This window comes from Pseudomonas sp. IT-P2 (assembly GCF_949767575.1).
Taxonomy (GTDB): Bacteria; Pseudomonadota; Gammaproteobacteria; order Pseudomonadales; family Pseudomonadaceae; genus Aquipseudomonas; species Aquipseudomonas pharyngis.
Genome location: NZ_CATKQA010000006.1, coordinates 56,102 through 113,236, shown reverse-complemented (window position 1 = coordinate 113,236; position 57,135 = coordinate 56,102). Strand labels below are relative to the sequence as shown.

52 protein-coding genes and 1 pseudogene (2 of these 53 only partly in view) are annotated in these 57,135 nt (G+C 62.0%); 23 read left to right on the top strand and 30 right to left on the bottom strand.

Going from position 1 to position 57,135, the window contains the following annotated elements; genetic code table 11:
* The 4 genes in view from ACM6JM_RS04890 to ACM6JM_RS04875 are tightly spaced (each overlapping or abutting the next) and all read right to left on the bottom strand, a layout consistent with a single transcriptional unit that may run on beyond the window.
* A protein-coding gene (locus tag ACM6JM_RS04890) for a pilus assembly protein PilP (RefSeq protein WP_039766425.1) crosses the window boundary here: on the bottom strand, positions 1-155 show its start. Its footprint begins 370 nt before the window's first position; the window shows 155 of its 525 coding nt (coding positions 1-155); it begins with the start codon at positions 153-155; the stop codon falls past the left edge of the window.
* A complete protein-coding gene (gene pilO, locus ACM6JM_RS04885; RefSeq protein ID WP_064382837.1) occupies positions 152-775 on the bottom strand; it encodes a type 4a pilus biogenesis protein PilO in 624 nt (207 codons plus the stop codon). Before pilO ends, ACM6JM_RS04890 begins: the two co-directional genes overlap by 4 nt.
* Positions 772-1,338, bottom strand: coding sequence for a PilN domain-containing protein (locus ACM6JM_RS04880; protein WP_074689559.1), 567 nt, complete (start codon positions 1,336-1,338; stop codon positions 772-774). Before ACM6JM_RS04880 ends, pilO begins: the two co-directional genes overlap by 4 nt.
* The gene (locus ACM6JM_RS04875) at positions 1,338-2,402 is read right to left on the bottom strand and encodes a pilus assembly protein PilM (RefSeq protein WP_007952389.1); all 1,065 of its coding nucleotides are present in this window, start codon (positions 2,400-2,402) and stop codon (positions 1,338-1,340) included. Before ACM6JM_RS04875 ends, ACM6JM_RS04880 begins: the two co-directional genes overlap by 1 nt.
* A gap of 220 nt (positions 2,403-2,622) precedes the next feature.
* Between ACM6JM_RS04875 and ACM6JM_RS04870 the strand changes: the two genes are divergently transcribed.
* Entirely contained in the window at positions 2,623-5,067 is a 2,445-nt protein-coding gene (locus ACM6JM_RS04870) for a penicillin-binding protein 1A (protein ID WP_371855321.1), read from the top strand.
* Positions 5,068-5,420: 353 nt separating this feature from the next.
* Here the strand turns inward: ACM6JM_RS04870 and ACM6JM_RS04865 are convergent, their stop codons facing one another.
* The 3 genes from ACM6JM_RS04865 to rpmE all read right to left on the bottom strand — a co-directional run bounded on the left by ACM6JM_RS04865 (position 5,421) and on the right by rpmE (position 7,919).
* Positions 5,421-6,689 carry a malic enzyme-like NAD(P)-binding protein gene (locus ACM6JM_RS04865; RefSeq protein ID WP_007952395.1) on the bottom strand — a complete coding sequence of 423 codons (1,269 nt, stop codon included), beginning with the start codon at positions 6,687-6,689 and terminating at the stop codon, positions 5,421-5,423.
* A gap of 184 nt (positions 6,690-6,873) precedes the next feature.
* The gene (locus ACM6JM_RS04860; RefSeq protein ID WP_414881402.1) at positions 6,874-7,674 is read right to left on the bottom strand and encodes a thermonuclease family protein; all 801 of its coding nucleotides are present in this window, start codon (positions 7,672-7,674) and stop codon (positions 6,874-6,876) included.
* 23 nt (positions 7,675-7,697) lie between these two features.
* Complete coding sequence (gene rpmE / locus ACM6JM_RS04855; RefSeq protein ID WP_039772434.1) at positions 7,698-7,919, bottom strand: 50S ribosomal protein L31; 222 nt, start codon at positions 7,917-7,919, stop codon at positions 7,698-7,700.
* A 181-nt stretch (positions 7,920-8,100) separates the two neighbouring features.
* Between rpmE and ACM6JM_RS04850 the strand changes: the two genes are divergently transcribed.
* The 10 genes from ACM6JM_RS04850 (at position 8,101) to ACM6JM_RS04805 (ending at position 20,959) form a co-directional block, all read left to right on the top strand.
* A complete protein-coding gene (locus ACM6JM_RS04850) occupies positions 8,101-10,320 on the top strand; it encodes a primosomal protein N' (RefSeq protein WP_103386957.1) in 2,220 nt (739 codons plus the stop codon).
* A 210-nt stretch (positions 10,321-10,530) separates the two neighbouring features.
* Positions 10,531-12,267, top strand: a complete 1,737-nt coding sequence (gene argS / locus ACM6JM_RS04845) for an arginine--tRNA ligase (RefSeq protein ID WP_085648011.1) — start codon at positions 10,531-10,533, stop codon at positions 12,265-12,267.
* A 1-nt stretch (position 12,268) separates the two neighbouring features.
* Positions 12,269-12,985: an SPOR domain-containing protein gene (locus ACM6JM_RS04840; protein WP_039772438.1), complete on the top strand. Its 717-nt coding sequence runs from the start codon at positions 12,269-12,271 to the stop codon at positions 12,983-12,985.
* Positions 12,986-13,242: 257 nt separating this feature from the next.
* The gene (gene hslV, locus ACM6JM_RS04835; protein ID WP_039772440.1) at positions 13,243-13,773 is read left to right on the top strand and encodes an ATP-dependent protease subunit HslV; all 531 of its coding nucleotides are present in this window, start codon (positions 13,243-13,245) and stop codon (positions 13,771-13,773) included.
* 55 nt (positions 13,774-13,828) lie between these two features.
* Positions 13,829-15,166, top strand: a complete 1,338-nt coding sequence (gene hslU / locus ACM6JM_RS04830) for an ATP-dependent protease ATPase subunit HslU (protein ID WP_039772441.1) — start codon at positions 13,829-13,831, stop codon at positions 15,164-15,166.
* 77 nt (positions 15,167-15,243) lie between these two features.
* Complete coding sequence (locus ACM6JM_RS04825) at positions 15,244-15,615, top strand: gamma-butyrobetaine hydroxylase-like domain-containing protein (protein ID WP_039772444.1); 372 nt, start codon at positions 15,244-15,246, stop codon at positions 15,613-15,615.
* 258 nt (positions 15,616-15,873) lie between these two features.
* On the top strand, positions 15,874-17,553 hold the full coding sequence (phaC, locus tag ACM6JM_RS04820; protein WP_039772445.1) for a class II poly(R)-hydroxyalkanoic acid synthase: 1,680 nt from the start codon (positions 15,874-15,876) through the stop codon (positions 17,551-17,553).
* Between the two features lie 68 nt (positions 17,554-17,621).
* Entirely contained in the window at positions 17,622-18,476 is an 855-nt protein-coding gene (phaZ, locus tag ACM6JM_RS04815; RefSeq protein WP_007952412.1) for a poly(3-hydroxyalkanoate) depolymerase, read from the top strand.
* A 152-nt stretch (positions 18,477-18,628) separates the two neighbouring features.
* Positions 18,629-20,311, top strand: coding sequence for a class II poly(R)-hydroxyalkanoic acid synthase (gene phaC / locus ACM6JM_RS04810; protein WP_039772447.1), 1,683 nt, complete (start codon positions 18,629-18,631; stop codon positions 20,309-20,311).
* 27 nt (positions 20,312-20,338) lie between these two features.
* Entirely contained in the window at positions 20,339-20,959 is a 621-nt protein-coding gene (locus tag ACM6JM_RS04805; protein ID WP_007952414.1) for a TetR/AcrR family transcriptional regulator, read from the top strand.
* Between the two features lie 70 nt (positions 20,960-21,029).
* Here the strand turns inward: ACM6JM_RS04805 and ACM6JM_RS04800 are convergent, their stop codons facing one another.
* The 3 genes from ACM6JM_RS04800 to ACM6JM_RS04790 form a co-directional block, all read right to left on the bottom strand.
* Positions 21,030-21,881 (bottom strand): phasin family protein, encoded by an 852-nt coding sequence (locus tag ACM6JM_RS04800; protein ID WP_414881394.1) that lies wholly within the window; start codon positions 21,879-21,881, stop codon positions 21,030-21,032.
* A gap of 10 nt (positions 21,882-21,891) precedes the next feature.
* Positions 21,892-22,314: a phasin family protein gene (locus ACM6JM_RS04795; RefSeq protein WP_039772451.1), complete on the bottom strand. Its 423-nt coding sequence runs from the start codon at positions 22,312-22,314 to the stop codon at positions 21,892-21,894.
* A 160-nt stretch (positions 22,315-22,474) separates the two neighbouring features.
* Positions 22,475-22,750: a polyhydroxyalkanoic acid system family protein gene (locus ACM6JM_RS04790; RefSeq protein ID WP_007952417.1), complete on the bottom strand. Its 276-nt coding sequence runs from the start codon at positions 22,748-22,750 to the stop codon at positions 22,475-22,477.
* Between the two features lie 165 nt (positions 22,751-22,915).
* Between ACM6JM_RS04790 and ubiE the strand changes: the two genes are divergently transcribed.
* From ubiE to ACM6JM_RS04735, 11 genes and pseudogenes are all read left to right on the top strand, one after another.
* Positions 22,916-23,686: a bifunctional demethylmenaquinone methyltransferase/2-methoxy-6-polyprenyl-1,4-benzoquinol methylase UbiE gene (ubiE, locus tag ACM6JM_RS04785; RefSeq protein WP_007952418.1), complete on the top strand. Its 771-nt coding sequence runs from the start codon at positions 22,916-22,918 to the stop codon at positions 23,684-23,686.
* Complete coding sequence (locus ACM6JM_RS04780; RefSeq protein ID WP_007952419.1) at positions 23,686-24,309, top strand: SCP2 domain-containing protein; 624 nt, start codon at positions 23,686-23,688, stop codon at positions 24,307-24,309. Before ubiE ends, ACM6JM_RS04780 begins: the two co-directional genes overlap by 1 nt.
* Complete coding sequence (ubiB, locus tag ACM6JM_RS04775) at positions 24,306-25,910, top strand: ubiquinone biosynthesis regulatory protein kinase UbiB (protein ID WP_414881393.1); 1,605 nt, start codon at positions 24,306-24,308, stop codon at positions 25,908-25,910. The genes ACM6JM_RS04780 and ubiB overlap by 4 nt, the downstream gene beginning before the upstream one ends.
* Before the next feature lie 80 nt (positions 25,911-25,990).
* On the top strand, positions 25,991-26,392 hold the full coding sequence (hisI, locus tag ACM6JM_RS04770; protein ID WP_007909357.1) for a phosphoribosyl-AMP cyclohydrolase: 402 nt from the start codon (positions 25,991-25,993) through the stop codon (positions 26,390-26,392).
* Positions 26,385-26,717 carry a phosphoribosyl-ATP diphosphatase gene (locus ACM6JM_RS04765; RefSeq protein ID WP_007952422.1) on the top strand — a complete coding sequence of 111 codons (333 nt, stop codon included), beginning with the start codon at positions 26,385-26,387 and terminating at the stop codon, positions 26,715-26,717. Before hisI ends, ACM6JM_RS04765 begins: the two co-directional genes overlap by 8 nt.
* Before the next feature lie 25 nt (positions 26,718-26,742).
* Positions 26,743-27,021 carry a twin-arginine translocase TatA/TatE family subunit gene (locus ACM6JM_RS04760; RefSeq protein ID WP_007952423.1) on the top strand — a complete coding sequence of 93 codons (279 nt, stop codon included), beginning with the start codon at positions 26,743-26,745 and terminating at the stop codon, positions 27,019-27,021.
* Positions 27,022-27,031: 10 nt separating this feature from the next.
* Positions 27,032-27,469, top strand: a complete 438-nt coding sequence (gene tatB, locus ACM6JM_RS04755) for a Sec-independent protein translocase protein TatB (protein WP_039772458.1) — start codon at positions 27,032-27,034, stop codon at positions 27,467-27,469.
* A complete protein-coding gene (tatC, locus tag ACM6JM_RS04750; RefSeq protein WP_414881392.1) occupies positions 27,466-28,254 on the top strand; it encodes a twin-arginine translocase subunit TatC in 789 nt (262 codons plus the stop codon). Before tatB ends, tatC begins: the two co-directional genes overlap by 4 nt.
* Complete coding sequence (locus tag ACM6JM_RS04745) at positions 28,251-28,958, top strand: 16S rRNA (uracil(1498)-N(3))-methyltransferase (protein ID WP_163973880.1); 708 nt, start codon at positions 28,251-28,253, stop codon at positions 28,956-28,958. Before tatC ends, ACM6JM_RS04745 begins: the two co-directional genes overlap by 4 nt.
* A 106-nt stretch (positions 28,959-29,064) precedes the next feature.
* A pseudogene (locus tag ACM6JM_RS04740) lies at positions 29,065-30,126 on the top strand (methyl-accepting chemotaxis protein); the annotation flags it as partial.
* Positions 30,109-30,981: a methyl-accepting chemotaxis protein gene (locus tag ACM6JM_RS04735; protein WP_371850981.1), complete on the top strand. Its 873-nt coding sequence runs from the start codon at positions 30,109-30,111 to the stop codon at positions 30,979-30,981. The pseudogene ACM6JM_RS04740 and the gene ACM6JM_RS04735, both read left to right, overlap by 18 nt.
* Positions 30,982-31,163: 182 nt before the next feature.
* On the opposite strand, the gene ACM6JM_RS04730 is transcribed toward ACM6JM_RS04735, so the two are convergent.
* The 20 genes from ACM6JM_RS04730 to hutC all read right to left on the bottom strand — a co-directional run bounded on the left by ACM6JM_RS04730 (position 31,164) and on the right by hutC (position 55,677).
* Positions 31,164-31,898 (bottom strand): amino acid ABC transporter ATP-binding protein, encoded by a 735-nt coding sequence (locus tag ACM6JM_RS04730; RefSeq protein WP_064592877.1) that lies wholly within the window; start codon positions 31,896-31,898, stop codon positions 31,164-31,166.
* The gene (locus ACM6JM_RS04725) at positions 31,891-32,850 is read right to left on the bottom strand and encodes an amino acid ABC transporter permease (protein ID WP_007952431.1); all 960 of its coding nucleotides are present in this window, start codon (positions 32,848-32,850) and stop codon (positions 31,891-31,893) included. Before ACM6JM_RS04725 ends, ACM6JM_RS04730 begins: the two co-directional genes overlap by 8 nt.
* Before the next feature lie 141 nt (positions 32,851-32,991).
* Positions 32,992-33,789 (bottom strand): transporter substrate-binding domain-containing protein, encoded by a 798-nt coding sequence (locus ACM6JM_RS04720; protein ID WP_011332057.1) that lies wholly within the window; start codon positions 33,787-33,789, stop codon positions 32,992-32,994.
* Positions 33,790-34,038: 249 nt separating this feature from the next.
* Positions 34,039-36,609 carry a glucans biosynthesis glucosyltransferase MdoH gene (gene mdoH / locus ACM6JM_RS04715; RefSeq protein WP_039764737.1) on the bottom strand — a complete coding sequence of 857 codons (2,571 nt, stop codon included), beginning with the start codon at positions 36,607-36,609 and terminating at the stop codon, positions 34,039-34,041.
* Positions 36,602-38,416 (bottom strand): glucan biosynthesis protein G, encoded by a 1,815-nt coding sequence (locus tag ACM6JM_RS04710; RefSeq protein WP_414881391.1) that lies wholly within the window; start codon positions 38,414-38,416, stop codon positions 36,602-36,604. The genes mdoH and ACM6JM_RS04710 overlap by 8 nt, the downstream gene beginning before the upstream one ends.
* Before the next feature lie 321 nt (positions 38,417-38,737).
* Complete coding sequence (gene dtd, locus ACM6JM_RS04705) at positions 38,738-39,175, bottom strand: D-aminoacyl-tRNA deacylase (protein WP_064592873.1); 438 nt, start codon at positions 39,173-39,175, stop codon at positions 38,738-38,740.
* The gene (pip, locus tag ACM6JM_RS04700; protein ID WP_007952436.1) at positions 39,172-40,143 is read right to left on the bottom strand and encodes a prolyl aminopeptidase; all 972 of its coding nucleotides are present in this window, start codon (positions 40,141-40,143) and stop codon (positions 39,172-39,174) included. Before pip ends, dtd begins: the two co-directional genes overlap by 4 nt.
* A 104-nt stretch (positions 40,144-40,247) precedes the next feature.
* Positions 40,248-41,165: an alpha/beta hydrolase gene (locus ACM6JM_RS04695; protein WP_414881390.1), complete on the bottom strand. Its 918-nt coding sequence runs from the start codon at positions 41,163-41,165 to the stop codon at positions 40,248-40,250.
* Entirely contained in the window at positions 41,165-42,112 is a 948-nt protein-coding gene (locus tag ACM6JM_RS04690) for a choline ABC transporter substrate-binding protein (protein ID WP_064592869.1), read from the bottom strand. The genes ACM6JM_RS04695 and ACM6JM_RS04690 overlap by 1 nt, the downstream gene beginning before the upstream one ends.
* A gap of 246 nt (positions 42,113-42,358) precedes the next feature.
* Complete coding sequence (gene hutG, locus ACM6JM_RS04685) at positions 42,359-43,159, bottom strand: N-formylglutamate deformylase (RefSeq protein WP_039764730.1); 801 nt, start codon at positions 43,157-43,159, stop codon at positions 42,359-42,361.
* A 10-nt stretch (positions 43,160-43,169) separates the two neighbouring features.
* Positions 43,170-44,375: an imidazolonepropionase gene (hutI, locus tag ACM6JM_RS04680; protein WP_414881389.1), complete on the bottom strand. Its 1,206-nt coding sequence runs from the start codon at positions 44,373-44,375 to the stop codon at positions 43,170-43,172.
* Positions 44,376-44,503: 128 nt separating this feature from the next.
* The gene (hutH, locus tag ACM6JM_RS04675; RefSeq protein WP_039764727.1) at positions 44,504-46,036 is read right to left on the bottom strand and encodes a histidine ammonia-lyase; all 1,533 of its coding nucleotides are present in this window, start codon (positions 46,034-46,036) and stop codon (positions 44,504-44,506) included.
* Between the two features lie 117 nt (positions 46,037-46,153).
* The gene (gene hutH, locus ACM6JM_RS04670; protein WP_414881388.1) at positions 46,154-47,677 is read right to left on the bottom strand and encodes a histidine ammonia-lyase; all 1,524 of its coding nucleotides are present in this window, start codon (positions 47,675-47,677) and stop codon (positions 46,154-46,156) included.
* Positions 47,678-47,858: 181 nt separating this feature from the next.
* Entirely contained in the window at positions 47,859-48,689 is an 831-nt protein-coding gene (locus ACM6JM_RS04665) for a quaternary amine ABC transporter ATP-binding protein (protein WP_414881387.1), read from the bottom strand.
* Positions 48,686-49,537 (bottom strand): ABC transporter permease, encoded by an 852-nt coding sequence (locus ACM6JM_RS04660; RefSeq protein ID WP_007952475.1) that lies wholly within the window; start codon positions 49,535-49,537, stop codon positions 48,686-48,688. Before ACM6JM_RS04660 ends, ACM6JM_RS04665 begins: the two co-directional genes overlap by 4 nt.
* Positions 49,538-49,621: 84 nt before the next feature.
* Complete coding sequence (locus tag ACM6JM_RS04655) at positions 49,622-50,590, bottom strand: ABC transporter substrate-binding protein (RefSeq protein ID WP_039764723.1); 969 nt, start codon at positions 50,588-50,590, stop codon at positions 49,622-49,624.
* Positions 50,591-50,660: 70 nt separating this feature from the next.
* Positions 50,661-52,133 carry a purine-cytosine permease family protein gene (locus tag ACM6JM_RS04650; protein WP_414881386.1) on the bottom strand — a complete coding sequence of 491 codons (1,473 nt, stop codon included), beginning with the start codon at positions 52,131-52,133 and terminating at the stop codon, positions 50,661-50,663.
* A gap of 77 nt (positions 52,134-52,210) precedes the next feature.
* Positions 52,211-53,893 (bottom strand): urocanate hydratase, encoded by a 1,683-nt coding sequence (hutU, locus tag ACM6JM_RS04645; protein WP_064382814.1) that lies wholly within the window; start codon positions 53,891-53,893, stop codon positions 52,211-52,213.
* 507 nt (positions 53,894-54,400) lie between these two features.
* Entirely contained in the window at positions 54,401-54,970 is a 570-nt protein-coding gene (locus ACM6JM_RS04640) for a HutD family protein (protein WP_007952479.1), read from the bottom strand.
* Positions 54,967-55,677 carry a histidine utilization repressor gene (gene hutC, locus ACM6JM_RS04635; RefSeq protein WP_170844914.1) on the bottom strand — a complete coding sequence of 237 codons (711 nt, stop codon included), beginning with the start codon at positions 55,675-55,677 and terminating at the stop codon, positions 54,967-54,969. The genes ACM6JM_RS04640 and hutC overlap by 4 nt, the downstream gene beginning before the upstream one ends.
* A gap of 145 nt (positions 55,678-55,822) precedes the next feature.
* Here hutC and ACM6JM_RS04630 point away from each other — a divergent pair, with 145 nt between their 5' ends.
* Positions 55,823-57,135: the 5' portion of a formimidoylglutamate deiminase gene (locus ACM6JM_RS04630; protein ID WP_414881385.1), read on the top strand. Its footprint extends 52 nt past the window's final position; only the first 1,313 of its 1,365 coding nucleotides appear in the window; it begins with the start codon at positions 55,823-55,825; its stop codon lies beyond the right edge, outside the window.

Sequence of the window (57,135 nt, the reverse complement as noted above, 5' to 3'; positions counted from 1 at the left end):
GGGTAGGAGCGGAAGGTCGGAGTCGGCTCGATCTTGCCCGGCGGACGCAGGCGCACTTCATTCATGTAGGCGTCGAGGTCGCTGAAGTCATCGCCGCCACAGCCACCGAGCACCAATAACAATGCCGACAGGGCGATAAAACGGATCGGGCTCATTTCTGCAGCCCCTTGTCGTTATAGCGGTAGGTCTTGGCGAGGATGCTCATGCGCAGCTTCGGCCCGCCTTCAGGATTGGCTGGCGCCAGCTCGAAATCGTGCAGGGTGACGATCCGTGGCAGCCCGGCCACGCCACTGACGAAGGTCGCGAGGTCGTGATAGGCCCCGGTCACGGTGATCTGGATGGGCAGCTCGATGTAGAACTGCTGGGTAACCTCAGGCAGCAGTTTGATCTCTTCGAACTCAAGGCCACTGCCCAGTCCGGTGCGGGTGATGTCTTCCAGCAACCCCGGCACTTCGGTATCACTGGGCAATTGCCGCAACAACACACCGAACGAGTTTTCCATCTCTTTCATCTGCTGGGTGTACAGCTCCAGATTGGCCGCCATGCGCGCCTTGCTCGCGAACTGCTCCTTGAGGGTGATTTCCTCCTCACGTTTGAGTTCGAGCTGGTTCTCCAGGTCACTGATGAAAAAGTTATAGCCAAGCGCCAGGACCAGCACCATCAACAGCCCGCCGGCCAGGGTTTTGACTACAGGCGGCCAGGAGCCAATGTTGCTGGTGTCCAGGTCGTTGAAATCGACATTGCGCAGGCTGTCCAGCCACTCGGACGGCTTCATTGGTCGTCCTCCTCGAGCCGGGGTCGAGTCTGGCGAACGGTCAGTTGGAAGACGTTGGCCTGATCCACCTGGCCAGCGGTGGTGGCTTTCACTTCATTGAGGTTGGGCGCATCGAACCAGTCGGAGGCGTCGAGATTGCGCATCAGGTCGGACACTCGATTGTTCGATTCCGCCGCGCCGCTGATCGACAGGGTCTTGCCGACCATTTTCACGTCGGTGAAATACACCCCGTCAGGCAAGGTGCGCGCCAGCTGATCGAAGATCCGCCCGCTGATCTGCCGGTTGCCCTGCAAGTCCTGGATGATGCGCATGCGCTCCACCAGTTGCTGGCGATGGGCCTTGAGGTCGCTAATCTGCTTGATCCTCTCGTCGACCACGGAGATCTGCTTGCCGATGTAGTCATTGCGCGCAACCTGCCGGGCAATGGCGCCGCTGATGATCTGATCAGCGATGAGCACCGCCCCCACCGAACCGACCACCACACCGATCAAGACCAGCAGGAAGCGTTTGCGCCGCTCCTCGCGACGCTCCTCGCGCCAGGGTAAAAGGTTGATCCGCGCCATCAGTCGAAACTCCTGAGCGCGAGCCCGCAGGCAATCATCAGGGCCGGCGCATCGCTCGCCAAAGCCCCGGCGTTGACCTTGCTGCTCAAGGCCATGTCGGAAAACGGGTTGGCGACCTGGGTCGGGGTGTTCAAACGTTCTTCGATCAGCCGGTCGAGCCCGGGCACCGATGCCGTGCCGCCGGCCAGCAGAATGTGGTCGACGGCGTTGTACTGGCCGGAGGCAAAAAAGAACTGCAGGGAGCGTGACACCTGCTGCACCAGCGCCTCACGAAATGGCTGCAGCACCTCGCTGACGTAATCGTCCGGCAGGCCGCCCTGCTTCTTGGCAAGTCCCGCCTGTTCAAGGGTCAGGCCATAACGGCGCTGGATTTCCTCGGTCAACTGCCGACCGCCGAACAGCTGTTCGCGTGTGTAGATGATCCGGCCATTGTGCAGGACGCTGAGGGTGGTCATGGTGGCGCCGATGTCGACCACGGCCACGGTCAGCCGATCCTGGGACGCAGCCAGTTGCGTGGCCAGCAGACCGAACGAGCGCTCCAGCGCATACGCCTCTACATCTACCACCCGCGCGGTCAGCCCGGCGAGAGCGAGCGCCGCTTCGCGGACTTCGACGTTTTCCTTGCGACAGGCGGCCAGCAGTACATTGACCCGCTCGGGGTTGCGCGGCGAAACGCCCTGGACTTCAAAGTCGATGGCGACCTCGTCCAGCGGGTAGGGAATGTATTGATCGGCCTCGATCTTGAGCTGGTTTTCCAGTTCGTCGTCGGACAGCCCGGCGTCCATCTCGATGACCTTGGTGATCACCGCCGAGCCGGCCACCGCCACCGCCACGGTTTTCAACCCGGTACGCGCCTTGACCAGCACCCGGGACAGGGCCTGGCCGACGCCCTCGAGTTCGGCGATGTTCTTTTCTACCACGGCACTCGCCGGCAACGGCTCCACCGCGTACGCCTCGACCCGGTAGCGCTCACCCTGACGGCTCAGCTCCAGCAGCTTCACCGATGTGGAGCTGATGTCGATCCCCAGTAACGTATTGGCCTTTTTATTGAAGAGTCCTAGCACTACCAATTCCCTATGACTTTCCGTGAGTTACGGACTCTGTAATGCGCATTGCGTTCCCTCGCCCCGTCTTGACAGAAGCGCAAATGACGCCCCCTGCGGAAAAGTGCTTATAATGCCCAGCGATTTTTTCCGCCTTTTACTGCCGGCGCGGGTCGTTCTGTGTGTTACCCGGAACCCTGTCGCCCAATTCATTCTTTGCCGTGGATGTCCAAAAGCCTTGATTCGTCTGCTGAAATTTTTCGGTTGGTCCATCGTCGCCGTTTTCTGCGGACTGCTTTTAGGTCTCAGCGGCGCGTTTCTTTACCTTAGTCCGGGTTTGCCATCTGTGGAGGCGCTGAGAAGCATTCAGTTGCAGATTCCCCTGCGGGTGTACAGCAGCGACAACAAGTTGATCGCAGAATTTGGCGAAATGCGCCGCACACCGATCCGTTTCGCCGACATTCCCCCCAATTTCATCAATGCGTTACTAAGTGCTGAAGACGACAACTTCGCCAATCACTATGGCGTCGATCCGAGCAGCCTGATGCGTGCCGCGACCCAACTGGTCAAGAGCGGGCACATCCAGTCCGGCGGCAGCACCATCACCATGCAGGTGGCGAAGAACTTCTTCCTGACCAGCGAACGCAGCTTCTCGCGCAAGACCACTGAAATCCTTCTGGCGCTGCAGATCGAACGCCAGCTGACCAAGGACGAGATCCTTGAGCTGTACGTGAACAAGATCTATCTGGGCAACCGCGCCTACGGCATCGAGGCGGCGGCGCAGGTGTATTACGGCAAGTCGATCCGCGAAGTCAGCCTGGCACAGATGGCGATGATCGCCGGCCTGCCGAAAGCCCCGTCGCGCTTCAACCCGCTGGCCAACCCGGCGCGCAGCAAGGAGCGTCGCGACTGGATCCTCGGCCGCATGTACAAGCTCGGCAAGATCACCGAAGCCGACTACACCGCCGCGATCAACGAACCGCTGAACGCCAGCTATCACGTGCCGACCCCGGAAGTGAACGCGCCGTACATCGCCGAGATGGCTCGCGCGGAAATGGTCGGCCGCTACGGCAGCGACGCCTATACCGAAGGTTTCCGCGTCACCACCACGGTGCCGAGCAACCTCCAGGAGATGGCCAACACCGCGCTGCACGAAGGCCTGATGACCTACGATCAGCGTCACGGCTACCGTGGCCCCGAGTCGCGCCTGCCGGGCAAGACCCGCGAAGCCTGGGCCACTGAACTGACCAAGCAGCGCACCATCAGCAGCCTCGAGCCGGCCATCGTCACCCAGGTCGACAAGAACGGCCTGCAAGTGCTGACCCGCACCGGCGAAGAGCACGTGGCGTGGGACACCATGAAATGGGCGCGACCGTTCCTCAATACCAACAGCATGGGTGCCGCGCCGCGCCAGCCGTCGGATGTGGCACAGATCGGCGATCTGATTCGCGTGCAGCGCCAGCCGAACAATTCGCTGAAGTTCAGCCAGATTCCACAGGCGCAGGGCGCACTGGTGTCGCTGGATCCACAGAACGGCGCGATCCGTTCGCTGGTCGGCGGCTTCGCCTTCGAGCAGAGCAACTACAACCGTGCGATGCAGGCCAAGCGTCAGCCGGGTTCGAGCTTCAAGCCGTTCGTCTACAGCGCCGCACTGGATAACGGCTACACCGCCGCCAGCCTGGTCAACGACGCGCCGATCGTGTTCGTCGACGAGTACCTGGACAAGGTCTGGCGTCCGAAGAACGACACCAACACCTTCCTCGGCCCGATCCGTCTGCGTGAGGCGCTGTACAAGTCGCGCAACCTGGTTTCGATCCGCCTGCTGCAGGCGATGGGCGTGGGCAAGACCATCGATTACATCACCCGCTTCGGCTTCAACAAGCAGGACCTGCCGCCAAACCTGTCCCTGGCGCTGGGCACCGCGACTCTGACGCCGATGGAGATCGCCACCGGCTGGAGCACCTTCGCCAACGGCGGCTACAAGATCACCCCGTACATCATCGACAAGATCGAAAGCCGCAACGGCGATACGCTGTTCGTCGCCAACCCGCCGACCGTACCGCAGGGCGGCGCGGCCACCGATGGCATCGCGGCCCCCGCTACCGAATCGTTTACCGTCAATGCAGCGCCGGTTCCGGGTGAAGCGCCGGGCAACGCCGCCGTGCCGCAAGCACCGGCAGTTGCCGAGCGCATCGTCGATGGCCGTACTACTTACATCCTCAACAGCATGTTGCAGGACGTGATCAAGCTCGGCACCGGTCGTCGTGCACTGGCCCTGGGCCGCAGCGACATCGCCGGCAAGACCGGTACCACCAACGAATCCAAGGATGCGTGGTTCTCCGGTTACAACGCCGACTACGTGACCACCGTGTGGACCGGTTTCGACCAGCCGGAAAGCCTCGGTCGCCGTGAGTTCGGCGGTACCGTGGCACTGCCGATCTGGATGAACTACATGGCCGCCGCGCTCAAGGACAAGCCACCGCATGTCCAGCCGGAGCCGGAAGGCATTCTCAGCCTGCGGGTGGATCCGGTCAGCGGTCGCGCGGCATCGCCGAGCACGCCGGGCGCGTACTTCGAGCTGTTCAAGGCCGAAGACACGCCGCCGTCGGTCAACGAGATCGGCAATGGCACCGTACCGGGCAGCCCGCTGCCGGCGGATGAACAGGCGCCGATCGATTTGTTCTGATCCGCAACTGCCAAAAAGCCCCGCCTTCGTGAGAAGTGCGGGGCTTTTTGTTTTCTGTCGTACTGAGAATGGCATTTCACATCAAGAGCGGCCCTCACCCTAGCCCTCTCCCAGGGGGAGAGGGAACCGACCGAGGTGTCTGGCACTGTACGTCGACCTGAATAACCGAGTCGATTATGGATTCAAAGCAGGGCCTTCACGTCGGCGTAACTCACCAATATCCCCCATTCGGTCCCCTCGCCCCCCTGGGAGAGGGTTAGGGTGAGGGCCGCCCTTGAAGCCGGAACGCATTTTCACGACCAAAAAAAAACCCCGCTTAAAAAGCGGGGCTCTTCATGAAGCGCTACAACGACTTAGCCGTTGAACACGTCATCCACGCTTTTCAGCGGGTAGTTCTTCGGATACGGCAGGGTCGCCACACCGGTCTCGATCGCGGCCTTGGCCACGGCGTCGGAGATCACGGTGATCAGGCGCTTGTCCATTGGCTTCGGAATGATGTACTCACGACCGAATTCCAGGGAGATACCGCCGTAGGCGTCGCACACTTCCTGAGGCACCGGCAGCTTGGCCAGTTCGCGCAGGGCGTTGGCGGCAGCGATCTTCATTTCTTCGTTGATGCGCTTGGCGCGAACGTCCAGGGCACCACGGAAGATGAACGGGAAGCCCAGTACGTTGTTGACCTGGTTCGGGTAGTCCGAACGGCCGGTGGCCATGATCACGTCGTTACGGGTGGCGTGAGCCAGTTCCGGGGAGATTTCCGGATCCGGGTTGGAGCAGGCGAAGACGATCGGGTTGGCCGCCATGCGCTTGAGTTGCTCGGCGCTCAGCAGGTTCGGGCCCGACAGGCCGACGAATACGTCAGCGCCTTCGATGGCGTCGTCCAGGGTGCGTTTCTCGGTAGGGTGAGCGAACACAGCCTTGTACTGGTTCAGGTCGTCACGGCCAGCGTGGATCACGCCAGTACGGTCAACCATGAAGATGTTCTCGACCTTGGCGCCCATGCTCACCAGCAATTTCATGCAGGAGATGGCGGCTGCGCCAGCGCCCAGGCAGACGATCTTGGCGTCGGCCAGGGTTTTGCCAGCGATTTCCAGGGCGTTGATCATGCCCGCAGCGGTCACGATCGCGGTGCCGTGCTGGTCATCGTGGAATACCGGAATGTCGCACTGCTCGATCAGAGCGCGTTCGATCTCAAAGCACTCAGGCGCCTTGATGTCTTCCAGGTTGATGCCACCGAAGGTGATGGAAATGCGTTTTACGGTGTCGATGAAGGCTTGCGGGCTTTCGGAGTCGACTTCGATGTCGAAAACGTCGATGCCGGCGAAGCGCTTGAACAGCACGCCTTTACCTTCCATCACTGGCTTGGAAGCCAGTGGGCCGAGGTTACCCAAGCCCAGAATCGCGGTGCCATCGGAAATGACTGCAACCAGGTTGCCCTTGCCGGTGTACTTGTAGGCCAGTTCAGGATCGCGGGCGATCTCGCGCACTGGTTCAGCTACGCCGGGGCTGTAGGCCAGCGACAGGTCGCGGGCGGTAGCAGTGGCCTTGGTGAGCTCGACACTCAGCTTTCCTGGACGAGGATTGGCATGATATTCGAGAGCGGCAGTTTTCAGATCAGACATTTTGGCATTCCGCTTTTTACTGTTGGACAGACTGGTCAGCGAGGATACGCGCCTCGCAAAGTCCCCACAAGACTGCCCGGTCACCCCTGTCAAGCGCCCTGCCCTAAGACTTTGGGCCAAGAGCCACGGCGCACAAGGGCTAGACTGTTCACAATCGACAGAAAAAATGTCTACAACTTTTTCTTCAGCGGGACGACTGGAGCATCGAAGGATCGGTCAGCGGCAACAGCCAGCGCGCCTGACCTGATTTCAGTCCACCACGCCGGGAACGGTCGACCACCCAGCCACGGGCCTCGATCTGCTTGCCCTTCAGCCCTTGCAGGGAACTGCCGGCGAAGCGCTCCAGCAGATTGGGTGCAACGCGCAGTACAAGCTTGTCCTGCAACTCGATCCAGATTCCGCCACGATTGCGCTGAACCTTGCTCACACGCCCGCTGACGATGGCGAAACCCGAGCGCTCGATCTGCTCCGCTTTCAGTACAGGCGAGCGCTTCCACAAGCCAAGCCCGGCCTGTCGCGCGCTGTGTTCGGCGGCTTGCTGGCAATCGACAAGATCGACATTCGGTGCCACTGCGACCTGGAATCCAAGGCCATCGGCGAGCATTTGCGCTTCGAGACTGGCGCCGCTGACGCTGTAGAGATGGGCGAGCGTACGCCCGTAATGGTCTTTTTCTTGCGCACCAAGGCGCAAACCGACCCGACCGCCACTGTCGGCCACCAAGGCTTCCAGGCGTTTGCGCGCCGCCACGGCAAACGGTTCGTCGCTGCGCCCCTGCTTGCCCAGCTCGGGCGTGTTGAGGCCGATCAGGCGTACGCTGCGGCCGTCACTCAGGCGCACCGTGTCGCCATCGACAACTCGCTGAACCACCACGCTCGACAGCCCCGAGGGCATCGGGCAGAACGCCTGGGCGCCGGACAGCCAAATCGCGGACACAAAAAAGGCGCCCGCAAGGGACGCCTTTTTCATCAGTCTGGAGAAGCCGATATGACTTTCCAAAATGATCAGCCTCAGGCTTTTTTGCCGACGCCGAAAGTAGCGAAACGGTCTGCGAACTTCTGCACACGGCCGCCGGTGTCCAGAGTCTTCTGCTTACCGGTGTAGAACGGGTGGCATTCGTTGCAAACGTCGATCGCCAGGGCTTTGCCGAAGGTCGAACGAGTTTCGAACTTGTTACCGCAGGAGCAGGTAACAGCGATTTCTGGGTAATTCGGGTGAATTTCGGCTTTCATGGTGTCTTCCTCAGGCTAGCGTGCCGCCACCCAACACTATTGTTGAATACCGCACGTAATTAGGCCGCGGATTCTACCAGACAATGTCAATCGCGCAAGCTGTCGCTGAGACCGACCGTCTGCTAGGCTCCCGGCCCAAACATCATCCCCGCTGCCTGTTAGCTTCTTATCGAGATCCCGCGTGCCCGACGCCATTCTGCGCCTCGCCCTGCCTTCGCCCCTGCGCCGCCTGTTCGACTATCGGGCCCCGGCCGGCGTGCTGCGTTCGCAGTTGCAACCGGGCATGCGCCTGCGGGTACCGTTCGGCCGGCGGGAGATGATCGGGATTCTGGTGGAAGTCACCGACACCAGCGAAGTGCCGGTGGAAAAGCTCAAACCGGCGCTGGCGCTGCTAGACGCTACCGCCCCACTGCCGCCAGCGCTGTTCAAGCTGTGCCTGTGGACGGCTCAGTATTATCAGCACAGCCTCGGCGACACCCTGAGCTGGGCGCTGCCGGTGCTGTTGCGCCAGGGCGAACTGGCCGAAGCCCGTCAGGAACGGTTCTGGTCGGCGGCTCCCGGCGCCAGCCTCGATGACCCGCGCATCGCCCGCGCCCCGCGCCAGCGTGAAGCCCTCGCGACTTTGGCCCAGCACCCTCACGGCGTCGCCCATCAGTTGCTGAGCAAACTGATGCTGAGCAAGGACAGCCTCGACCTGTTGCTGGCCAAGGATCTGGTGCAGGTCGAAGTGCGCCGCCACGCCCCCGGCGCGCGCCATGAGCACTGGCTGGCCCAGCCGGAGCTGCCGCTCAACAACGAACAGCGCGCTGCGTATGAGGCGATTCGCGCCGGGTTCGACAGTTATCACGCGTTCCTGCTGGCCGGGGTCACCGGCAGCGGCAAGACCGAAGTCTATTTGCAACTGATCCGCGAAACCCTTGAGGCCGGTAAGCAGGCGCTGGTGCTGATCCCGGAAATCAACCTCGGCCCGCAGACCCTCGCCCGCTTCGAGCAACGCTTCAACGCCCGCATCGCCTTGCTGCACTCGGCGGTCAACGACCGTGATCGTCTGGACGCGTGGCTCGCCGCCCGTGACGGCGAGGCCGACATTATTATCGGCACCCGCTCGGCGCTGTTCACCCCGATGAAAAATCCGGGGCTGATCATCATCGACGAAGAACACGATGGCTCCTATAAACAGCAGGAAGGTCTGCGCTACCACGCACGGGACCTGGCGCTGGTGCGGGCGCGACAGGAAAACATCCCGATCGTGCTCGGCTCCGCGACGCCATCCCTGGAAAGCCTGCACAACGCCTACACCGGCCGTTACGGACTCCTGCGCCTGAACGAACGGGCCGGAGGCGCCAAGCAGCCACGTTTCCTGCGCCTGGATGTGAAAAGTCGTCCCCTGGACAGCGGCATTTCCGGGCCGATGCAGCAAGCCATCGGCCAGACCCTCGCCGCCGGCCAGCAGGTATTGGTGTTCCTCAACCGCCGGGGTTTTGCCCCGACGCTGCTGTGCCACGATTGTGGCTGGATGTCCGAATGCCAGCGCTGCGATGCGCGAATGACCGTGCACCAGCGCTACGGCGAGCTGCGCTGCCACCACTGCGGTTACGTGGAACGTGTGCCGCGCCAGTGCCCGAAGTGCAACAAGGTCGATCTGCGCCCCGTGGGCGCCGGCACCGAGCGGGCTGAGGAACGGCTGGCAATTCTGTTCCCGGACTATCCGGTGTTGCGCGTCGACCGTGACAGCACGTCGCGCAAGGATGCGATGAACCAGTTGTTCGCCACGATCCAGAAAGGCCAGCCGTGCATTCTGGTCGGCACCCAGATGTTGGCCAAGGGGCACCACTTCCCCCGGGTGACGCTGGTGTCGATCCTCGATGCCGACGGTGGGCTGTTCTCCGGCGACTTCCGCGCCAGCGAGCGCATGGCGCAGCTGATCGTGCAGGTTGCCGGCCGTGCCGGGCGGGCGGAAGAACCGGGCAAGGTGATCATCCAGACCCACCTCGCCGACCATCCTTTATTGGTGCAACTGACCGAGCAGGGTTACTTCGCCTTCGCCGAACAGGCGCTGAGCGAACGCCGCGCCGCCGGCCTGCCGCCGTTCGCCCATCTCGCCCTGCTGCGCGCCGAAGCCCACAAGCCGGGGCAGGCCGAAGGTTTTCTCGATGAGGCATGCAGCGAGGCCGAGCGCTTGCTGGCCGAACAGAACCTGAGCGGCATCGAATTGCTGGGGCCGGTGCCGGCACCGATGGAACGTCGGGCCGGACGCTTCCGCGCGCAGCTGCTGTTGCAGGCCACGGCCCGGGCGCCGCTGCACCGATTGCTGGCGAGCTGGCTGCTGGTGCTGGAGCAGATGCCAAGCGGCCGGGCAGTGCGCTGGTCGCTGGATGTCGATCCCGTCGATTTGTATTGATTGATCGATCGCTATCGCTGGCAAGCCAGCTTCCACAGGGAAATGTATCCAAGGGTGGGACCGAGCCTGCTCGCGAAAGCAGTCTATTTGTCACCACACATCCACATCCTGCCTGCTAAGGTTGGCAAGCCCGTCTTCGCAACGGATAATGCCCAGTTTTTCCACCCGCGCATCGATGCGCCGCCGCGCTTGCGGTCGAAAGAGAAGACCATGAAAGACACCATTCGCCAGCTGATCCAACAAGCCCTCACCCAACTCGTCAACGAAGGTGTGTTGCCTGAAGGCCTGACGCCGGCGATCCAGGTGGAAAACGCCCGGGACAAGACCCACGGCGACTTTGCCAGCAACATCGCCATGATGCTGGCCAAGCCTGCGGGCATGAAGCCGCGCGACCTGGCGGAAAAAATCATTGCCGCCCTGCCGGCTGACGAAAACGTCACCAAGGCCGAAATCGCCGGTCCTGGCTTCATCAATTTCTTCCAGAACACCCAGGCGCTGGCCTCGCGCCTCGACGCGGCTCTGGCCGACGATCACATTGGCGTGCGCAAGGCCGGCCCGGCGCAACGCACCGTGGTCGATCTGTCGGCGCCGAACCTGGCCAAAGAGATGCACGTCGGCCACTTGCGCTCGACCATCATTGGCGATGGCGTGGCGCGGGTACTCGAATTCCTCGGCGACACCGTGATCCGTCAGAACCACGTCGGTGACTGGGGTACCCAGTTCGGCATGCTGATGGCCTACCTGCAGGAAAATCCGATCACCAGCGACGAGCTGTCGGACCTGGAAAACTTCTACCGCGCCGCCAAGCAACGCTTCGACGAATCGCCGGAATTCGCCGACCGCGCCCGTGGCCTGGTGGTCAAGTTGCAGGCCGGCGACGCTGAATGCCTGGCACTGTGGACCAAGTTCAAGGACATCTCGCTGTCGCACTGCCAGAAGATCTATGAACTGCTCAACGTCAAACTGACCATGGCCGACGTGATGGGCGAAAGCGCCTACAACGACGACCTGATCAACGTGGTCAACGACCTGAAGGCCGCCGGCATGCTGGTCGAAAGCAACGGCGCACAGTGCGTGTTCCTCGACGAATTCAAGAACGCCGAAGGCGAGCCGCTGCCGGTGATCATCGTCAAGGCCGACGGCGGCTACCTGTACGCCACCACCGACCTGGCGGCTGTGCGCTACCGCAGCGGCAAATTGAAGGCCGACCGCGCGCTGTACTTCGTCGACCAGCGTCAGGCCCTGCACTTCCAGCAAGTGTTCGCCGTGGCGCGCAAGGCCGGTTTCGTGACCCATCCGATGGAAATGGAGCACATGGGCTTCGGCACCATGAACGGCGCCGACGGTCGTCCGTTCAAGACCCGAGATGGCGGCACCGTGAAGCTGATCGATCTTCTGACCGAAGCGCAGGAACGTGCCTACGCATTGGTAAAAGAGAAAAACCCGACACTGGCCGACGACGAACTGCGCAGCATCGCCAAGGTTGTGGGCATCGGCGCAGTGAAATACGCCGACCTTTCGAAGCACCGCACCAGCGACTACAGCTTCAACTTCGACCAGATGCTCAACCTCGAAGGCAACACCGCCCCGTACCTGCTGTACGCCTACACTCGCGTGGCCGGGGTGTTCCGCAAGCTTGACAAGGATTACAGCGAAGTCGATGGCCAGATCGTCCTCGAAGCGCCGCAGGAACACGATCTGGCAGCCAAACTGGCGCAGTTCGGCGAAGTGCTGAACAACGTTGCGGAAAAGGGCACGCCACACACCCTGTGCACCTACCTGTACGAGGTCGCCGGCCTGTTCTCCAGCTTCTACGAGAACTGCCCGATCCTTACCGCCGACACTCCGGCACAAATGCAAAGCCGCCTGCGCCTTGCCGCGCTGACCGGCCGTACCCTCAAGCAAGGCCTGGAACTGCTCGGCCTGGAAACCCTGGAGCGCATGTAAGTTGGCTGCCAAGAAAAAACCTGCACCCAAGCGTGGCGCCAGCCGTTACCAAGCTCCAGCGAAGCAGCCGATTCCGGGCTGGCTGTGGATGGCCATCGGCCTGACGGTCGGCGCGTTCATCGTGTTCCTGATGAAGCTGGAGCCGGGCAAGGGCAGCGACACGGTCAAGCGCGAGAAGGTCGAGCAACAGCAACAACAGAAAGCCAGCAAGATCGCCGAGGCCAACAAGACCCCGCCGAGCCCGACGCAACCGGTGAAGCCGAAGTACGACTTCTACACCCTGCTGCCGGAATCGGAAGTGATCGTGCCGCCGGACGCGGTGCCGGAGAAAACCCTGCCGACGCCACAAGTGCCGGCAATTCCGACCACGCCGGTGACCCCGGCTGAAGCGGCGAAGATCGACACCGCACGGGCGCAGGCTGCACTGGCCGGGATCACCCCGCCGCCAGCGCCGCCGGTGACCAAGGCTGCACCGGTGACCAAGTTCTTCCTCCAGGCCGGCTCGTTCCGCAAAGAGACGGATGCCGACAAGGTGCGCGCGCAGATCATTCTGCTCGGCCAGGCGGTCGCGGTTGAGTCCGGGACGGTCAAGGACGAAACCTGGTATCGCGTACTGGTCGGCCCGTTCAGCAACCGCGAACAGCTGACCACCGCCCAGAAACAACTGGCGGGCGCCGGCTTCAGCAACCTGTTGTTACAACAACGTCAGAGCCGCTGATCCTCCTCACCGATCGTTCCCACGCTCTGCGTGGGAATGCCTCAATGGACGCTCCGCGTCCCTGCGGCAAGGGACGCGGAGCGTCCCGGGCTGCATTCCCACGCAGAGCGTGGGAACGATCATGTCGTTCTGCGTGGGAACGACCCCGCGCAAACCACCGCTCGTCCCCTCTCCCGCCCCGCAGTTGAAATCCTCTCCACCACCCCCATATGAATGGGCATAAGGCATTTTCGCCCCGCAGTGTGGAGACTCTTCCCTTGACCACCATCGTTTCAGTCCGCCGCCACGGCAAAGTCGTCATGGGCGGCGACGGCCAGGTTTCTCTCGGCAATACCGTGATGAAAGGCAACGCGAAGAAAGTTCGTCGCCTGTACCACGGCGAAGTCATCGCCGGTTTCGCCGGTGCCACCGCCGACGCCTTCACCTTGTTCGAACGTTTCGAAGGCCAGCTCGAGAAACACCAGGGCCACCTGATCCGCGCCGCCGTCGAACTCGCCAAAGAATGGCGCACCGACCGCTCCCTGAGCCGCCTCGAAGCGATGCTCGCGGTCGCCAACAAGGACGCATCCTTGATCATCACCGGCAACGGTGACGTGGTCGAACCCGAAGACGGCCTGATCGCCATGGGTTCCGGTGGCGCCTATGCGCAAGCCGCCGCCAGCGCCCTGCTGAAGAAGACCGACCTGTCGGCCCGCGAAATCGTCGAGACCGCTCTCGGCATCGCCGGCGACATCTGTGTATTCACCAACCACACCCAGACCATTGAGGAGCAGGATCTCGCTGAATGAGCCTGACGCGGCCCCTGTGCCACGGCTTGTTTCTGCTTGAGGACCGTCAATTATTATGTCCATGACTCCCCGCGAAATCGTCCACGAACTCAACCGCCACATCATCGGCCAGGACGATGCCAAGCGCGCTGTCGCGATTGCCCTGCGCAACCGCTGGCGCCGCATGCAGCTGCCTGAAGAGCTGCGCGTTGAAGTGACCCCGAAGAACATCCTGATGATCGGCCCGACCGGTGTCGGTAAAACCGAAATCGCCCGTCGTCTGGCCAAGCTGGCCAACGCGCCGTTCATCAAGGTCGAAGCGACCAAGTTCACCGAAGTCGGCTACGTCGGCCGTGACGTCGAATCGATCATCCGTGATCTGGCCGATGCTGCGATCAAGATGCTGCGCGAGCAGGAAATGACCCGCGTTCGCCACCGCGCCGAAGACGCCGCCGAGGACCGAATCCTCGACGCCCTGCTGCCACCGGCACGCATGGGCTTCAGCAATGAAGAAGCGCCGACCCAGGATTCCAACACTCGCCAACTGTTCCGCAAGCGCCTGCGCGAAGGTCAGCTGGACGACAAGGAAATCGAGATCGAAGTCGCCGAGATGGCCGGCATCGAAATCGCCACGCCTCCGGGCATGGAAGAAATGACCAACCAGTTGCAGAACCTGTTCGCCAACATGGGCAAGGGCAAGAAGAAGGCCCGCAAGCTCAAGGTCAAGGAAGCGCTGAAACTGGTACGCGACGAAGAAGCCGGTCGCCTGGTCAACGAAGAAGAGTTGAAGGCCAAGGCTCTGGAAGCCGTCGAGCAGCACGGCATCGTGTTCATCGACGAAATCGACAAGGTCGCCAAGCGCGGCAATGTCGGCGGCGCCGATGTGTCCCGCGAGGGCGTGCAACGTGACCTGCTGCCGCTGATCGAAGGCTGCACCGTCAACACCAAGCTGGGCATGGTCAAGACCGACCACATCCTGTTCATCGCCTCCGGTGCGTTCCACCTGAGCAAGCCGAGCGATCTGGTGCCGGAGCTGCAAGGCCGTCTGCCGATCCGTGTGGAACTCAAGGCCCTGAGCCCGCAGGACTTCGAACGCATCCTCAGCGAACCGCACGCCTCGCTCACCGAGCAATACTGCGCGCTGCTGAAAACCGAAGGCCTGAACATCCAGTTCCAGCCGGAAGGCATCAAGCGTCTGGCGGAGATCGCCTGGCAGGTCAACGAGAAGACCGAGAACATCGGTGCCCGTCGCCTGCACACGCTGCTCGAGCGTCTGCTGGAAGAGGTGTCGTTCAGTGCCGGCGACCTGGCCAGCGCTCACGACGACAAGGCGATCGAGATCGACGCCGAATACGTCAACAGCCACTTGGGCGAATTGGCGCAGAACGAAGACCTGTCCCGTTATATTCTGTAGAGCTGCCAGCTCCGAGCTACAAGCGGCAAGCTGAGTTAAGCTTGCCGCTTGTAGCTTGCAGCTAAAGGCTTTTTTCTATGCTTCCCACCGACATCAAACTGCACAAAGCCTCGAAAACCCTGTCGCTCAAATACGCGTCCGGCGAGGAATACACCCTGCCCGCCGAATTCCTGCGCGTGCACTCCCCCTCCGCCGAGGTCCAGGGCCACGGCAAACCGATCCTGCAATTCGGCAAGCTGCACGTCGGCCTGACCAAAGTAGAACCGGCCGGTCAGTACGCACTGAAACTGACCTTCGACGACGGTCACGACAGCGGCCTGTTCACCTGGGATTACCTGTACGAGCTAGGGCGACGTCATGACGCACTCTGGGCCGATTATCTGGCCGAACTCAAAGCCGCCGGCAAAACCCGCGACCCGGACCAGTCCGTCGTCAAGCTGATGCTCTAGTCCGCGCCTCGGACTGTTTAGAGGGCATTTTCTAGATTCATCTGTTTGAATGCTCCGCTAAAGCGGCCCGGGATCGGCTGCTTGCGAAAAAAATCAATCTCGGGTAACCAATGGAACTGGCAAGTTCCCTGCAGTGCTCTACGACTGTAAAGCAGCTATGCAGAATCAACGGTCACCCGAGCAGTAGTACCTGGCATTGGCTGTGGAACTGCACAGCAGAAAACCGGGTACTCGTCTCAGGACAATGGAGCGTCGTAGATGAGTAACAAGAATAACGATGATTTGAAGTACCAGGCCTCGGAGAACACCCTGGGGCTGAATCCTGTCGTTGGGCTACGCGGAAAGGATCTGCTGGCCTCTGCTCGAATGGTGCTGACCCAGGCCATCAAACAACCTATCCATAGTGTCAAACACGTCACCCAGTTCGGCCTTGAACTGAAGAACGTGCTGTTCGGCAAATCAGATCTGCAACCGGCGGGCGATGACCGTCGCTTCGTCGATCCGGCGTGGAGTCAGAACCCGCTGTACAAACGTTATCTGCAAACTTACCTGGCATGGCGCAAGGAGCTCCACGCCTGGATCGACGACAGCAGCCTCTCGCCCAAGGACATCGCGCGCGGCCACTTCGTGATCAACCTGATGACCGAGGCCATGGCGCCGACCAACACCGCGGCCAACCCGGCGGCGGTCAAACGTTTCTTCGAGACCGGCGGCAAGAGCCTGCTCGATGGCCTCTCGCATCTGGCCAAGGATCTGGTGCACAACGGCGGCATGCCGAGCCAGGTCAACATGGGTGCGTTCGAGGTCGGCAAGAGCCTGGGTGTGACCGAAGGCGCGGTGGTGTTTCGCAACGACGTGCTGGAGCTGATCCAGTACAAGCCGATCACCGAACAAGTGCACGAGCGCCCGCTGCTGGTGGTGCCGCCGCAGATCAACAAGTTTTACGTATTCGATTTGAGCCCGGACAAGAGCCTGGCGCGCTTCTGCCTGCGCAACAATGTGCAGACCTTCATCGTCAGCTGGCGCAACCCGACCAAGGAACAGCGCGAGTGGGGCCTTTCCACCTACATCGAGGCCCTGAAGGAAGCGGTCGATGTGGTCACCGCGATCACCGGCAGCAAGGACGTCAACATGCTCGGCGCCTGCTCCGGCGGCATCACCTGCACCGCCCTGCTCGGCCACTACGCGGCGATCGGCGAGAACAAGGTCAACGCCCTGACCCTGCTGGTCAGCGTGCTCGATACAACGCTGGACAGCGACGTCGCGCTGTTCGTCGACGAGCAGACCCTGGAGACCGCCAAGCGCCATTCGTACCAGGCCGGCGTGCTCGAAGGCAAAGACATGGCCAAGGTCTTCGCCTGGATGCGCCCCAACGACCTGATCTGGAACTATTGGGTCAACAATTACCTGCTCGGCAACGAACCGCCGGTGTTCGACATCCTGTTCTGGAACAACGATACGACTCGACTGCCGGCCGCGTTCCACGGCGACCTGATCGAGATGTTCAAAAACAACCCACTGATCCGCCCCAATGCACTGGAAGTGTGCGGCACGCCGATCGACCTCAAGCAGGTGACCGCCGACATTTTCTCGCTGGCGGGCACCAACGACCACATCACGCCGTGGAAGTCCTGCTACAAGTCGGCGCAGCTGTTTGGTGGCAAGGTCGAATTCGTGCTGTCCAGCAGCGGGCATATCCAGAGCATTCTGAACCCGCCGGGCAACCCGAAATCGCGCTACATGACCAGCGACGAAATGACCGCCAATGCCGATGACTGGCAGGAAAACTCGACCAAGCATGCCGACTCCTGGTGGCTGTACTGGCAGGCGTGGCAGGCGGCCCGTTCGGGCGAATTGAAGAAAGCACCAACGAAACTGGGCAACAAGGCGTATCCGGCAGGCGAAGCTTCACCGGGCACTTACGTTCACGAGCGGTAACCGACACACCTCACTCCCTTTCGGGAGTGAGGTGAACACTGAGATTGCGACCCACAGGGCCTTGAAGCATGCCGCACCCGTTCATCTTTCGAACCGTCGAGCTGGATGGCCAGACCATCCGCACGGCGGTCCGCCCCGGCAAGCCTCACTTGACGCCCTTGCTGATATTCAACGGCATCGGCGCCAACCTGGAGCTGGTGTTTCCTTTTGTCGCGGCGCTGGATCCGGACCTGGAAGTGATCGCCTTCGACGTGCCCGGTGTCGGTGGCTCTTCGACGCCGAGCCGTCCGTATCGCTTTCCCGGGCTGGCGAAGCTCACCGCGCGGATGCTCGATTACCTCGACTACGGACAGGTCAACGTGATCGGCGTGTCCTGGGGTGGCGCGCTGGCGCAGCAGTTCGCCTACGACTATCCCGAGCGCTGCAAGAAGCTGGTGCTGGCGGCGACCGCCGCCGGTGCGGTGATGGTGCCGGGCAAGCCGAAGGTGCTGTGGATGATGGCCAGCCCACGGCGCTACATCCAGCCGTCCCATGTGATCCGCATCGCCCCGATGATCTACGGCGGCTCGTTCCGCCGCGACCCGACACTCGCCGCCAGCCATGCGGCCAAGGTGCGTTCGGCGGGCAAACTCGGCTACTACTGGCAACTGTTCGCGGGCCTGGGCTGGACCAGCATTCACTGGCTGCACAAGATCCACCAGCCGACGCTGGTGCTGGCCGGTGATGACGATCCGCTGATCCCGCTGATCAACATGCGCATGCTCGCCTGGCGCATCCCCAACGCGCAGCTGCACATCATCGACGACGGGCATCTGTTCCTGATTACCCGGGCCGAGGCGGTGGCGCCGATCATCATGAAATTCCTCCAGGAGGAACGTCAGCGTGCGGTGATGCATCCGCACCCGACACCGCTGGGCGGATAACCGCCCCGGCACGGATTTCTGGAGAGCGTCTTGCAGCGCTTCCGGACAGGTGCGTGGCAGGGAGCCGGCGCAGGCAACAACCCGCAACAGCGTCTATGGTGTTCTGGTTCGGTGTGTTTGTTTTTGGCCTGAAGACGAAGGAGTGTTGAGTCATGCGTGACAAACCAGCGACGGGCGTCGTGCCCAGCCCCGCCGTGTTCATCAATGCACAGAGTGCCATGACCGGTCTGCGCGGCCGGGACCTGATCTCGACCTTGCGCAACGTTGCAGCCCACGGGCTGCGCAATCCGATCCACAGTGCAAAACACGCCTTGAAGCTGGGAGGCGCGCTCGGACGCGTGCTGCTCGGCGAAACCCTGCACCCGACCAATCCGCAGGACAGCCGCTTCGCCGATCCGGCGTGGAGCCTGAACCCGTTCTACCGGCGCAGCCTGCAGGCTTATCTGGCCTGGCAGAAACAGGTCAAGAGCTGGATCGACGAGAGCAGCATGAGCGACGACGACCGCGCCCGCGCGCACTTCGCCTTCACCCTGCTCAACGACGCCGTGGCGCCCTCCAACACCCTGCTCAATCCGCTGGCGGTGAAGGAGCTGTTCAACTCCGGCGGCCACAGTCTGGTGCGCGGTCTCAGCCATCTGTTCGATGATCTGCTGCACAACGACGGCCTGCCACGCCAGGTGACCAAACAGGCTTTCGAAGTCGGCAAGACCGTCGCCACCACCACAGGATCAGTGGTGTTTCGCAACGAAATGCTCGAGCTGATCCAGTACCGGCCGATGAGCGAAAAACAGTATTCGAAACCGCTGCTGGTGGTGCCGCCGCAAATCAACAAGTACTACATTTTCGACCTCAGCCCGAGCAACAGCTTCGTCCAGTTCGCCCTGAAGAACGGTTTACAGACCTTCATGATCAGCTGGCGCAACCCGGATGTGCGGCATCGCGAATGGGGCCTGTCGACCTATGTCGAAGCCGTGGAAGAAGCGATGAACATTTGCCGGGCGATCACCGGCGCCCGCGAGGTCAACCTGATGGGCGCCTGCGCCGGCGGGCTGACCATCGCGGCGCTGCAAGGGCATCTGCAGGCCAAGCGGCAGTTGCGACGAGTCTCCAGCGCCACCTATCTGGTGAGCCTGCTCGACAGTGAAATGAACACCCCGGCCACCCTGTTCGCCGATGAGCAAACGCTCGAAGCGGCCAAGCGGCGCTCCTATCAGAAAGGCGTGCTGGAGGGTCGCGACATGGCCAAGGTGTTCGCCTGGATGCGCCCCAACGATCTGATCTGGAGTTACTTCGTCAACAACTACCTGCTGGGCAAGGAGCCGCCGGCGTTCGATATCCTCTACTGGAACAACGACAGCACCCGCCTGCCCGCCGCGTTTCACGGCGACATTCTGGACTTCTTCAAGCACAACCCGTTGACCCATCCCGGTGGGCTGGAAGTGTGCGGCACGCCGATCGACCTGCAGAAGGTCACGGTCGACAGCTTCAGCGTGGCCGGCATGAACGACCACATCACGCCGTGGGACGCGGTGTATCGCTCGACGCTGTTGCTGGGCGGCGAGCGGCGCTTCGTGCTGTCCAACAGCGGCCACGTGCAGAGCATCCTCAACCCGCCAGGCAACCCGAAAGCCCATTACGTCGAGAACGGAAAGCTCAGCGGCGATCCGCGCGCCTGGTACTACGACGCCAAGAAAGTCGACGGCAGCTGGTGGCCGCAATGGCTGGAGTGGGTGCAGCAGCGCTCCGGCACCCTGCACGAAACCCAGATGACCCTCGGCAACGCCAATTACCCACCGATGGAAGCTGCACCGGGCACCTATGTGCGTGTGCGCTGACTGACTCAAGCCCTTTAAGAAGACTGGATGAAAACAAGCGAACGGATCCTCGAATGTGCCCTGCAGTTGTTCAACGAAAAGGGCGAGCCGAACGTCTCCACCATGGAGGTTGCCAATGAAATGGGGATCAGCCCCGGCAACCTCTACTACCACTTCCACGGCAAGGAGCCGCTGATTCTCGGACTGTTCGAGCGCTTCCAGAACGACCTCGCCCCGCTGCTCGACCCGCCCGCCGATGTCGAACTGGCGCCGGAGGATTACTGGCTGTTCCTGCACCTGATCGTCGAACGGCTGGCGCAGTACCGCTTCCTGTTCCAGGACCTGTCGAACCTGGCCGGCCGCCTGCCGAAACTGGCCAAGGGCATTCGCCAGTTCCTCAACGTGCTCAAGCGTACGCTGGCGTCGTTGCTGGCGCGGTTGAAGGCGTCGGGGCAGTTGGTCAGCGACACCCAGGCGCTGGGGCAACTGGTGGAGCAGATCACCATGACGCTGCTGTTCTCGCTGGACTATCAGCGGATTCTTGATCGCGAAGGGGAAGTGCGGCTGGTGGTGTACCAGATCATGATGCTGGTGGCGCCGCATCTGTTGCCGCCGGTGAAGGTGGCGACGGAGAGGATGGCTTTGCAGTATCTCGAAGATCACGAGTAATCCGACGGCTTTTACCCAAACAAAAACGCCCGACCTTCACAGGCCGGGCGTTTTCTTGAGCCCTGAAAAATCAGGACTGACTGGTTGGCGTCGACGGAGTCGATGCAGCAGTCGGAGCAGGCGCCGGGGTTGGAGCCGAGGCGGAGTTCGACGTGCTTGCCAGTGCTTGCGGTGTGGTCACCGGTTTCGGCGCAGCGGCTTTCGGCGCGGCCGGTTTTTTCACTGCCGGTTTTTTCGCCGCAGCCGGTTTGGCGGCAGGCTTGGCAGCGGGTTTGGCGGCAGCGGTTTTCGCTGCTGGCTTGGCCGCCGGTTTGGCAGCTGGTTTTGCTGCCGTTTTTGCAGCTGGCTTGGCGGCGGCCTTGGCGGCAACCGGTTTGGCCGCGGCTTTCGCTGCAGGCTTGGCGGCAGCGGTTTTGGCTGCTGGTTTGGCAGCGGCTTTAGCCAGTGGCTTGGCAGCGGTTTTGGCCGCAGGCTTGGCTGCTGCGGTTTTGGCCGAGACAGGCTGGGCTTTCAGGCCGGTAAGTTTTTCGATCTGCCTGGTCAGGGTATCGACCTTCTTGTGCAGATCCTTCACCTCGTTGCGGCTCGGTACGCCCAGGCGCGAAATCGCACTGTTCAGGCGCTTGTCGAAAGCCCCCTCCAGCTGATCCCAGGTGCCCAGTGCGCGATCTTTCACGCCGCTGATGCGCGATTTTGCCGAGCTTGCAGAGTCCTTGGCAGCATCGACTTTTTTGCCGACTGCAGCCTTGGTGAGCTTCTCGGCTTTCTCGCCGTCTTTGACCAATGTATCGAAGAGCTTGCTGCCGTCAGTGTCGATCTTCGAGTACACGCCTAAACCAGCCAGCCAGATCTTGCGGGAATAGTCTTCGACTTTTCCGATCCACGAGCTGCCTTCTTTATCGGTGTTCTTTTTACCAGCCATCCCGTTCTCCTTAAGATTTACGCGCGACGCGTTCGAGCAATGCCGTCAGCTCATCGAGCTTAGCAGAGAGTGTCTCAACGTCATGTTTAGACGGAATGCCGATACGATTCAAGGCACTGGCGACACGTGTGTCGAACGCCTTCTCGACCTTGTCGAGCTGAACTTCGACCCGGCCTTTGAAGGAGCTGACTTCGCTCTTGGCTTCATCGATCTCGGCGTTGGCCGCTTCGAGTTTTTCGGTGACGGCTTTTTTGCCTTTCTTTTCAACAGTTTGACCAGCCTTGATCAACTCCTGAAAGTACTCGCTGCCCTCCTGACCGACCTTGGTGTAGGCACCCAGGCCTGCCAGCCAGATCTTGCGGGCATAGGATTTGACGTCGCTCAGAGCGGAAGTCGAAGCGTCGATTTTTTTCTTCAAAATGACTTTGGCCATGGTGCACCTCACGCGCAGAAGGTTTGAGGAACTGCCCTGACGAGTGTCGGGCTCAGGCACAAAGTAGGGAGAAAAATTAGAAACGGCACCCTAACAACTGACATAAAAGGCAGGTGCAGGAGAAAAAAACGGGGAGCCCGAAGCTCCCCGTTTGTCCTGATCAGACCAGCGCTTTATCCAGCGCCTTTTCGATCTCGGCTTTGATCATGCCGCTCATGGCCGACATCATCAGGCCCAGTTCCACGTCGACCCGGATCGAATCCTCGGCCACATGCACCGCGCCCTTCACGCCCGACCGCTTGAGGTTCAGGACATCGCCCGACCACTGCGGCTCCAGGCCATATTGATCGGAGAGTTTCTGCGCCAGTTTGTCGGCTTTCTCGCGGGCCGCTTCCTTGCCCAGGCTGTGGGCACGCTCAACACTGATATGGGCCATTGAATGACTCCTGCTTTTTGAATGGGGCTATGAATGCCTGCAACGAATCTTGACCGCCACTGCGGCAAATCGTCCCGAAGGTTGCCCATCTTACCTTTAGCCATTCCAAGACAAAGCATGGCTTGGGGATTAGAATGTCGCGCATTCTCTTTTGGTGACAGCGATATGACTGATCAGCGCAAAGGCAGCGATGCCGAACCCACCACTCACTTCGGCTTCAAAAACGTTCCGGAAAGCCAGAAAGCGGAAAAAGTCGCTGAGGTGTTCCACTCCGTGGCCGCCAAGTACGACCTGATGAACGACCTTCTGTCGGGCGGCATGCACCGTCTGTGGAAGCGTTTCGCGATCGAACTGTCGGGCGTACGCGCCGGCAATCGCGTGCTGGACATCGCCGGTGGCACCGGGGACCTGACCAAGAAATTCTCGCACCTGGTCGGCCCGACCGGTCAGGTGGTTCTCGCGGACATCAACGAATCCATGCTCAAGGTCGGTCGTGACCGCCTGCTGGATGTCGGCGTGTCGGGCAATGTCGAGTTCGTTCAGGCCGACGCTGAAAAGCTGCCGTTCCCGGACAACCATTTCGACTGCGTAACCATCGCCTTCGGCCTGCGCAACGTGACGCACAAGGAAGACGCCCTGCGCTCGATGCTGCGCGTGCTCAAGCCGGGCGGCCGCCTGCTGGTGCTGGAATTCTCCAAGCCGACCAACGCGCTGATGTCCAAGGCCTACGACGCCTACTCGTTCGCCTTCATGCCGCTGATGGGCAAGCTGATCACTAACGACTCGGAAAGCTATCGCTACCTGGCTGAATCGATCCGCATGCACCCGAATCAGGAAACTTTGAAGTCGATGATGGTCGACGCCGGTTTCGATCGCGTGACCTATCACAACATGACCGCAGGCATCGTCGCCCTGCACCGCGGCATCAAACCCTGATGCTGCTGACCGGGCTGCTCGCCAGCGTCGAACTCGGCCTGAACCGCGTGCTGCGTCTCGACAGCACGGCGCTGCCGCGACTGGCGCACCTGACCGGCAAAGTGATTGCCGTGGATTGCCGCAGCCCGGCGCTGCAACTGTTCATTCTGCCGAGCGACGAAGGCCTGATGCTGGCATCCCACTGGGAAACCGGCGTCGACTGCACCCTGCGCGCCCCGGCCTCGAGTCTGGTGAAACTGGCCCTGAGCAAGGACAAGACGGCGGTGCTGCACGCGCCGGAAGTCGAGCTCGACGGCGACAGCGGCGTGCTGCTGGAGCTGGCGGGCGTGCTGCAGGACCTGGAGCTGGACTGGGAGTACGAACTCTCGCGCTGGCTGGGACCTGTCGCCACGCAACTGGTCGGCGGCCACCTGCGCAGCCGCGCCCGCTGGTATCAACAAGGATTTGCCAGCCTCAACCAGAACCTCGCCGAATACCTGGCCGAAGAATCGCGCACCCTCGTCGGGCAGCGCGAAGCCGAAGCCCGTTTCAGCGAACTGGACCGGATCAAACTCGATCTGGAACGTCTCGAGGCGCGCTTCGAGCGCCTTTCCCGATCCCTCGACCCAAGCGATAACGCATGAAGCTGCTCGCCGTCCGCCGTCTGTTGCGCATCCAGCGCGTCGTGATCCGCTACCGCCTCGATGACCTGCTGTTCGATCTGCCTTTGCCGTGGTTCCTGCTGGCGCTGCGCTACGTCCTACCGTGGCGCTGGTTCCCGCGCAAGCCGCTGGACCTCAGCCGTGGGGCACGCCTGCGCCTGGCGTTGCAGGACCTGGGGCCGATCTTCATCAAGTTCGGGCAGATCCTTTCGACCCGCCGCGACCTGCTGCCGGAAGACATCGCCGATGAGCTGATGCGGTTGCAGGACCGCGTGCCGCCGTTCGATTCGCAGCTGTCGGTCAAACTGATCGAAGAGCAACTGGGCAAGAAGATCAGCGAAGTGTTCAGCCGCTTCGACGTCGAACCGCTGGCCTCGGCCTCGGTGGCGCAGGTGCACGCCGCGCAACTGAAGACCGGTGAAGAAGTGGTGGTCAAGGTGATCCGCCCGGGCCTGAAACCGATCATCGCCCAGGATCTGGCGTGGCTGTTCATCCTCGCCCGCGCCGCCGAAAATGTCTCCGCCGACGCTCGTCTGCTGCACCCGGTGGACGTGGTCAGCGACTACGAAAAAACCATCTACGACGAACTCGACCTGTTGCGCGAGGCGGCCAACGCCAGCCAGTTGAAACGCAACTTCGAAGGCTCGCCGCTGCTCTACGTGCCGCAAGTCTATTGGGACTGGTGCCGGCCGAAAGTGCTGGTGATGGAGCGCATCTACGGGATTCAGGTGACGGACCTGGCGACCCTCGCCGACCAGCGCACCGACATGAAAATGCTCGCCGAGCGCGGCGTGGAGATCTTCTTCACCCAGGTGTTCCGCGACAGTTTCTTCCACGCCGACATGCACCCGGGCAACATCTTCGTCAGCACCGTCAACCCGTGGAGCCCGCAGTACATCGCGATCGACTGCGGCATCGTCGGCAGCCTGACCCCGGAAGACCAGGATTATCTGGCCCGCAACCTGTTCGCCTTCTTCAAGCGCGACTACCGCCGCGTGGCGCAATTGCACATCGATTCGGGCTGGGTGCCGGCGGAAACCAAATTGAATGAATTCGAAGCGGCGATCCGTACCGTGTGCGAGCCGATCTTCGAAAAACCATTAAAAGATATTTCATTTGGCCAGGTGCTGATGCGCCTGTTCCAGACCGCGCGCCGCTTCAACATGGAAGTGCAGCCGCAACTCGTATTGCTGCAAAAGACCCTGCTGAACATCGAAGGCCTGGGCCGTCAGCTGTACCCGGACCTCGATCTGTGGAACACCGCACAGCCGTTCCTCGAGCGCTGGATGCGCGAGCGCGTCAGCCCGAAAGCCTTGATCGGCAACGTCCAGAGCCAGTTCGAACAACTGCCGCACCTGGCCAACATGGCCCGCGATCTGCTCGAACGCATGTCCCAGCCCCACGCCAACGACCCGCCGCCGCCGTGGAAAAAGCGCAAGGACGACTGGTTCCTGCGCCTGCTCGGCAGCGCTCATCTGGCGGGCGGTACGATCCTCGCCGCCGGGGGCCCGATGCACGAACTGGGGCATTGGCCTGCCGGAATCATGGTGGCAGTCGGCTTGTATCTGGTCGTTCGCCGATAGCCAGTTCCGTGATCGGCTGGCACACTGTTTCAACGCCTGAACCCGACTATTGAAGTGTGGGTTCGCTGTCGGAGTCGAAGATGAAAAACTGGCTGGACGAGATCAAGTGGGACGCCGATGGCCTGGTGCCGGCGATTGCCCAGGATCACAAGACCGGACGCGTATTGATGATGGCCTGGATGAACCGCGAAGCCCTGGAGCTGACCGCGGCGGAAAACCGTGCCATCTATTGGTCACGTTCCCGTGGCAAGCTGTGGCGCAAGGGCGAAGAGTCCGGCCACGTACAGACGCTGCATGAAATGCGTCTGGACTGCGACGCCGACGTCATCATCCTGATGGTCGAACAGATCGGCGACATCGCTTGCCATACCGGCCGTCAAAGCTGCTTCTACCGCGTCTTCGAAAACGGCGACTGGAAAACGGTCGACCCGGTCCTGAAAGACCCGCACGCTATTTACTCCGCAGGACACAAACATGAGTGACACCCTGACCCGCCTTGCTCAGGTGCTGGAAGAGCGCAAGGGCGCAGCCGCCGACAGCTCGTATGTCGCCAGTCTGTACCACAAGGGTCTGAACAAGATTCTGGAAAAGGTCGGCGAAGAGTCGGTCGAAACGATCATTGCCGCCAAGGACGCCGCCGTCAGCGGCGACTGCAGCGACGTGATCTACGAGACCGCCGACCTGTGGTTCCACAGCATGGTCATGCTTGCCCAGTTGGGGCAGCATCCGCAGGCGGTGCTGGATGAACTGGATCGCCGTTTCGGCCTGTCCGGACACGTCGAGAAAGCCTCGCGCCCGTCCGCCTGAACAACTTCAAGAGAGGAACAGCAACATGGGCATTTTTGACTGGAAACACTGGATCGTCATCCTGGTGGTCGTGGTACTGGTGTTCGGTACCAAGAAACTTAAAAACCTTGGCACCGACGTCGGCGAATCGATCAAGGGCTTCCGTAAAGCCATGAACGACGACGAAAAACCGGCCGATCCGACCGTCACGCCTGCGCAACCGGTGCCGCCGGTTCAGCCGCAAGCCACCGCTCAGGCCAACCCGCCGCACACCATCGACGTGCAGGCGCAGAAAGTCGAAGAGCCGATCCGCAAAGACGTGTGAGCACTGACTAATGTTTGGTATCAGCTTCTCTGAACTGCTGCTCGTCGGCCTCGTCGCCCTGCTGGTGCTGGGTCCCGAGCGTCTGCCGGGCGCTGCACGCACCGCCGGCCTTTGGGTCGGACGGCTGAAGCGCAGCTTCAACGCGATCAAACAGGAAGTTGAGCGTGAAATCGGTGCCGACGAAATCCGTCGGCAACTGCACAACGAGCACATCCTGTCGCTGGAACAGGAGGCGCGGAAGATTTTCACGCCGGTTCAGCAGGAGCCGACGCCGGCACCTCCGGTTGCCGAGCAAACGATTCATGCGCCGTCAGCAAGTGTCGAACACGTATCGACCGCTTCTGCTGAAATCGCACCTGTCACCGCTCCTGTAGAACCTGTTGCCCCTGCGGCTGCGCCTGTTGCGCCAGCCCCACACGACCCAACACTGCCGCCGCGAGCCCCATGAGCGATCTCCCCGAAAACGACCAGCACATGCCGCTGGTTTCGCACCTCACCGAGTTGCGCACCCGCCTGCTGCGTTGCGTCGCGGCGATCTTCATCATCTTCGCCGGGCTGTTTGCCTTTACCCAGCAGATCTACACCTTCGTTTCGACGCCGCTGCGTGAATACCTGCCCGCCGGCGCGACGATGATCGCCACCGACGTGTCGTCGCCGTTCCTGACGCCGTTGAAGCTGACGATGATGGTCTCGCTGTTCCTGGCGATTCCGGTGATCCTGCATCAGATCTGGGGCTTCATCGCACCGGGCCTGTACAAGCACGAGAAGCGTGTCGCAGTGCCGTTGCTGATCTCCAGCATCCTGCTGTTCTACACCGGCATGGCATTCGCCTACTTCTTCGTGTTCCCGCTGATCTTCAAGTTCTTCGCCTCGGCCACCCCGGCCGGCGTGGAAATGATGACCGACATCACCAGTTACCTCGATTTCGTCATGACGCTGTTCTTCGCTTTCGGCGTGGCGTTCGAAATCCCGGTGGCCGTGGTGCTGCTGGTGTGGATCGGCGTGGTCGACGTCAAATACCTGAAGAAGATCCGTCCGTACGTGATCATCGGCTGCTTCGTGGTCGGCATGATCCTGACCCCGCCGGACATCTTCTCCCAGACCCTGCTGGCCGTGCCGATGTGGATGCTGTTCGAAGTCGGCATCCTGTTCGGCAGTCTGGTCAGCAGGCGCGAGCGCCCGGAAGAAACCGCCGACGATCACAACGACCAGCCGCCAGCGACTCAGCCATGAACCTGCTGCTGCTCGAAGAGGCCGACTTCATTGCGGCCGACCGCGTCGTGCTGCGTGATCGGCGCCTGACCCACATGCAGGAAGTCCACCGCTCGGAAGTCGGCGACAGCCTGCGGGTCGGGCGCATCAACGGGCTGATGGGCCCGGCCGAGCTGCTGCGCCTGGACGCGGGCGAAGCCGAGCTGCGGGTCACCCTCGATCAACCGCCACCGGCCAAACTGCCGCTGACCCTGGTACTCGCCCTGCCCCGCCCGAAGATGCTGCGCCGGGTGTTCCAGACCGTGGCGACCATGGGCGTGTCGAAGGTGATTCTGGTCAACAGCTACCGGGTCGAGAAAAGCTTCTGGCAGACGCCGTTCCTCGAACCGGAATCGATCCGCGAACAGTTGATCCTGGGCTTGGAACAGGCCCGGGACACGGTGCTGCCGGAAATCATCATCGAGAAGCGCTTCAAGCCGTTCGTCGAAGATCGCCTGCCGGCCATCACCGACGGCACTCTCGGTCTGGTCGGCCATCCGGGCAACTTCCCGCCCTGCCCCCGCGCCCTCAGCGAACCGGTAACCCTGGCCATCGGCCCCGAGGGTGGCTGGATTCCCTACGAAATCGATCTGCTGGCCAAGGCCGGGCTGCAACCGGTGCAACTGGGCGAGCGAATCCTGCGGGTCGAAACCGCCGTCACCGCACTGCTCGCCCGGCTGTTCTGAGCGCTTCTGTTCTAAGCGCTTCGCCGGACAAAAGGCGTTACAGATTGCCATCATGCGGCCGATACCCTCCCCATAAGTCCAATTAGTGGTCCGAGGGAGTCGTCGCATGTACCGTTGGTTAGCCGAGAGTCTTGGAAACGTCAGCGTCAAACGTAAGCTTGGAATCGGTTTCGGCCTGGTGCTGCTGCTGACCCTGTTGATCACCTTCACCGGCTGGACCGGCATGAGCGGGATCATCAGCCGAGGCGACAAGCTCGGCTTCATCTCCAGCCTCAACGAGCTGACCAAGGACCTGCGCCTGGCGCGTCTGGACTATGAAGCCCGCCGTGGCGAACAGGGCCCCGGTGCGGTCAACGACCTGCTCGGCAAACTCGACGCCGGCCTGCAAAGCGCCCGCGGCATGATCGAGCAACCGTCCGACGTGGCCATGATCGATCAGCAACTGGCAGCGGTCGCCGAGTACAAACGCGCCTTTGGCGACATGACCCAGGCCACCGTGCAGCGTGAAGACGCCCGCAGCAAACTCGGCGCCAGCGCCGATAACGCCGTGGCCAAGGTCAGCGAAGTCGAGAAATCCCTGTTGCAAGGCGACAGCGTTGCGCAATTCAACAGCGTGATCGAGCTGAGCAAACTGCTGCAGCAGGCGCGCTATCAGGTGCGCGGCTACACCTACAGCGGCAAGGCCGAAGCCGAACAACCGGCGCTGGATGCCATCGCCGCCGCCCTGAACAATCTGGAAAGCCTGCCGAGCAAACTGCCCGAGCAACACATCGCCAACCTGCAGCAGGCCACCGAATCGCTCAAGGCTTACCGCGCCGCCGTCAGCCAGTTCCGCGACTCCCAGGTGAACAACGCCAAAGCGCTGGCTCGCATGTCGGCCCAAGGCGACATCCTGCTCGACGTCAGCAAGAAACTCACCGAATCCCAGACCATCGTCCGCGACACCGATGCCGCGCACGCCAAAAACATGCTGATGATCGCCACCGTGCTGGCCCTGGCCTTCGGTCTGCTCGCGGCCTGGGCGATCACCCGGCAGATCATCATTCCGCTGGAACAGACCCTGAAAGTCGCCGAACGCGTGGCCGCCGGTGACCTGACCCACAATCTGGTGTCCCTGCGCCGCGATGAACTTGGTCAACTGCAACGCTCGATGCAGAGCATGACCCAGGGCCTGCGCGAATTGATCGGTGGCATCAGCGACGGCGTGACCCAGATCGCCAGCGCCGCCGAAGAGTTGTCCGCGGTGACCGAGCAGACCAGCGCCGGGGTCAACAATCAGAAAATCGAGACCGACCAGGTCGCCACCGCCATGAACGAAATGGCCGCCACCGTGCAGGAAGTCGCACGCAACGCCGAGGAAGCTTCGGAAGCAGCGGTCGCTGCTGACCAGCAGGCCCGTGAAGGCGACAAGGTTGTCGGTGAAGCCATCGCCCAGATCGAACGTCTGGCCGCTGAAGTCGGCCACTCCACCGAGGCCATGGGCGAGCTCAAGCGCGAAAGCGACAAGATCGGCAGCGTGCTCGACGTGATCAAGTCCGTGGCCCAGCAAACCAACCTGCTGGCCCTCAACGCCGCCATCGAGGCCGCTCGTGCCGGTGAAGCCGGTCGCGGCTTTGCGGTGGTTGCCGACGAAGTCCGCAGCCTCGCCCAGCGCACCCAGAAGTCCACGGAAGAGATCGAAGAACTGATCGTCGGCCTGCAGAACGGCACCCAGCAAGTGGCGACGATCATGGACAACAGCCGCACCCTGACCGACAGCAGTGTCGAGCTGACCCGGCGTGCCGGTGGTTCGCTGGAAAGCATCACTCGCACCGTTTCGGCGATTCAGGCGATGAACCAGCAGATCGCCGCAGCGGCCGAGCAACAGAGCGCCGTGGCCGAAGAGATCAACCGTAGCGTGCTGAACGTGCGGGATGTCTCGGACCAGACCTCGGCGGCCAGTGAAGAGACGGCGGCCTCCAGCGTCGAGCTGGCGCGTTTGGGCACTCACCTGCAAACACTGGTGGGCCGGTTCAAGGTGTAAGTGGACGCCAGATCGTTCCCACGCTCCGCGTGGGAATGCATCCTGTGACGCTCCGCGTCACGCTTGCGAAGGGACGCAGAGCGTCCTGGGCGGCATTCCCACGCAGACGGTTCGACGCCTCGACGTGGGAACGATCAGTGATAAAAAAACGCAGCCAATGGCTGCGTTTTTTTGCCCTGCGTTTAGAGGACTTGCCGCAGGAACGCCTGGGCTCGCGGATCCTTCGGCGCATCGAAGAACTCGGCCGGCGAGGCGTCTTCCAGCAGTTTGCCGTGATCGAAGAACAGCACCCGATCCGCCACTTCCCGGGCAAAACCCATTTCGTGGGTCACGCAGACCATGGTCATGCCTTCCACAGCCAGGTTTTTCATCACGTCCAGCACTTCGCCGACCATTTCCGGGTCGAGGGCCGAGGTCGGTTCGTCGAACAGCATGACCTTGGGGTCCATCGCCAGCGCCCGGGCAATCGCCACGCGCTGCTGCTGACCGCCGGACAGGCGCGACGGGTATTCGCGGGCCTTCTGGGCGATGCCGACCTTCTCCAGCAATGCCAGAGCCTTGGCTTCGCTTTCCTTCTGGCCGCGCTTGCGTACGACTTTCTGCGCCAGGCACAGGTTCTCCAGCACGGTCATGTGCGGGAACAGATTGAAATGCTGGAACACCATGCCGACTTCGCGGCGGTAGGCGTTGACGTCGGTTTTCGGGTCGGCCAGTTGCAGGCCGTCGATGCTCACCGAGCCGGAATCGAATTCTTCCAGACCATTAAGGCAACGCAGGAAGGTCGACTTGCCGGAACCGGACGGACCGATCACCACCAGCACTTCGCCCTTGGCCACGGAGGTGCTGACGTTATCCACCGCGCGCACCACTTGCCCACGGGTGTCGAAGACTTTTACCAGATCGCGGACTTCAATCACTTTGCGCGAGCCTCCGCTCAAGCCGGCTGGCGATTTTCGACAGCGGTAGGTTGATCAACAGGTACAGGCCGGCGACGCAGAACAGGATCTCGAACGGCGAGAACGACGTGGTGATGACTTCCCGGCCGCTTTTCAGCAGCTCGGTGATGGCGATCACCGACACCAGCGAAGTGTCTTTGACCAGACTGATGAACTGCCCGGCCAGCGGCGGCAGCACGCGTTTGAACGCCTGCGGCAGCACCACATGACGCATCGACTGACCGGCACTCAGGCCGAGCGAACGCGCCGCTTCGTTCTGGCCGCGGGCAATCGACTGCACACCGGAACGGATGATTTCCGCCACGTAGGCGCCGGTGAACAACGACAGCGCGGCAATCCCGGCGAACTCCCGGGACAGGTTCATCACCGTGCCGATGAAGAAATAGAAAATGAAGATCTGCACCAGCAGCGGCGTGCCGCGCACCAGTTCGACATAGATCGTCGACAGGTCGCGCAGGGTCGGGTTGCTCGACAGCCGGCACAGCCCGGTGGCCAGACCGATCAGCAGACCCAGCACACCGGACACCACCGACAGCCAAAGCGTGGTCCACAGGCCCCACAGCAGCGGACCCGCCGCCCAATGCCGCGTCACGCCCACGACGTCGCCTTCGGCCACATCGTCGCCCTGAGCGAATTGCAGGCTGTTTTCGTCGACGGTCAGGTGCTGCTCGTCACCGGCATCATTGCGCAGGGTGACCTGCGCGCTGCCGCCCTTGCGAACCAGTTCGCTGACGGTGGAAATATCGGTCGCGCGCTGGGTTTCCTCGGCCTGATAGGCGAAGTACTGCGGCACACGGTTCCAGCGCCATTCGTAGGACATCAGCGACGTGGCGTAATACAACGCGCCGGCCAGGCCGACCAGCACCAGCACGGTCAGGACGTGCCAGGGCCATTGGGCTTTTTTCTGTTTCATTGAATGTTTCTCTGAGTCGCTCGTTCCCACGCTCTGCGTGGGAATGCATCCTGTGACGCTCTGCGTCACGCTTGCGAAGGGACGCGGAGCGTCCCGGGCGGCGTTCCCACGCAAAGCGTGGGAACGATCAGCGAGCGGGTGTTATTCCATGTCCTTGAGCCACTCGGTGCTCTTGAACCACTTGTCATGGATGCGATCGTAGGTGCCGTCTTCGTGGATCTGGTGCAGGAAGTTGTTGATGAAGTTGAGGCTGTCGTAGTCACCCTTCTTCAGACCGAAGGCCAGTGGCTCGTAGGTGAACGGCTTGTCGAGGAACACCAGTTTGCCGGCGCCGACCTTGTTCACCGCGACCACGTTGTACGGCGCGTCGTAGATGAAGGCATCAGCCTTGCCGTTGACCACGTCGAGCACGGCTTCCTGCTCGTTGTCGTAGCCGTGGTACTTGGCTTTGGAGATCAGCTTCTTGGCGACCATCTCGCCGGTGGTGCCGAGCTTGGAGGTGATGCGGTAGTCGGCGGTGTTCAGGTCTTTGTAGGACTTGATGGTGCCTTCCAGTTCCTTGCGGATCAGCAGGGTCTGGCCGACCACGATGAACGGTTCGCTGAAGTTCAGGCGCAGGTTGCGTTCCTGGGTCAGGGTCATGCCGCTGCCGATCATGTCGAACTTGTCGGTCATCAGCGCCGGGATGATCCCGTCGTAGCCGGTGGAGACCAGCTCCAGCTTGACGCCCATGGCCTTGGTCATGGCTTTGAGGATGTCGACTTCGAAACCGATGATTTCGCCGCGCTTGTTGGTCATTTCGAACGGCATGTAGGTCGGATCCATGCCGACCTTCAACGAGCCACGCTTGACCGCGTCGTCGATTGCGCCGGCCTGCGCCGCATTGACTGCAACCAGTGCCGTGACGCCGACCAGCAGCATCGACAGATACTTCTTCATCTTCAAGTCCCCAAAACCATTGCGTTTGCGGCGCGAAAACCGACAGAAATGGACAAGATTGTCCGGGTGCGCCAATTCGGGGACGGATGCTAACGCACTCGTCCGTTTGCACAAGGTTTTTTGATCGGTTGGTGCCGGATGGGACGCAGAGCGTCCCGGGCTGCATTCCCACGCAGAGCGTGGGAACGAGTGATCCGAGACGGTAATCGGCAGGCAAAAAAAAACCCCGCTTTCGCGGGGGGTTCTTCATCAGGCCGGTTGCGCCTGCAAGCTCACAGGCTTGAGCGGCAGCAGCGGCGCATGGGGATCGGCTTTCACCGAAGCCCGCCAGGCGTCCAGCCACTCGGCGTGGCCTTCGGCCCACACCTGCTCGTGCAGACGGGCCAGGGCCACCGGATCGCTCAGCAGTTGCAGGCGATCATGGTTGTTCAGCCCGGCCGGGCCGACCTTGATCGCGTGACGCACACGTTCCTGGCGCAGCCATTCGATCGGCTCGGCCTGACCGTGACGCGAGGTCGCCAGCGAGCACGCCAGGGCGTTCTGCTGTGGATCGACCACCGCGCGGATGAAGCCGTCATTCAGTGCGTGCCAGCGGTTTTCGTGGGTGTACTGATCGGTGGCCAGCAGCGCCTGTGGCGGATTGTATTCCTCGGGGATGAGGAACAGGCTCTCGTCACGGGATTTGAGGCCCAGACCGACGCGGCTGGAAATCACCGACACCGGAATCGACAGCATCAGCGAACCGACGATCGGCACCAGCCACCACAGGAAGCTCGGGTTCAGCCAGATCACCAGCAGTGCCCAGAAGAAGCCCAGCAGGGTCTGCGGACCGTGACGCTTGACCGCTTCGCTCCATGGCGTCGAGTCGTCGTCACGCTGCGGCGAGTTCCAGGTCGCGGCCCAGCCGAGGAACGCGGCCAGAACGAAACGGGTGTGGAAAATCATCCGCACCGGCGCCAGCAGCATGGAGAACAGCATCTCCAGCAGCATCGACAGGGTCACCTTGAACTTGCCACCGAACTCTTTCGCGCCCTTGGCCCAGATCAGGATGATGCTCAACAGCTTCGGCAGGAACAGCAGCACGATGGTCGTCGAGAACAGCGCGATCGCCTTGTCCGGGTGCCATTGCGGCCACAGCGGATAGAGCTGACGCGGTTCGAGGAAGTACTGCGGCTCCATCAGCGTGTTCACCGCCAGCAGCGCGGTCGACAGCACGAGGAAGAAGAACCACAACGGCGCCGACAGGTAAGACATCACGCCGGTCAGGAACACCGCGCGGTGCACCGGGTGCATGCCTTTGACCAGGAACAGACGGAAGTTCATCAGGTTGCCGTGGCACCAGCGACGGTCACGCTTGAGCTCGTCGAGCAGGTTCGGCGGCAGTTCTTCGTAGCTGCCCGGCAGATCGTAGGCAATCCACACGCCCCAGCCGGCGCGGCGCATCAGCGCCGCTTCAACGAAGTCGTGAGAGAGAATCGCACCGGAGAACGCCCCTTTGCCCGGCAACGGCGCCAGGGCGCAGTGGTCGATGAACGGCTTCATGCGGATGATCGCGTTGTGACCCCAGTAGTGGGATTCACCCAGCTGCCAGAAGTGCAGGCCGGCGGTGAACAGCGGACCGTACACGCGAGTGGCGAACTGCTGCATGCGTGCATACAGCGTGTCCATGCCCGAAGCGCGCGGCGCGGTCTGGATGATGCCGGCGTCCGGCGTGGCCTCCATCAGGCGCACCAGACTGGTCAGGCACTCGCCGCTCATCACAGAGTCGGCGTCGAGCACGACCATGTACTTGTAGTCACCGCCCCAGCGACGGCAGAAGTCGTCGAGGTTGCCGCTCTTGCGTTTGACGCGACGGCGACGGCGGCGATAGAAGATCTTGCCGAAACCCTTGGCTTCGCGGCAGACGTCCAGCCAGGCCTGCTGCTCGGCAACGCAGATGTCGGTGTCGTTACTGTCGCTGAGGACGAAGAAGTCGAAACGGTCCAGGTCACCGGTAGCGGCGACCGACTCGAACGTCGCGCGCAGACCGGCGAACACCCGAGGCACGTCTTCGTTGCAGATCGGCATCACCAGTGCGGTGCGCGCGTCTTTCGGAATCGGCTCGTTGCCGGCACTTTTACCGGAGATCCGGTATTTATCGTGGCCGGTGAGCAATTCGAGGAAGCCCATCAGCGCGGTCCAGAAACCGGCCGACACCCAGCAGAACAGAATCCCGAACATGATCAGGATGCTGGTTTGCAGCGCATACGGCAGCACTTGCGTGGCGGTTTGCAGCAGCGGTTGATGCAGGACTTCTTCCAGATCGACGAACGACCAGCCCTGGTACGGCATGATGCCTTTCATGTACCAGCCGGCGACGATGGTCTGACCCAGCATCAGCACCAGCAGAATGTAGCGACGGATCGAACCGACCGTACGCCAGCGCGCCGCCGGCAGCACGTTGGCGTCCTTCGGCGGTTGCGGCGGGTTGGTGCGGCCGGTCAGGCGACGCCAGCCACGCACCAGGATGTTGGTGCGCCACGGCTCCGGCACGACCTTGGTCCGACGGATCGGCGGCGTGGCCTTCATGCTGACCCGGCCGCTGGCGTCGAGCACCAGCATTTCCGCGTCTTGCAGCTCTTCGGCGGTGCTCAGGATCAGGCGCTTGCCCACCGAAGCCTGGGCGGCTTCGGTCGGTGCGTCAAAGGTCTTGGACGACAGGCGTTCATGCAATTCGCTGAAGGACTGGCAGCCCGCGAGTTCCGCGCGCTGCTCGTCGGTCATCGGCAGATGCGCCAGGTACTCGGACAGAGTCTCTGGCTGTACTTGAGAGTTACTCATCGGCAGGCAACTGATAGCTCCAGGTCTCGGTCAGGACTTCTTCAGTCGGTGCCGATTCCGGTGTGGCTGGGGCCGCGTCCGCAGCGGCTGGCTGCTTGGCGTCTTTGTTGGCCTTATCCTTGGCATCTGCAACCGGCTTGGCGTCGGGCTGTTTGGCCTCGGCGGCCTTGGCTTCCTTGTCGGCTTTCTCTTGTTGCTTGGCGGCAACCTTGTCGGCTTTGGCTACCGACGAATTGGACGTCGGTACCGAAGACTTGGCCAGATCAGCGGTCACCACTGGCTGCACCAGGGCTGCGCGCATCTCGGTGGACTTGCTCGGGTCCTTGATCTTCATCCGCAGGGTCAGGCGCCAGCCTTTGGTTTCCGGGTTGTAGCGCACGCTGTTTTCGACCAGTTCGGCGTTGTCGCCGACGCTGACCTGGCTGCGAACGTCCGCATCTGGAGCCAAAGCGGCCAGAGACGGGCCTTCGAAGTCGACCAGGTAGGCAACGCTGCCATCCGGCTGACGGATCAGGTTCGATTGCTTGACGTCACCGGTCGAACGCAGGGTCTGGTTGACCCAGGCGCTGTCCGGCGCGTGCAGCGCGGCCTCGTCGATGGTCCAGTGCATACGGTAGGCGAAGTCCAGCGGCTGGCCAGGCTCCGGCAGTTTTTCCGGGTTCCAGAACGCAACGATGTTGTCGTTGGTTTCGTCCGCAGTCGGGATCTCGACCAGATCAACGGTGCCCTTGCCCCAGTCGCCCTTCGGCTCGATCCAGGCGCTTGGGCGCTTGTCGTAGCGGTCGTCGAGGTCTTCGTAGTGGCTGAAATCACGGCCACGTTGCAGCAGACCGAAACCACGCGGGTTCTCGACGCTGAACTGGCTCACGGCCAGATGTTTAGGGTTGTTCAGAGGGCGCCAGATCCACTCGCCGTTGCCGGCATGGATCGACAGACCGCTGGAGTCGTGCAGTTCGCGACGGTAGTTGAGCACTTTCGACGGCTGGTTGGCGCCGAACAGGAACATGCTGGTCAGCGGCGCGATGCCGAGCTTGCCGACCTTGTCACGCAGGTACATCTGGCCCTTCACGTCGACAATAGTGTCGCTGCCCGGACGCAGGATCAGACGGTAGGCGCCGGTCGCACGAGGCGAATCCAGCAGGGCGAAGATCACCAGGTGTTTGTCACCCGGCTTCGGCTGCTGAATCCAGAACTCGCGAAAACGCGGGAATTCTTCGCCGGACGGCAAAGCGGTATCGATTGCCAGACCACGGGCCGACAGACCGTAGGTGTGACCCTTGCCGACGACGCGGAAGTAGCTCGCGCCCAGCATGGTCATGATTTCGTCTTGCTTGTCCGCCTTGTTGATCGGGTACAGCACACGGAAACCGGCGTAGCCCAGTTGTTCGGTGGCCTTCGGATCGAACTGCAGGTCGCCGAAATCGAAACGGCTCGGATCGTATTTGATCTCTTCGACGGTGTTCGCGGTGATTTCGTTGATTTTCACCGGCGTATCGAAGTGCATGCCCTGGTGATAGAAGGACAGCTTGAACGGGGTCTTCTGGTCGGCCCATTCGGCTTTTTCGGTGCGGAAACGAATCTTCTGATAGTCCGCGAATTTCATTTCACGGAATTCGTTCGGCAGGTTGCTGCGCGGGGCTTCGAACTTCTGCCCGGCCAGCTCTTTGGCCTTGGCCGACACATCGTCAAGATTGAATGCCCAAAGCTGGCCGGCGCTGAGCAGGCAGAGTACTGCCGAGCCCGCTACCAGAGCGCTGCGCAAGCGTTTGGCAGACAATTTTGCTGCATTACAGGGACTAACAATCACGAGCAACCCTCGCCGAAAACAGATCAATAAACCAACGGCCAGATGAAGTGCCTGTGAGGGATTCGGTACAAAAAAACCGACCTTTCAGGACACCCTTGCCAAGTTGGCGAGCATTGTTCCGACTCCGCTGGGTCAAAATGATTCCCCAATCGGATCCGGACAAGTCTCTACCTAAGTCAAAATGGACCAACGAACGCTGATCCCCGTAGCGCGCGATTATCTAGTAGCCCGCGTGACAACGCATCAGGGGTAACAAAGTATTTATCGCGAAAATTCCCTGTTTTCAGTCGAAAAGCCCTTAAAAAGTTGTTTCAAGCACTTTCATGTCTGTAACAGGAAGGTTACCGGGCCATCGTTGACCAGGTGCACCTGCATATCCGCGCCGAATCTACCTGATGCCACTGTGCCATGCATCTGTTTCGCTTTGCTTAATAGATAGTCGAATAATTCTTCGCCCAGCGCCGGAGGGGCAGCGGTCGAGAAACTCGGGCGCAACCCGCTTTTGGTGTCGGCAGCGAGGGTGAACTGAGAGACCAGCAGCAACCCGCCGCCCACATCCGCCAGGGACAGATTCATCTTGCCCTCGGCGTCACTGAACACTCGATAGTTAAGCAGCTTATGCAGAAGTTTGTCGGCGCTGGCCGGCGTGTCGTCGGGTTCTACCGCCACCAGCACCAGCAAACCCTGATCGACACTGCCAACCACCTCACCCGCCACTTCGACTCGCGCGCCTTTCACGCGCTGTAAAAGACCCTTCATGCTTCTTCGGGCGGCAGGTCGAGCAGACGACGGGCCATTTTGCTGGCGGCGCGCACCAGTGCATCGGTGATGCCCGGTTCCGAGGCAGCGTGGCCGGCATCGCGGATCACCTGCAGCTCGCTGTTCGGCCAGGCCTGATGCAGTTCCCAGGCGTTGTCGAGCGGGCAGATCACGTCGTAGCGGCCGTGGATGATCACGCCCGGCAGATGGGCGATCTTGCCCATGTCGCGAATCAGCTGGTTCGGCTCAAGGAACGCGTTGTTGGTGAAGTAGTGGCATTCGATCCGCGCAATCGACAAGGCACGCTGCGGCTCGGAGAAACGGTCGACCACCAGCGGGTTCGGACGCAGGGTCGCGGTGCGCCCTTCCCAGGTCGACCAGGCCTTGGCCGCGTGCATCTGGGCGATCTGGTCGTTGCCGGTCAGGCGTTTGTGGAACGCGCTGAGCAGGTCGTCGCGCTCGTCCAGCGGGATCGGCGCGAGGTAGTCCTGCCAGTAATCGGGGAACAGACGGCTGGCGCCGGCCTGGTAGAACCATTCGATTTCCTGCGGACGGCAGAGAAAGATCCCGCGCAGGATCAGGCCATGTACGCGCTCCGGATGGGTCTGCGCGTAGGCCAGCGCCAGGGTCGAACCCCAGGAGCCGCCGAACAGCACCCATTTGTCGATGCCCAGGTGTTTGCGGATGCGCTCGAGGTCTTCGACCAGATCCCAGGTGGTGTTGTTTTCCAGACTGGCGTGGGGCGTGGAGCGACCGCAGCCGCGCTGGTCGAAGGTGACAATGCGATACAGGTTCGGATCGAAGTAGCGGCGACTCTGGGCGTCGCACCCGGCGCCGGGACCTCCGTGGATGAACACCACCGGCAAACCTTCCGGTGAACCGCTTTCGTCGACGTACAGCGTATGGGTGTCATCGACGGCCAGATCGTGCCGTGCGTGAGGTTTGATCTGCGGAAACAAAGTCTGCATTGCGCGCTCCGTAAGGGGTCGAGGTCATCCCTGAGGGGACTTCTATTATTCTGCCGTCCGGCATCATAAACCCGATTTACGTCAATGAGCATGCCCGTGCGCTGTCACATTTTGTCAGCCATGAACCCCAGCAGGTTCTCAAAGAGACGATCGACCTCGGCGACCTGATGCCGCGCTCGCAGGCAGCCATGAACCAGCCCTTCGCCGTAATACAGCGCCGCGTCGACGCCCGCCGCATTCAGCCGTTCGGCGTAGCACACGCCGTCGTCACGCAGCGGATCGAACTGCGCCACGGCGATCCAGGCCGGTGGCAAACCGCTGAAGTCCCCGGCCAGCAACGGCATAGCATAGGCGTTCGGCTTCGCGGTGCCGCGCAGATACAAGGCGTGATAGCAATCGACATCGCTGCTGGCGAGCAACGGCGCATCGGCGCATTCGCTGCGTGACGCTAACTGTGCGTCGCCTCCCAGCCCCGGATAGATCAAGACCTGCGCGCCCGGCAGCGGCTCGCCGGCATCGCGTAGCGCCAGGCACAGCGCCGCCGCCAGATTGCCGCCGGCGCTGTCGCCCGCCACCAGCATCCGTCCGGGATCGAACCAGAACGGTCCGCTGCGCAACGCGCGCCAGACGCTCAGGCAATCCTCGAAACCGGCCGGGAACGGGTGCTCCGGCGCCAGCCGGTAATCCACCGCCACCACCATCGCCCCGAGCGCCATGGCCAACTCGCAGCAGATGAAGTCATGGGAATCCAGCCCGCCGACCACCCAACCGCCGCCATGCAGATACAACACGCACGGCCAGCCACTGGCCGATGGCCGGACAGGCGGGCGATACGAGCGCACCGCCACCCCGCTCAACTGGAAATCCACCACCTCCAGACCCGCCGGCCGCTCGGGCGTGAAGGCGCGGCACATGGCGTCGTAGGATTTGCGCAATCCGCCGAGGCTGCTGTCATCGCTGGCGAAGCTTTCGGTTCTGGCGACGAACGCCGCCATCGACGGCGAGAGTGGATAGGTACTCATCAGTTTTTCAGGCTGGCCTGAACCGTGGCCACGCCGTCCTTGCCATCGAAACTGCTGACACCCGCCAGCCAGCGTTGCAGGTCTTCGGGATGCTCACGCAGCCAGGTCTTCGCCACTTCCTGCGGCGTCTTGCGCTCCATGATCGGCACCATCAACTGGCTTTCCTGGGCGGCGGTGAAGGTCAGGTTTTCCAGCAGTCGATGAACGTTCGGGCAGCGCTCGGCGTAGTCCGGCGCGGTGACGGTGGAAACGGTGGCGGCGCCTTCGTTGGGGCCGTAGACGTCTTCACTGCCGGTCAGGTAGGTGATTTTCATGTTGATGTTCATCGGATGCGGGGTCCATCCCACGAACACCACGAACTCCTTGCGGTTCACCGCCCGCTGCACGGCGGCGAGCATGCCGGCCTCACCGGATTCGACGATCTTGAAATCCTTCAGGCCGAAATGGTTGGTTTCGATCATGGTCTTGATCGTGGTGTTGGCGCCACTGCCGGGCTCGATGCCGTAAATCTTGCCGCCGAGCTGATCCTTGAATTTCGCGATGTCGCCGAAGGTTTTCAGGCCTGCCGCCGCGACATAATCCGGAACCGCCAGCGTTGCCTGGGCGTCGGCCAGGCTGGGTTTGTCCATGACCTTGACCTGATTGGCGGCGAGGAACGGCGCAATATTCTTGTCCATCGCCGGTTTCCAGTAGCCGAGGAAGATATCCAGACGCTTGTCGCGGATGCCGGCGAAGATGATTTGCTGCACGGCGCTGGTCTGTTTGCTTTCGTAGCCGAGGCCGTTGAGCAGCACGTCGGCCATGCCGCTGGTGGCGATCACGTCGGTCCAGTTGACGACGCCCATGCGCACGGTTTTGCAGGAAGCATCATCGGAAGCCATGGCGCCGGCGCTGAGCAGCGCACTGCCGGTCAGGATTAACGCACAACGAGTGAACAGTCTTTTCATGTGGGATCGTCTCGTGCGGCAGCGGGTTATTGTTCGGATCGGTGTCTTCTTGCACCGTGGCCGAAACATTACGCAGCAGACGAGCGGGAAAAGCGAACTGTGGCGACCGGGATTTGCACGGTGGCGACTTCTCCCGATCGTTCCCACGCTCCGCGTGGGAATGCAGCCCGTGACGCTCCGCGTCACTGGACGCGGAGCGTCCCTTGAGGCATTCCCACGCAGAGCGTGGGAACGATCACAGCTGACTCAGTTGTAGTGGTTTTTGCCCCAGGCGAGCAGCCCTTGCAGCAATTCCTTCAGCACCACCCGTGTCGGCTCCGCCAGATCGGCGCGGTAGCGGAACGGTTCGAACTCTTCCATGTAGGTGCACTGGCCCAGCTCCAGTTGCACAGCGTGGATGTTTTCCGCCGGGTTGCCGTAGTGACGGGTGATGTGGCCGCCCTTGAAGCGCCCGTTCAGCACATGGCTGTAAGCGTCGTGGCGGGCGCAGATCGCTTCCAGTTGCGTGGCCAACTGCGGATCGCAACTGGCGCCGTTGAAAGTGCCGAGGTTGAAGTCCGGCAGCTTGCCGTCGAACAGGTGCGGGATGATCGAGCGGATCGAATGCGCATCGAACAGCAACGCGTAACCGAACTCGGCCTTCAACCGCGCCAGCTCCTCCTGCAAGGTGCGGTGATACGGCGTCCAGATCTGCTCCAGATAGGTCGCACGCTCTTCTTTCGACGGCTCCTGGCCTGCCTTGAACAACGGAATGCCATCGAACAGCGTCGCCGGGTACAGCCCGGTGGTGGCGCCGGCGTACAGCGGTTTGTCGTCGGACGGCCGGTTCAGGTCGATGACGAACCGCGAGTACTCGGCCGCCAGAGTGCTGGCGCCCAGTTCGGCGGCGAAATCGTAGAGCTGCGGAATGTGCCAGTCGGTGTCCGGCAGGCTTTTCGCGTCCGGGATCAACCCGGCCTCGACCGCCGGGGTCAGGCGTACGCCGGCGTGGGGCATGCTGATCAGCAGCGGCACGCGACCTTGTTTGAAGTTCAGAACCTTATCCACAACCGCTCTCCTACAGACTTGATTCAACGCCGTGACGCACGACGCGTTTGTCCAGTTCACCACCGAGCCAGTACGCCAGATCCGCCGGGCGGTCGATCTGCCAGGCGACAAAATCGGCGACCTTGCCGACTTCCAGCGAACCGTGGGTCTCGGCCATGCCCAGGGCTTGTGCCGCATGAATCGTAGCGCCGGCCAGCGCTTCCTCCGGGGTCATGCGGAAGCAGGTGCAGGCCATGTTCAGCATCAGGCGCAACGACAGCGCCGGCGAGGTGCCGGGGTTTAGGTCGCTGGCGATGGCGATTTTCACTTTGTGTTTGCGCAGGGCTTCCATCGGCGGCAACTGGGTTTCGCGCAGGAAGTAGAACGCGCCCGGCAACAACACCGCGACGGTGTCGGATTCGGCCATGGCGATGGCGTCGGCTTCGTCCATGAACTCCAGGTGATCGGCGGACAATGCGTGATAACGCGCGGCCAGGCTGGAGCCGTGCAGCGACGACAATTGCTCGGCGTGCAGCTTCACCGGCAGATTGAGTTTTTGCGCGGTAATGAACACCCGCTCGACCTGCTCAGGGGAGAACGCCAGGTATTCGCAGAACGCATCCACCGCATCGACCAGGCCTTCGGCAGCCAGCGCGGGCAGCATCTCGGCACAGATGTGATCGATGTAATCGTCGGCGCGGTACTTGTATTCCGGCGGCAAGGCGTGGGCGGCCAGGCAGGTGCTGCGCACGCTGATCGGCAGCTCGGCGGCGAGGCGACGGATGACCCGCAAAATCTTGCGCTCGCTGGCCAGATCGAGGCCGTAGCCGGATTTCATTTCGACCGTGGTCACGCCGTCGCGCATCAGGCTTTTCAGGCGCTTGGCGGCGCTGGCGAACAGCTCGTCTTCCGAGGCTTCGCGCGTGGCCCGCACAGTGCTGGCGATGCCGCCGCCGGCCGCTGCGATTTCGGCATAGCTGACGCCTTGCAGGCGCTTCTCGAACTCGCCGCTGCGGTTGCCGCCGAACACGGTGTGGGTGTGGCAGTCGATCAGGCCGGGAGTGACCCAAGCGCCTTGCAGGTCATTGACCGCCGGGTATTCGCCTGACGGCAATTGGCTGCGCGGGCCGATCCACTCGATGAGTGCACCGGACGTCACGATGGCCGCATCCTCGATGATCGAGTAGACGCCTTGCGCCATGGTTGCGACGTGGCAGTGTTGCCAGAGGGTTTTCATCCCAAGTCCTCGTCTTGCGATCGTTCCCACGCTCTGCGTGGGAATGCAGCCCGTGACGCTCCGCGTCACTGGACGCGGAGCGTCCCTTGAGGCATTCCCACGCAGAGCGTGGGAACGATCAGTAGTGGTTAAAGGCTCGGCAGCAGTTTCGCCGGAACCAGCTCCGTCAGCACCCGCGAAGCCAGCAGCTCGGTCGCCGCGTTGATATCCGGCGCGAAGAAGCGGTCCTTCTCGTAGAACGGCACTTCGCGACGCAGAATCCCACGGGCCTGTTCCAGTTTGGCCGAGGTCTTCAGGCCGTTGCGCAGGTCCAGGCCCTGCACCGCCGCCAGCCATTCCACCGCAAGAATCCCGCGCGTGTTCTCGGCCATTTCCCACAGGCGCTTGCCGGCAGCCGGGGCCATCGACACGTGGTCTTCCTGGTTGGCAGAAGTCGGCAGGCTGTCCACCGAATGCGGATGGGACAGCGCCTTGTTTTCGCTGGCCAGGGCCGCAGCGGTCACCTGGGCGATCATGAAGCCGGAGTTCACGCCGCCATTGGCCACCAGGAACGGCGGCAGTTGCGACATGTGCTTGTCCATCATCAGCGAGATACGGCGCTCGCTGAGAGAACCGATTTCGGCAATGGCCAGGGCCATGTTGTCAGCGGCCATGGCCACAGGTTCGGCGTGGAAGTTGCCGCCGGAAATCACGTCGCCTTCGGCCGCGAACACCAGCGGGTTGTCGGATACGGCATTGGCTTCGATGGCCAGCACTTCGGCGGCCTGGCGGAACTGGGTCAGGCACGCGCCCATGACTTGCGGCTGGCAACGCAGCGAGTACGGGTCCTGCACCTTTTCGCAGTTCTGGTGCGAGTCGGAGACTTCGCTGCGCTCGCCCAGCAGATCGCGGTAAGCGGCAGCGGCGTCGATCTGGCCTTTCTGGCCACGGGCGGCGTGGATGCGCGCATCGAACGGCGAACGCGAGCCCAGCACCGCTTCCACCGTCAGACCGCCCAGCGCCAGCGCGCCGGCGAACAGGTCTTCACCTTCGAACAGACCACGCAGTGCGAATGCGGTAGAAACCTGAGTACCGTTGAGCAGCGCCAGACCTTCTTTGGCCGCCAGGGTCAGCGGGGTCAGACCGGCGACTTTCAGCGCTTCGGTCGCTTCCATCCACTCGCCCTTGTAGCGCGCCTTGCCCTCACCCAGCAGCACCAGCGACATGTGCGCCAGCGGCGCGAGGTCACCGGATGCACCGACCGAGCCTTTCAACGGAATGTGCGGATAGACCTCGGCGTTGATCAACGCGATCAGCGCATCGATCACTACGCGACGAATCCCGGAGAAACCACGGCTGAGGCTGTTGACCTTGAGCACCATGATCAGGCGCACCAGCTCATCGCTGATCGGCTGGCCGACACCGGCGGCGTGGGACAGCACCAGCGAACGCTGGAGGTTTTCCAGGTCTTCGCTGGCGATGCGAGTCGAGGCCAGCAGGCCGAAACCGGTGTTGATGCCGTAGGCGGTGCGGTTTTCCGCGAGGATCTGCTCGACGCAGGCCACGCTGGCTTCGATCTGCGCGCTGGCGCTGTTGTCGAGGGTCAGCTTGACCGGGTTCTGATAAACGTCACGCAGTTGGGCCAGGCTCAGTTGGCCGGGGATCAGGTTCAGCGCAGTCATCTTGTGCTCCTTTTGAGAGTTTATTGTTAACTCGCCAGACGCTCCGGAGATGTCCGTTGTCCGTCGCGTCTGCCCTTTTGGGGAGCCGCGCCTTGGCACGCTGGCGTGGGTAGTTTTTCAGTGCAAATTCGGTAATGCGTTGTGCAGCAGATCCGGGTCTTTCAGAACGCTTGCGGCAGCGGCGATATCCGGCGCCAGCCAGCGGTCCTGATCGTAGGCCGGGATCTTTTCGCGCAGCAGTCGCCAAGCGGTATCGGTGCCCGCGCCGAAGCACTGTTCCTTGAGAAATTCAAACGCCTGGGCCGCCAGCAGGTACTCGATGGCGAGGATCTGCGTGCAGTTTTCCAGCGCGCGGTGCAGCTTCAGCGCGGCGTTGGTGCCCATGCTCAGATGGTCTTCCTGCAAGCCCGAGGTGACGTAGTTGTCGAGCACCGCCGGCTGCGCCAACTGGCGGTTTTCCGCGCACAGCGACGCGGCGACGTATTGCACGATCATCATCCCGGAGTTCACCCCCGGATTGGCCACCAGGAATGCCGGCAGACCGCTGACGTGCGGGTTGATCAGGCGATCCAGACGCCGCTCGGCAATCGAGCCGATTTCAGCCATCGCAATCGCCAGCAGATCCGCCGCCAGCGCCACCGATTGCCCGTGCGGGTTGGCCTGGGACATCACCCGGAAATCGTCCGGCGTGCCCAGCAGCAACGGGTTGTCGGTGCAGCCGTTGAGTTCGGTTTCGATCTGTTTGATCGCGTGTTCCAGTTGATCGCGGGCGGCGCCGTGCACCTGCGGGATCGAGCGGATGCTCAAGGCATCCTGAGTGCGAATGCCTTTGCTCGCCGCGATCACTTCGCTGCCATCGAGCAAGGCGCGCAGATTGACGCCGACCTGCTGCATGCCCGGATGCGGTTTGAGCGCAATGATCTCGGCATCGAACGCGGCGATCTGGCCGCGCTGGGCTTCGAAACTCATGGCGCCGATCACGTCGGCCCATTGCAGCAGACGTGTGGCGTCGGCAATCGCCAGGCAACCGAGGCCGGTCATGCACGGCGTACCGTTGACCAGGCACAGACCGTCCTTCGCCCCGAGCTGAACCGGTTGCAGGCCCTCTTCGGCCAGCGCCTGCTGTGCAGACACGATCTGCCCGCGATAGCTGACATTGCCCACGCCCAGCAGCGCGATGCCGATGTGGGCCATGTGGGTCAGGTAACCCACCGAACCCTGGGACGGCACTTGCGGGGTGATGCCGCGATTGAGCAGCGCCAGCAGCGCTTCGACCACCCGGCGATGAATGCCGGATTTGCCGTGGCTGTAGTTGCGGATCGCAGCGCACAGGATGGCGCGGGTCTGCTCGTCGGCCAGTACCGGACCGACGCCGCAGGCATGGCTGAGCAAGGTGTTGCGCGACAGCTGGCTGAGCTGTTCGTCTTTCAGCGAGACGTTGCACAGCGCACCGAGCCCGGTGTTCACGCCATAGGCGCGCTCGCCGCTGGCGACGATGCGCTGGACGATGCCCTGCGCGTTTTCAATGCGCGCCCAGGTCTGCGCCGACAGCTCGAGCTGCGCGCCGTGACGAGCGACTGCGACCACATCCTGCCAACGCATCGGAGCGTCGGCGATAACGATTTTTTCAGCCTGGGACATCTAAAACCTCATTAACCTGATCGTTCCCATGCTCTGCGTGGGAATGCCGCCTGGGACGCTCCGCGTCCCGCTCTCACCGCAAGACTCAAGTCCTGCGCAATGGTGACGCGGAGCGTCACGGTATGCATTCCTACGCAGACGGTTCGACGCCTCGACGTGGGAACGAGCCTGCCGTAAACCTTTAAACCACAGCCGCCCGCCGCTGCACGAAACGGTCGACATACTCGTCCGCCGGCGAATGCAGGATCTCTTTCGGCGTGCCGACCTGGATCAGGCGGCCGTCCTTGAGGATCGCGATGCGGTTGCCGATGCGCACGGCCTCGTCGAGGTCGTGGGTGATGAAGACGATGGTCTTGTGCAGGGTCTTTTGCAGCTCCAGCAACTGGTCCTGCATCTCGGCGCGGATCAGCGGATCCAGCGCACTGAACGCTTCGTCCATCAGGATGATGTCGGTGTCCGCCGCCAGGGCGCGGGCCAGACCCACACGTTGGCGCATGCCGCCGGAGAGCTGGTGCGGGTATTTGTTTTCGTAGCCCTTGAGGCCCACGGTGTTGATCCAGTGCAGCGCGCGTTCGGCGCACAGTTGCTTGGTCTCGCCGCGCACTTTCAGGCCGTAGGCGACGTTGTCGAGCACGGTCTTGTGCGGCAGCAGGCCGAAGCTCTGGAACACCATGCTGATCTTGTGCCGACGAAATTCGCGCAAGGCGTCCATGTCGTATTGCAGGATGTCCACGCCGTCCACCAGGATCGCGCCGCTGGTCGGGTCGATCAGGCGGTTGAAGTGGCGCACCAGGGTCGATTTGCCGGAGCCGGACAGGCCCATGATCACGAAGATCTCGCCGGTGCCGATGCTCAGGGACAAATCGTTGACCCCGACCACGCAACCGGTTTCGTTCAGCACCTGATCCTTGGTCTTGCCCTGGCCGACCATCGCCAGAGCGTCCTTGGCGCGGTTGCCGAAAATCTTGAAGACGTTTTTGACTTCGATCTTGCTCACGGTTGCGTTGCTCATTTGCTCACCTCATGCCGTGGCCGACCATACGCCTGGGTAATGCGGTCGATGACCACTGCGAGAATCACGATCGCCAGACCGGCTTCCAGGCCGCGTCCGACGTTGAGGGTCTGAATGCCCACCAGCACATCTTCACCCAGGCCACGGGCGCCGATCATCGAGGCGATTACCACCATCGACAGGGCCATCATGGTGGTCTGGTTGATCCCGGCCATGATGCTCGGCAGGGCCAGCGGCAGTTGCACGCCGAACAGTTGCTGCCAGCGGTTGGCACCGAAGGCGTTGATCGCTTCCATCACTTCGCCGTCGACCTGGCGGATGCCCAGATCGGTCAGGCGGATCAGCGGCGGCGCGGCATAGATCACGGTGGCGAAAATCGCCGGCACCTTGCCCAGGCCGAACAGCATCAGCACCGGAATCAGGTACACGAAGCTCGGCATGGTCTGCATGATGTCGAGCAGCGGCATCAGCACCGAACGCAGGCGATTGCTGCGCGCCGAGAGAATCCCCAGCGGTACGCCGATCAGCACCGAAATGACCGTCGCCACCATCATCAGCGCGAGGGTCTGCATCAACTTGTCCCACAGGCCGACGGCGCCGACCAGGAACAACAGACCGACGATCACGGCGGTGGTCACGACTTTGCGCGTCGCATGCCAGGCCACGACGCCGACGATGGCCAGCATCAACCACCACGGCGCGGCGCGCAGCAGGCCTTCAAGATTGACGATGGCCCACAGCAGGGTGTCGGAGATATGGCGGAACACATCGCCGTAGTTGGTGACCAGCGCATCGACCCAACCGTTGACCCAGTCGGCGATGGAAAAGGTAAAGCTTTCGGGAAACATAAGCGGCTCTCAATCAGGAAACTCAATCAAGCGATTGCGGCGAACACCCCGGCCAGCCTCTCGGTTGGCCGGGAGGAATTCGACCTACAGCGCCGCGTCGATTTTCTTGGCAGCGTCTTCACTCACCCACGCATGCCAGACCTCAGGATGTTCCTTGAGGAAGATTTTCGCCAGTTTTGGCGACTCGATACGTTCCTTCGCCATGCGGCCCAGGTTCTGGTTCAGCAGGTCGATCGGCAGGTTGACCTTTTCCAGCACGGCCACCAGTTCCGGCGCTTGCTCGTGGAAGGTCTTGGACAGACCGACCTTGATGGTCACGGTCTTGTCGACGCCCGGTTTTTCTTCCAGTTTCACTGCGTCGATCTGGCCCATCAGCGGGGTTGGCGACCAGTAGTAGAACAGGATCGGCTCGCCACGCTTGTAGCTCGACAGCACCGCCGCATCCAGCGCCGGACCGGTGCCCGGACGGAAGTTGGTGTAGCTGTTTTCCAGGCCGTAGCTTTTCAGCATTTCGCTGTTGTCCAGCTCGCAGGTCCAGCCGGCCGGGCAGTTGTAGAAGCGGCCCTTGGAAGGCTCTTCGGCGTCCTTGAAGATGGCGGCGTATTTGCCCAGGTCGGCGATGTTTTTCAGGTCCGGCGCCTTGGCTTCGATCTTGCGTTTGGCGTCGCCTTCGATCACGTAGCGCGGCACGTACCAGCCTTCGATCGCACCCACCACCGGGGCGCCGACACCGACGACCTTGCCGGCCTTCTCGGCCTTGTTCCAGACCTCGCTGCGGCCGACCCATTCTTCGGCGAAGATCTGGATGTCGTTGCTGCTCAGGGCGTTTTCCATGGTGATGGAGTTGCCCGGCAGGCTGTCGGTCTTGCAGTCGTAACCTTTTTCCAGCACCACTTGCAGAACGTCGGTCAGCAGCATGCCGCTTTCCCAGTTCAGGCCGGCGAATTTCACCGGTTTGCCGGACTCGCACCAGCCGGCGGCCTGGGTCGCGCCGGCGCTGGCCAGCAGGCCCATGGAAAGCAAGGTGGTCAGCAGGGTCTTGTTCGATTTCATTGTTGTGACGCTCCTAATCATGAATTGGCTTACGGCAGTCAAGAGGCATCCAGCCCTGTCCACGTCCAAATCAGGCCTGCGCCGCAGCGCGACCGGCCCCGCTTCTTTTAGGTTGTACAACGCCGTCCTGCTCGACGGGCAGAATCAGTCGATCGGGTACGGTGCCGTGCCATTTTTTCGCGCAGACGTAGTACAGCGCTGCGGGCAGCACGAGACCGATGATCCAGGAAATATCCACATCCCCCAGGGCCACCACCAATGGACCGGTATAGAACTTGGTGGAAATGAACGGCAGTTGCACCAGCACCCCGAACACGTAAACGCTGATACCGAGGATGTTCCAGCGGCCGTAGCGACCGTTCGGATCCGCCAGTGCCGGCACGTCGTAGCGCTCGCGGGTGATGCAGTAGTAGTCCACCAGGTTGATCGCACTCCACGGCGTGAAGAACGCCAGCAGGAACAGGATGAAGGACTTGAACGCACCGAGGAACGAATGCTGGCCGAGCAGTGCGATCAGGGTCGCCGCGCCGACGATCACCAGCACGAACACCAGACGCTGCATGCGGGTGACCGTCAGGTGGCCACGGAAGCCGCTGATGATGGTCGCGATGCACATGAAGCTGCCGTAGGAGTTCAGGGTGGAGATGGTGACCTTGCCGAACGCGATGCTGAAATACAGCAGCGCGGCGGTGGCACCGGTCCCACCCAGACCGACGATGTAGGCGACTTCATGACCGGCGAATTGCCCGTTGGCCGAAGCGGCCGCGAACACACCGAGGATCATCGCCACCTGCGCACCAATCACCGAACCGGCACCGGCGGCGAAGAAGGTTTTCACCGACGACACCTTGCTCGGCAGGTAACGCGAGTAGTCCGCCACGTACGGGCCGAAAGCGATCTGCCAGGAGGCCGCGAGCGACACCGCCAGCAGGAAACTGCTCCAGCTGAAGTGACGAATTTCCAGAAGTGCGCCGACGTCCACCTGACTCATCAGACGGCTGAACAGATAAACGAAAGCAATCACGCCAATGGCACTGGCGATGCGGCCGATCCAGTGAATCACCCGATAGCCAAGCACCGTGACCACGACGATGACGCTGGCGAAAAGCAGGATGCCAACGGTATCGCTGACCCCGAACAACTGGCCCAGCGCCTGACCGGACAACACCGTTCCGGTGGCGGTGAAGCCGAGGTACATCAGGCACACCAGCACGATCGGAATCGCCGCGCCGTAGACGCCGAACTGCACCCGGCTGGAAATCATCTGCGGCAGGCCAAGCTTCGGCCCTTGCGCTGCGTGCAGCGCCATCACCCCGCCGCCCAGCAATTGACCGATCAGCAGACCGATCAACGACCAGAACACATCGCCGCCCAGCACCACGGCCAGGGCCCCGGTGACAATCGCGGTGATTTGCAGGTTGGCACCCATCCACAGGGTGAACTGACTGAACAGACGACCGTGTCTTTCCGCTTCCGGGATGTAGTCGATCGAACGCCTTTCGATCAACGGTTTACTGCCTGCACGATCGGTGTTGCCCGCCATGATTCAACCTCTGTGGATTGTTCTGGTTATTGTTGTTGTGGCCCTGTGGGAGCGAGGGTGCCCGCTCCCGCAGATGTTCACTTGCCGGTGATCATCGGCAGGTTCAGCCCTTGTTCCTTGGCGCAGTCGATGGCGATCTGGTAACCGGCATCGGCGTGACGCATGACGCCGGTGCCCGGGTCGTTGTGCAGCACGCGAGCGATACGCTCGGCCGCTTCGTCAGTACCGTCGCAGACAATCACCATGCCCGAGTGCTGGGAGAAGCCCATGCCGACGCCGCCGCCGTGGTGCAGGGACACCCAGGTCGCACCGCTCGCGGTGTTCAGCAGCGCGTTGAGCAGCGGCCAGTCGGAGACGGCATCGGAGCCATCCTGCATCGACTCGGTTTCACGGTTCGGACTGGAGACCGAGCCGGAGTCGAGGTGGTCGCGACCGATCACGATCGGCGCCGACAGCTCGCCGCTGCGCACCATTTCGTTGAACGCCAGACCGAGCTTGGCGCGCAGGCCCAGGCCGACCCAGCAGATACGCGCCGGCAGACCCTGGAAGCTGATGCGCTCACGCGCCATGTCCAGCCAGTTGTGCAGGTGGGCGTCGTCCGGGATCAGCTCTTTGACTTTGGCGTCGGTCTTGTAGATGTCCTGCGGATCACCCGACAGCGCCGCCCAGCGGAACGGGCCGATGCCACGGCAGAACAGCGGACGGATGTAGGCCGGTACGAAGCCCGGGAAATCGAATGCGTTTTCGACGCCTTCTTCCTGAGCCATCTGACGGATGTTGTTGCCGTAGTCGAAGGTCGGTACGCCCATTTTCTGGAAGTCGAGCATGGCTTTGACGTGGACGGCCATCGATTGCTTGGCGGCCTTGACCACAGCGGCTGGCTCGGTCTTGGCGCGGGCGCGGTATTCGTCCCAGGTCCAGCCGGCCGGCAGGTAACCGTTGAGCGGGTCGTGGGCGCTGGTCTGGTCGGTGACCATGTCCGGGCGCACGCCGCGCTTGACCAGTTCCGGAAGGATTTCAGCGGCGTTGCCGCACAGGGCGATGGAAACAGCCTTGCCTTCGGAAGTGTATTTGGCGATGCGGGCCAGCGCGTCGTCGAGGTCTTTGGCCTGCTCGTCGACGTAGCGGGTCTTGAGGCGGAAATCGATGCTGATCTGCTGGCATTCGATGTTCAGCGAGCAGGCACCGGCGAGGGTCGCGGCCAGTGGCTGGGCGCCGCCCATGCCGCCGAGGCCGGCGGTCAGTACCCACTTGCCAGTGAGGTTGTCGTTGTAGTGCTGGCGACCGGCTTCAACGAAGGTTTCGTAGGTGCCCTGGACGATGCCCTGGCTGCCGATGTAGATCCAGCTGCCTGCGGTCATCTGGCCGTACATGGCCAGGCCTTTGGCGTCGAGTTCGTTGAAGTGTTCCCAGGTCGCCCAGTGCGGCACCAGGTTGGAGTTGGCGATCAGTACGCGCGGGGCGTTGCTGTGGGTCTTGAACACGCCGACCGGCTTGCCCGATTGCACCAGCAGGGTTTCGTCTTCGTTGAGGTTGGTCAGGCTCTCGACGATCTTGTCGTAGCACTCCCAGTTACGCGCAGCGCGACCGATGCCACCGTAGACCACCAGTTCTTTCGGGTTCTCGGCGACTTCCGGGTCGAGGTTGTTCATCAGCATGCGCAGCGGCGCTTCGGTCAGCCAGCTCTTGGCGGTCAGCTTGTTGCCGCGGGCGGCACGGATTTCGACGTCACGGAATTTAGTGCGGTTGTTGTCAGTCACGAAAAAGACTCCTCAGCGATCAATTCAAACCAACCCTGGCAGTGGGCAAGCAGCCTGTGCGCCTCAGTGCGCGACAAGCGAATCAGTGGACGCTGCGGAGAGTCTCGATCGACTCATACGCATACGTCTTTACTTGTACATACAAGCATATGCAATCGAGCGGCCAACTTGTTGGAGGCCCGTTCAACAAAAATCCCGAACAGGGCTGCAGAGCGCCTGAATCAAGGGTTCAGGCGTCCATGAAATTTTTCGTGGGGTGGATTGAGGGTGGCGAGAGGTTGTTACGGAAGCGTGGTTCTGCGCCACGCTGGGGCGTTCGGTAACAAGTTGGTGCGCATTTCGGGAACGTCGGGACGAAAAAAAACCGCTGCTTTTAAAGCAGCGGTTTTTGATCGTTCCCACGCAGAGCGTGGGAATGCATTCCGTGACGCTCTGCGTCACAAAGCGGACGCGGAGCGTCCATGGCGGCATTCCCACGCGGAGCGTGGGAACGATCAGAAGGGAGGATCAGCGCGGGGACAGTTCGATCACACAGCAGCCGGCATTGACGGCAATCTCCGTCAGCCCGGTATTACCGTCCAGTTGCAGGCAGTCATGGCGGCCGAGTTGCGATGCACTGTCACCGACCGTGACCTCCAGCAGTTCGCTGACGCTGAAGACCAGCACGGTGCTCGCCGAACTGAAAAACCGCTGTTCGCCGTCCAGCCATTGCAGGCGTGCGCTGTAACGCTGGGGCGAGTAGATCAGGTTGAAGTCGCGGATCGCGCCGCCGAGCAAGGTGCAGGACACCTGGCTTTCGCCGCTGAAGGCAAACGGGTCGAGGGGTAACAACGGCCGGGTATCGTCGCCGTCGACACACAGGGTCATGCCGTCACCCTGCAACACCGTGATGACCCGCTGGTAACCGGCGAAGGTCGAAAAGCCGCCGGATTCGGCGATGTCGGCAATCGACAGGCGCCAGCCAAAACCGTCGAGGCCGGCGCCGGCGTCACGGGTGATTTCCTCGGTGCTGCCGCCGCCGTTTTTCCACGGCATGCGCGGGTAGCCTTCGGCGCGTAATACCTTCAACTCTTTCATTTATGAAACCGACCTTCCAGACGATGACGAGAACCGGGGTGAATCAGGCGTGCCGCCGTCACCGGCTGACGACCCGACCAGGTACGACGACGGATCAACAGGCACGGCTCGCCTTTTTCGATCTGCAGCAATTTGCATTCGGACGCTTCGGCGAGGATCGCTTCGACCACGTGCTCGCCTTCGGTCAGCGGCGCGACCTGGTTCAGATAGGCGTAAGGCGTTTGCAGGGTGAAGTCCTGCTTGAGATATTCCGGGGCGACCAACGCATTGACGAAGCGGTCTTCGATTTGCACAGGAATGTCGTTTTCGTAATGCACGATCAGCGAGTGAAAGACCTTCTGCCCTTCGCGCATGTCCAGCGCCAGCGCGCGTTCGGAACCGGCAGCCTCTTCTTCCAGAGTGATTACCTGACAGGTGTGGCGATGGCCACGGGAGGCGATTTCGTCGGCGATGTTGTGCACTTCGAACAGCGCGGACTGGCTCTTCGGTTCAGCAACGAAAGTGCCGACGCCTTGCATGCGCACCAGCAGACCGTCGGCGGTCATTTCCCGCAGCGCGCGGTTGATGGTCATGCGGCTGAAGCCCAACTGGCTGACCAGCTCGCTTTCCGACGGCACGCGGTAATGGGGCGGCCAGTTACCGCTGTCGATCTGCTGGGTGATCATCTGTTTGACGCGGGCGTACAAGGGCGCCGGACTGTCGCCCATGTTCGCGGCCAACGGGGAGACTGGAGGCGGAGTCGGCACGGTGGATCCCTGTTCATTGGTGAAAGTGGCTAGCTTGCCGGAGTTTACCGGGCAGGCAAACGTCTGTATATGTATATACAAATAACACACGATGGGGTGCTGAACCATGTCCGCCTTCTTTGCCGAACGCGCGCTGCTGCCTAACGGATGGGCCAACAATGTACGTCTCGAGGTCAGCGCCGATGGCGTTTTGACCCGAATCCAGGCCGATTCCACCGCAGATGGCGCCGAACGGTTGAGCGGTCCGCTGCTGCCGGGGATGCCGAATCTGCACTCCCACGCGTTCCAGCGAGCGATGGCGGGACTGGCGGAAGTGGCCGGCAATCCCAACGACAGTTTCTGGACCTGGCGCGATCTGATGTACCGGCTCGTCGGAAAAATCAGCCCCGACCAGCTCGGTGTGATCGCCCGTCAGCTGTACATCGAAATGCTCAAGGCCGGTTACACCTCGGTCGCCGAATTCCATTACGTCCACCACGATAACAACGGCCAGCCTTACGCCGACCCGGCAGAACTGGCGTTACGCATCAGCCAGGCGGCCAGCTCGGCCGGCATCGGCCTGACCTTGCTGCCAGTGCTCTACAGCCACAGCGGTTTCGGCGGCCAGACGCCGAACGAAGGCCAGCGCCGTTTCATCAACAGCACCGAAAGTTACCTGAAGCTGCAATCGCGTCTGCAACCGTTGCTGGCACAGCAAAAGGCGCAGTCGCTGGGCCTGTGCATCCACTCGTTGCGCGCAGTCACGCCGCAGCAGATCAGCGAAGTACTGGCAGCCAGCGACCAGCAATGCCCGGTGCACATCCACATCGCCGAGCAGCAGAAGGAAGTCGATGACTGCCTGAGCTGGAGCGGTCGTCGTCCGCTGCAATGGCTGTACGAAAACACCGAAGTCGATCAGCGCTGGTGCCTGGTCCACGCGACCCACGCCAATCCGGAAGAAGTCACGCTGATGGCCAAGAGTCGCGCCATCGCCGGCCTGTGCCTGACCACCGAGGCCAACCTCGGCGACGGGATATTCCCGGCGGTGGATTTCCTCGCTCAGGGTGGGCGCATGGGGATTGGCTCCGACAGCCATGTGTCGTTGAGCGTGGTGGAAGAATTGCGTTGGCTGGAATACGGCCAGCGTCTGCGCGATCAGCGGCGCAATCGCTTGTATGGCGCGGATCAGCCGATGGTCGGCCGTACGCTGTATGACGCGGCGCTGGACGGTGGCGCTCAGGCGCTGGGCCAGCCGATCGGCGCGCTGGAAGTCGGCAAGCGTGCCGACTGGATTGTGCTCGATGGCAGCGATCCCTATCTGGCCACGGCCAGCGGTGACGGGATTCTCAATCGCTGGCTGTTTGCCGGTGGCGATCGTCAGGTGCGCGACGTGCTGGTCAACGGTCAGTGGGTCGTGCGCGAGGGGCGACATGCCGGGGA

Excerpts from the sequence above, each read along its gene's own strand:
- ACM6JM_RS04765 (WP_007952422.1), top strand. The coding sequence starts at position 26,385 with ATGAGTGACACCCTGACCCGCCTTGCTCAGGTGCTGGAAGAGCGCAAG.
- ACM6JM_RS04790 (WP_007952417.1), bottom strand. The coding sequence starts at position 22,750 with ATGGCCCATATCAGTGTTGAGCGTGCCCACAGCCTGGGCAAGGAAGCG.
- pip (WP_007952436.1), bottom strand. The coding sequence starts at position 40,143 with ATGCAGACTTTGTTTCCGCAGATCAAACCTCACGCACGGCACGATCTG.
- ACM6JM_RS04825 (WP_039772444.1), top strand. The coding sequence starts at position 15,244 with ATGCTTCCCACCGACATCAAACTGCACAAAGCCTCGAAAACCCTGTCG.
- hslU (WP_039772441.1), top strand. The coding sequence starts at position 13,829 with ATGTCCATGACTCCCCGCGAAATCGTCCACGAACTCAACCGCCACATC.
- rpmE (WP_039772434.1), bottom strand. The coding sequence starts at position 7,919 with ATGAAAGCCGAAATTCACCCGAATTACCCAGAAATCGCTGTTACCTGC.
- pilO (WP_064382837.1), bottom strand. The coding sequence starts at position 775 with ATGAAGCCGTCCGAGTGGCTGGACAGCCTGCGCAATGTCGATTTCAAC.
- ubiB (WP_414881393.1), top strand. The coding sequence starts at position 24,306 with ATGAAGCTGCTCGCCGTCCGCCGTCTGTTGCGCATCCAGCGCGTCGTG.
- ACM6JM_RS04640 (WP_007952479.1), bottom strand. The coding sequence starts at position 54,970 with ATGAAAGAGTTGAAGGTATTACGCGCCGAAGGCTACCCGCGCATGCCG.
- ACM6JM_RS04725 (WP_007952431.1), bottom strand. The coding sequence starts at position 32,850 with ATGAAACAGAAAAAAGCCCAATGGCCCTGGCACGTCCTGACCGTGCTG.
- ACM6JM_RS04760 (WP_007952423.1), top strand. The coding sequence starts at position 26,743 with ATGGGCATTTTTGACTGGAAACACTGGATCGTCATCCTGGTGGTCGTG.
- ACM6JM_RS04795 (WP_039772451.1), bottom strand. The coding sequence starts at position 22,314 with ATGGCCAAAGTCATTTTGAAGAAAAAAATCGACGCTTCGACTTCCGCT.
- ACM6JM_RS04650 (WP_414881386.1), bottom strand. The coding sequence starts at position 52,133 with ATGGCGGGCAACACCGATCGTGCAGGCAGTAAACCGTTGATCGAAAGG.
- ACM6JM_RS04690 (WP_064592869.1), bottom strand. The coding sequence starts at position 42,112 with ATGAAAAGACTGTTCACTCGTTGTGCGTTAATCCTGACCGGCAGTGCG.
- ACM6JM_RS04665 (WP_414881387.1), bottom strand. The coding sequence starts at position 48,689 with ATGAGCAACGCAACCGTGAGCAAGATCGAAGTCAAAAACGTCTTCAAG.
- phaZ (WP_007952412.1), top strand. The coding sequence starts at position 17,622 with ATGCCGCACCCGTTCATCTTTCGAACCGTCGAGCTGGATGGCCAGACC.
- dtd (WP_064592873.1), bottom strand. The coding sequence starts at position 39,175 with ATGAAGGGTCTTTTACAGCGCGTGAAAGGCGCGCGAGTCGAAGTGGCG.
- ACM6JM_RS04780 (WP_007952419.1), top strand. The coding sequence starts at position 23,686 with ATGCTGCTGACCGGGCTGCTCGCCAGCGTCGAACTCGGCCTGAACCGC.
- ACM6JM_RS04880 (WP_074689559.1), bottom strand. The coding sequence starts at position 1,338 with ATGGCGCGGATCAACCTTTTACCCTGGCGCGAGGAGCGTCGCGAGGAG.
- ubiE (WP_007952418.1), top strand. The coding sequence starts at position 22,916 with ATGACTGATCAGCGCAAAGGCAGCGATGCCGAACCCACCACTCACTTC.
- argS (WP_085648011.1), top strand. The coding sequence starts at position 10,531 with ATGAAAGACACCATTCGCCAGCTGATCCAACAAGCCCTCACCCAACTC.
- ACM6JM_RS04865 (WP_007952395.1), bottom strand. The coding sequence starts at position 6,689 with ATGTCTGATCTGAAAACTGCCGCTCTCGAATATCATGCCAATCCTCGT.
- ACM6JM_RS04745 (WP_163973880.1), top strand. The coding sequence starts at position 28,251 with ATGAACCTGCTGCTGCTCGAAGAGGCCGACTTCATTGCGGCCGACCGC.
- tatB (WP_039772458.1), top strand. The coding sequence starts at position 27,032 with ATGTTTGGTATCAGCTTCTCTGAACTGCTGCTCGTCGGCCTCGTCGCC.
- ACM6JM_RS04695 (WP_414881390.1), bottom strand. The coding sequence starts at position 41,165 with ATGAGTACCTATCCACTCTCGCCGTCGATGGCGGCGTTCGTCGCCAGA.
- hutH (WP_414881388.1), bottom strand. The coding sequence starts at position 47,677 with ATGTCCCAGGCTGAAAAAATCGTTATCGCCGACGCTCCGATGCGTTGG.
- ACM6JM_RS04720 (WP_011332057.1), bottom strand. The coding sequence starts at position 33,789 with ATGAAGAAGTATCTGTCGATGCTGCTGGTCGGCGTCACGGCACTGGTT.
- ACM6JM_RS04655 (WP_039764723.1), bottom strand. The coding sequence starts at position 50,590 with ATGAAATCGAACAAGACCCTGCTGACCACCTTGCTTTCCATGGGCCTG.
- phaC (WP_039772447.1), top strand. The coding sequence starts at position 18,629 with ATGCGTGACAAACCAGCGACGGGCGTCGTGCCCAGCCCCGCCGTGTTC.
- hutC (WP_170844914.1), bottom strand. The coding sequence starts at position 55,677 with ATGGGCGACAGTCCGGCGCCCTTGTACGCCCGCGTCAAACAGATGATC.
- mdoH (WP_039764737.1), bottom strand. The coding sequence starts at position 36,609 with ATGAGTAACTCTCAAGTACAGCCAGAGACTCTGTCCGAGTACCTGGCG.
- hutI (WP_414881389.1), bottom strand. The coding sequence starts at position 44,375 with ATGAAAACCCTCTGGCAACACTGCCACGTCGCAACCATGGCGCAAGGC.
- phaC (WP_039772445.1), top strand. The coding sequence starts at position 15,874 with ATGAGTAACAAGAATAACGATGATTTGAAGTACCAGGCCTCGGAGAAC.
- hisI (WP_007909357.1), top strand. The coding sequence starts at position 25,991 with ATGAAAAACTGGCTGGACGAGATCAAGTGGGACGCCGATGGCCTGGTG.
- ACM6JM_RS04800 (WP_414881394.1), bottom strand. The coding sequence starts at position 21,881 with ATGGCTGGTAAAAAGAACACCGATAAAGAAGGCAGCTCGTGGATCGGA.
- ACM6JM_RS04660 (WP_007952475.1), bottom strand. The coding sequence starts at position 49,537 with ATGTTTCCCGAAAGCTTTACCTTTTCCATCGCCGACTGGGTCAACGGT.
- ACM6JM_RS04805 (WP_007952414.1), top strand. The coding sequence starts at position 20,339 with ATGAAAACAAGCGAACGGATCCTCGAATGTGCCCTGCAGTTGTTCAAC.
- hutH (WP_039764727.1), bottom strand. The coding sequence starts at position 46,036 with ATGACTGCGCTGAACCTGATCCCCGGCCAACTGAGCCTGGCCCAACTG.
- tatC (WP_414881392.1), top strand. The coding sequence starts at position 27,466 with ATGAGCGATCTCCCCGAAAACGACCAGCACATGCCGCTGGTTTCGCAC.
- ACM6JM_RS04735 (WP_371850981.1), top strand. The coding sequence starts at position 30,109 with ATGCAGAGCATGACCCAGGGCCTGCGCGAATTGATCGGTGGCATCAGC.